Annotated in this window: 43 protein-coding genes and 1 tRNA gene; 23 read left to right on the forward strand and 21 right to left on the reverse strand. The window is 46.4% G+C overall.

The features are described from left to right. Positions 1–130: 130 nt before the first annotated feature. Positions 131–823 carry a YczE/YyaS/YitT family protein gene (locus WS34_RS06735; protein WP_022159669.1) on the reverse strand — a complete coding sequence of 231 codons (693 nt, stop codon included), beginning with the start codon at positions 821–823 and terminating at the stop codon, positions 131–133. 259 nt (positions 824–1,082) lie between these two features. On the opposite strand from WS34_RS06735, the gene WS34_RS06745 reads away from it, so the two are divergent. Next, a complete protein-coding gene (locus tag WS34_RS06745) occupies positions 1,083–2,357 on the forward strand; it encodes a uracil-xanthine permease family protein (protein WP_022159668.1) in 1,275 nt (424 codons plus the stop codon). Here WS34_RS06745 and WS34_RS06750 read toward each other — a convergent pair. From WS34_RS06750 to WS34_RS06765, 4 genes are all read right to left on the reverse strand, one after another. Continuing rightward, complete coding sequence (locus WS34_RS06750; RefSeq protein ID WP_022159667.1) at positions 2,344–2,676, reverse strand: MGMT family protein; 333 nt, start codon at positions 2,674–2,676, stop codon at positions 2,344–2,346. The two genes, WS34_RS06745 and WS34_RS06750, sit on opposite strands and share 14 nt — an antisense overlap. Continuing rightward, complete coding sequence (locus WS34_RS06755) at positions 2,660–3,826, reverse strand: DUF4468 domain-containing protein (protein WP_046403919.1); 1,167 nt, start codon at positions 3,824–3,826, stop codon at positions 2,660–2,662. The genes WS34_RS06750 and WS34_RS06755 overlap by 17 nt, the downstream gene beginning before the upstream one ends. Before the next feature lie 95 nt (positions 3,827–3,921). Then, positions 3,922–4,425 (reverse strand): methylated-DNA--[protein]-cysteine S-methyltransferase, encoded by a 504-nt coding sequence (locus tag WS34_RS06760; protein WP_046403495.1) that lies wholly within the window; start codon positions 4,423–4,425, stop codon positions 3,922–3,924. 145 nt (positions 4,426–4,570) lie between these two features. Beyond that, complete coding sequence (locus WS34_RS06765; protein WP_022159664.1) at positions 4,571–5,977, reverse strand: MFS transporter; 1,407 nt, start codon at positions 5,975–5,977, stop codon at positions 4,571–4,573. Between the two features lie 230 nt (positions 5,978–6,207). Between WS34_RS06765 and WS34_RS06770 the strand changes: the two genes are divergently transcribed. From WS34_RS06770 to WS34_RS06780, 3 genes are all read left to right on the forward strand, one after another. After that, positions 6,208–8,448, forward strand: a complete 2,241-nt coding sequence (locus tag WS34_RS06770; protein WP_022159663.1) for an inorganic phosphate transporter — start codon at positions 6,208–6,210, stop codon at positions 8,446–8,448. Positions 8,449–8,511: 63 nt separating this feature from the next. Continuing rightward, positions 8,512–8,787, forward strand: a complete 276-nt coding sequence (locus tag WS34_RS06775; RefSeq protein ID WP_046403897.1) for a zinc ribbon domain-containing protein — start codon at positions 8,512–8,514, stop codon at positions 8,785–8,787. Positions 8,788–8,798: 11 nt separating this feature from the next. Beyond that, a complete protein-coding gene (locus WS34_RS06780; RefSeq protein WP_046403899.1) occupies positions 8,799–9,338 on the forward strand; it encodes a hypothetical protein in 540 nt (179 codons plus the stop codon). A 150-nt stretch (positions 9,339–9,488) separates the two neighbouring features. Here the strand turns inward: WS34_RS06780 and WS34_RS06785 are convergent, their stop codons facing one another. From WS34_RS06785 to WS34_RS06810, 6 genes are all read right to left on the reverse strand, one after another. After that, a complete protein-coding gene (locus WS34_RS06785) occupies positions 9,489–11,996 on the reverse strand; it encodes a TonB-dependent receptor (RefSeq protein WP_022159660.1) in 2,508 nt (835 codons plus the stop codon). Between the two features lie 147 nt (positions 11,997–12,143). Further along, the gene (locus WS34_RS06790) at positions 12,144–13,340 is read right to left on the reverse strand and encodes a DUF4272 domain-containing protein (protein ID WP_046403902.1); all 1,197 of its coding nucleotides are present in this window, start codon (positions 13,338–13,340) and stop codon (positions 12,144–12,146) included. A 100-nt stretch (positions 13,341–13,440) separates the two neighbouring features. Continuing rightward, a complete protein-coding gene (locus WS34_RS06795; RefSeq protein WP_046403504.1) occupies positions 13,441–13,968 on the reverse strand; it encodes a chromate transporter in 528 nt (175 codons plus the stop codon). A gap of 67 nt (positions 13,969–14,035) precedes the next feature. Then, complete coding sequence (locus tag WS34_RS06800) at positions 14,036–14,587, reverse strand: chromate transporter (protein WP_046451144.1); 552 nt, start codon at positions 14,585–14,587, stop codon at positions 14,036–14,038. A 194-nt stretch (positions 14,588–14,781) separates the two neighbouring features. Beyond that, a complete protein-coding gene (locus WS34_RS06805) occupies positions 14,782–15,864 on the reverse strand; it encodes a trypsin-like peptidase domain-containing protein (protein ID WP_022159656.1) in 1,083 nt (360 codons plus the stop codon). A 21-nt stretch (positions 15,865–15,885) separates the two neighbouring features. After that, positions 15,886–17,232: a hypothetical protein gene (locus WS34_RS06810; RefSeq protein ID WP_022159655.1), complete on the reverse strand. Its 1,347-nt coding sequence runs from the start codon at positions 17,230–17,232 to the stop codon at positions 15,886–15,888. A 218-nt stretch (positions 17,233–17,450) separates the two neighbouring features. On the opposite strand from WS34_RS06810, the gene WS34_RS06815 reads away from it, so the two are divergent. Genes WS34_RS06815 through mutY form a run of 3 tightly spaced genes read left to right on the forward strand, consistent with a single transcriptional unit; the run spans position 17,451 to position 20,185 of the window. Beyond that, a complete protein-coding gene (locus tag WS34_RS06815) occupies positions 17,451–18,623 on the forward strand; it encodes a TlpA disulfide reductase family protein (RefSeq protein ID WP_022159654.1) in 1,173 nt (390 codons plus the stop codon). Then, entirely contained in the window at positions 18,604–19,089 is a 486-nt protein-coding gene (ybaK, locus tag WS34_RS06820; RefSeq protein ID WP_022159653.1) for a Cys-tRNA(Pro) deacylase, read from the forward strand. Before WS34_RS06815 ends, ybaK begins: the two co-directional genes overlap by 20 nt. 49 nt (positions 19,090–19,138) lie before the next feature. After that, complete coding sequence (gene mutY, locus WS34_RS06825) at positions 19,139–20,185, forward strand: A/G-specific adenine glycosylase (protein WP_046403905.1); 1,047 nt, start codon at positions 19,139–19,141, stop codon at positions 20,183–20,185. Here mutY and WS34_RS06830 read toward each other — a convergent pair whose 3' ends face one another. The 4 genes from WS34_RS06830 to WS34_RS06845 all read right to left on the reverse strand — a co-directional run bounded on the left by WS34_RS06830 (position 20,186) and on the right by WS34_RS06845 (position 24,234). Beyond that, on the reverse strand, positions 20,186–21,073 hold the full coding sequence (locus tag WS34_RS06830) for a DMT family transporter (protein ID WP_046403923.1): 888 nt from the start codon (positions 21,071–21,073) through the stop codon (positions 20,186–20,188). It lies immediately after the preceding gene. A gap of 161 nt (positions 21,074–21,234) precedes the next feature. Next, the gene (locus WS34_RS06835) at positions 21,235–22,722 is read right to left on the reverse strand and encodes a catalase (protein WP_046403907.1); all 1,488 of its coding nucleotides are present in this window, start codon (positions 22,720–22,722) and stop codon (positions 21,235–21,237) included. A gap of 61 nt (positions 22,723–22,783) precedes the next feature. Then, positions 22,784–23,674 carry a class A beta-lactamase, subclass A2 gene (gene bla / locus WS34_RS06840; protein WP_046403513.1) on the reverse strand — a complete coding sequence of 297 codons (891 nt, stop codon included), beginning with the start codon at positions 23,672–23,674 and terminating at the stop codon, positions 22,784–22,786. A 20-nt stretch (positions 23,675–23,694) separates the two neighbouring features. After that, positions 23,695–24,234: a GNAT family N-acetyltransferase gene (locus WS34_RS06845; RefSeq protein WP_022159648.1), complete on the reverse strand. Its 540-nt coding sequence runs from the start codon at positions 24,232–24,234 to the stop codon at positions 23,695–23,697. Positions 24,235–24,296: 62 nt separating this feature from the next. Between WS34_RS06845 and WS34_RS06850 the strand changes: the two genes are divergently transcribed. The 5 genes from WS34_RS06850 (at position 24,297) to msrB (ending at position 30,143) form a co-directional block, all read left to right on the forward strand. Further along, a complete protein-coding gene (locus WS34_RS06850; protein ID WP_022159647.1) occupies positions 24,297–25,022 on the forward strand; it encodes a DUF169 domain-containing protein in 726 nt (241 codons plus the stop codon). A 58-nt stretch (positions 25,023–25,080) separates the two neighbouring features. Further along, positions 25,081–25,980, forward strand: a complete 900-nt coding sequence (locus WS34_RS06855) for a DUF4261 domain-containing protein (RefSeq protein ID WP_022159646.1) — start codon at positions 25,081–25,083, stop codon at positions 25,978–25,980. A 186-nt stretch (positions 25,981–26,166) separates the two neighbouring features. After that, on the forward strand, positions 26,167–27,030 hold the full coding sequence (locus WS34_RS06860; protein ID WP_087381416.1) for a nitroreductase family protein: 864 nt from the start codon (positions 26,167–26,169) through the stop codon (positions 27,028–27,030). A 285-nt stretch (positions 27,031–27,315) separates the two neighbouring features. Further along, on the forward strand, positions 27,316–28,806 hold the full coding sequence (locus WS34_RS06865; RefSeq protein ID WP_022159644.1) for a tetratricopeptide repeat protein: 1,491 nt from the start codon (positions 27,316–27,318) through the stop codon (positions 28,804–28,806). Positions 28,807–29,051: 245 nt separating this feature from the next. Further along, on the forward strand, positions 29,052–30,143 hold the full coding sequence (msrB, locus tag WS34_RS06870; protein ID WP_046403929.1) for a peptide-methionine (R)-S-oxide reductase MsrB: 1,092 nt from the start codon (positions 29,052–29,054) through the stop codon (positions 30,141–30,143). 301 nt (positions 30,144–30,444) lie between these two features. Here msrB and WS34_RS06875 read toward each other — a convergent pair. The 4 genes from WS34_RS06875 to mtaB all read right to left on the reverse strand — a co-directional run bounded on the left by WS34_RS06875 (position 30,445) and on the right by mtaB (position 34,620). Beyond that, positions 30,445–30,529: transfer RNA gene (locus WS34_RS06875), tRNA-Ser, on the reverse strand. A 144-nt stretch (positions 30,530–30,673) separates the two neighbouring features. Further along, complete coding sequence (nhaA, locus tag WS34_RS06880; protein WP_046403910.1) at positions 30,674–32,020, reverse strand: Na+/H+ antiporter NhaA; 1,347 nt, start codon at positions 32,018–32,020, stop codon at positions 30,674–30,676. Further along, positions 32,010–33,035 carry an NAD-dependent epimerase/dehydratase family protein gene (locus WS34_RS06885; protein ID WP_022159961.1) on the reverse strand — a complete coding sequence of 342 codons (1,026 nt, stop codon included), beginning with the start codon at positions 33,033–33,035 and terminating at the stop codon, positions 32,010–32,012. The genes nhaA and WS34_RS06885 overlap by 11 nt, the downstream gene beginning before the upstream one ends. Before the next feature lie 298 nt (positions 33,036–33,333). Next, on the reverse strand, positions 33,334–34,620 hold the full coding sequence (gene mtaB / locus WS34_RS06890; protein ID WP_046403912.1) for a tRNA (N(6)-L-threonylcarbamoyladenosine(37)-C(2))-methylthiotransferase MtaB: 1,287 nt from the start codon (positions 34,618–34,620) through the stop codon (positions 33,334–33,336). Positions 34,621–34,742: 122 nt separating this feature from the next. Here mtaB and lpxB point away from each other — a divergent pair, with 122 nt between their 5' ends. Further along, positions 34,743–35,879, forward strand: coding sequence for a lipid-A-disaccharide synthase (gene lpxB, locus WS34_RS06895; protein WP_013610668.1), 1,137 nt, complete (start codon positions 34,743–34,745; stop codon positions 35,877–35,879). 47 nt (positions 35,880–35,926) lie between these two features. On the opposite strand, the gene WS34_RS06900 is transcribed toward lpxB, so the two are convergent. Further along, positions 35,927–36,877, reverse strand: coding sequence for a PCMD domain-containing protein (locus WS34_RS06900; protein ID WP_013610669.1), 951 nt, complete (start codon positions 36,875–36,877; stop codon positions 35,927–35,929). Between the two features lie 208 nt (positions 36,878–37,085). Here WS34_RS06900 and WS34_RS06905 point away from each other — a divergent pair, with 208 nt between their 5' ends. The 7 genes from WS34_RS06905 to WS34_RS06935 all read left to right on the forward strand — a co-directional run bounded on the left by WS34_RS06905 (position 37,086) and on the right by WS34_RS06935 (position 45,954). After that, positions 37,086–38,402 (forward strand): TolC family protein, encoded by a 1,317-nt coding sequence (locus tag WS34_RS06905; RefSeq protein ID WP_046403517.1) that lies wholly within the window; start codon positions 37,086–37,088, stop codon positions 38,400–38,402. Positions 38,403–38,452: 50 nt separating this feature from the next. Further along, positions 38,453–39,661 (forward strand): efflux RND transporter periplasmic adaptor subunit, encoded by a 1,209-nt coding sequence (locus tag WS34_RS06910; protein WP_046403914.1) that lies wholly within the window; start codon positions 38,453–38,455, stop codon positions 39,659–39,661. A gap of 205 nt (positions 39,662–39,866) precedes the next feature. Next, positions 39,867–40,607, forward strand: coding sequence for an ABC transporter ATP-binding protein (locus WS34_RS06915; RefSeq protein ID WP_046403915.1), 741 nt, complete (start codon positions 39,867–39,869; stop codon positions 40,605–40,607). Positions 40,608–40,622: 15 nt separating this feature from the next. Continuing rightward, positions 40,623–41,843, forward strand: a complete 1,221-nt coding sequence (locus tag WS34_RS06920; protein ID WP_013610673.1) for an ABC transporter permease — start codon at positions 40,623–40,625, stop codon at positions 41,841–41,843. A gap of 53 nt (positions 41,844–41,896) precedes the next feature. Then, entirely contained in the window at positions 41,897–42,937 is a 1,041-nt protein-coding gene (locus WS34_RS06925; protein WP_013610674.1) for a sensor histidine kinase, read from the forward strand. Positions 42,938–42,942: 5 nt separating this feature from the next. Then, a complete protein-coding gene (locus WS34_RS06930; RefSeq protein ID WP_013610675.1) occupies positions 42,943–43,656 on the forward strand; it encodes a LytR/AlgR family response regulator transcription factor in 714 nt (237 codons plus the stop codon). A gap of 48 nt (positions 43,657–43,704) precedes the next feature. Then, positions 43,705–45,954, forward strand: coding sequence for a cation:proton antiporter domain-containing protein (locus WS34_RS06935; RefSeq protein WP_022159967.1), 2,250 nt, complete (start codon positions 43,705–43,707; stop codon positions 45,952–45,954). Here the strand turns inward: WS34_RS06935 and WS34_RS06940 are convergent. After that, on the reverse strand, positions 45,951–47,291 hold the full coding sequence (locus tag WS34_RS06940; protein WP_229057736.1) for an MATE family efflux transporter: 1,341 nt from the start codon (positions 47,289–47,291) through the stop codon (positions 45,951–45,953). The two genes, WS34_RS06935 and WS34_RS06940, sit on opposite strands and share 4 nt — an antisense overlap. Positions 47,292–47,482: 191 nt before the next feature. On the opposite strand from WS34_RS06940, the gene WS34_RS06945 reads away from it, so the two are divergent. The 3 genes from WS34_RS06945 to WS34_RS06955 all read left to right on the forward strand — a co-directional run. After that, complete coding sequence (locus tag WS34_RS06945; protein WP_013610678.1) at positions 47,483–48,265, forward strand: 4Fe-4S binding protein; 783 nt, start codon at positions 47,483–47,485, stop codon at positions 48,263–48,265. A 1-nt stretch (position 48,266) separates the two neighbouring features. Continuing rightward, positions 48,267–50,876 (forward strand): hypothetical protein, encoded by a 2,610-nt coding sequence (locus WS34_RS06950; RefSeq protein WP_046403519.1) that lies wholly within the window; start codon positions 48,267–48,269, stop codon positions 50,874–50,876. Between the two features lie 366 nt (positions 50,877–51,242). Further along, positions 51,243–52,007: FecR family protein (locus WS34_RS06955; RefSeq protein WP_046403918.1), on the forward strand; the 765-nt coding region annotated here is incomplete at its 3' end.

The raw sequence follows: 52,007 nt of genomic DNA on the forward strand, positions 1-52,007 counted from the left end.
GAGGATTGAAAACTGAAAACTAGCTGTGAATGCGAAAAGACGCAAAGTTTCATGTCTGGGAGCTATTGGTCGGAATATACGGAAACTGATGGTCGTTTGAAATGCAGTCTTTCCGAGGAGGGAGGCAGCATCATCCGTTCCGGGAGGTCTTTTTTTGAAGGATGGGCAGCAGATTGTAAAGTGTTTTGCGGGTGATGATCCGGCGGTTGAGGAAAGTGACGATGTAGCCGGTGATACAGGCGGCGATGAGCGATCCTTCGCGTATGCCCTCGATGCGTTGGCTGAGGAGGAAGGAGAGGACTGCGGCCAGGGTGACTAAAGTGACGTCGAAGCAGACTTTGAATTTTCCGAATTCCCGGTTGTAACGCTGGGAAGCATATTTTACGAAGGCTTCGGCACTCATCATAGCCACCCGGGGCTTGATTTCGAGCACGACGCCGATGGATTGCACGACACATCCGGTCAGGAGCAGGGCGACCGACAGTCCATAACTGCCAGGATGTAACTGTCCGGTGAACATCATATTAAAGTCGATGAAGGCTGCAAACAGGAAAGAGAAAGGAATCTGCAGCAGGATTTCGAGGATGTCCCGGCGGCTGTAGCGGTCCCGGATGAGCCAGAATTGCCCGGCGATCAGCAGCAGGTTGAAAAGAAAGGTCCACGTGCCCAGCGAAAGCGCACTGTTGATGCTGAGGACATAGTTTATACTGGAAATGGGGGTAGTCCCCAGTGCAGAACGTACGATCAGCACAATACCCAGGGACAGGAAATACAGCCCGAGGATGAAGACCGGGTATCTTTTTAGAATAGTCTTTAGTTCCATATTGCTTCTCTGAAAAAACAGTGCAAAGATCGCAATTTTTTCTTTTGTATGTTATGTCTGTTTATTACAGCCCGATTGTTTTTTAGTCCGGCCAATGGCGATGTCCGGGACTTTTTTCCGGTAAATACGGATATACTTCAAAATGAAAATTTCATCTTCTTAATGTTTCCGGGCGATGATACAGAGTGGGGGATACTTTTGTTGTTATTGTGGGTTTTAAATAGTAAATTTACAGACGATAATTTTTATTTTTTGTAGGATGAAATTTAATTTGAACGATAGGCCGGGATTTTTCCCGATGTTGATGTATGGACTGCAATGGTGGATTGTTTCTATTCCTTGTGTGGTGATTATCGGGATTATTGTAGCCCGTTTGCATTACACGGATCAGGTCGAACAGATTTTTTATATGCAGAAGCTGTTCGGAATCATGGGATTGGCTATGATTGTCCAGATGTTGTGGGGACATCGGCTGCCTTTAGTCATCGGACCGGCTTCGGTGTTACTGATCGGGATTCTTTCGACGGTTTCGATAGGGGTCGAAGGTATCTATAGTTCGCTGATGATCGGAGGTGGAATACTCACTTTGCTGGCTTTTTCCGGTTTATTGTCCCGTTTACAAGCCGTATTTACTCCCCGGATCATTGTTGTGATTCTGTGTCTGATTGCTTTTACTCTGTCCCCGGTGATCCTCCGTTTGATTTTTGCAGGAAATTCGTCTGTCTTGTTCCATCTGTTTTTTGCTTTGTTATTGGCTTTGGCAATGATTTTGGCCAATAAATTATTGAAAGGAATTTGGAAATCCATTGTGGTTTTGGGTGGGATTCTGGTTGGAAGTATGGTGTATTATAGTGTGATGGGATTCCCCGAAACAGGAGGGATACAAGCCGGGCATGAGGGGTATTTCGGATTATGGCCCTGGAAATTCGATTTGGGAGCGGTATTGTCTTTCTTTTTTTGTTTTATTGCGCTGATTGTAAACGAATTGGGTTCTATTCAGGCCGTAGGCCGGATGATCGGTGCCGATCATATGGAACGCCGTACTACCCGCGGAGTGGGCATCACGGGTTTGGCTAATGTGGTATCGGGGGCATTAGGGATTGTCGGACCGGTAGATTATTCTATGAGTCCGGGGATTATCGCTGCAACAGGTTGTGCTTCCCGTTTCCCGCTGATACCGGCCGGTATCGGATTGGTTGTCTGTGCATTTTTTCCGGGTTTTATCGAATGTCTGAATGCCATTCCCGGAGTGGTTATGGGGGCGGTTTTGCTTTATCTGATGGCTTCGCAGTTGTCGGCCGGTATGCAAATGATGATCCGGGAAAAGGCGGTCGACGGTTTCGACGGAGGGCTTGTGGTCGGGTTTTCATTGATGGTCGCTTTATTATTATCTTTTGCTCCCGACGAAGCATTGAATAGTATTCCTGCTCTGATCCGGCCTATCGTGGGAAATGGATTTGTCATGGGGGTCATTACGGTATTGATATTGGAACACCTGATATTCCGGTCGGGAAAAAAAGCTAAGAAGGAATAGACAACCAGAGATGCCGTTTCAGATCGACACGACCATTCGGTTGAAAAGTGATTCCTTCGGCGGCAAGTAAGCTTTTTTGTCCGGGCCAGTGAGGAGCTGTCCGTCCTTGGCTGTTGACCACCCGATGACAAGGTAGGGCCGCTGTGCCCGGATGGTGTGACAGGACTTTACCCACCCAACGGGAATAATTTGAAAATCCCGCCAGACGGGCAATCTGACCATAGGTCAGTACCTTGCCGGCGGGAATTTGTCGGATAATATCACAGACTTCAACACTGAATTGATGAAGCCGGAATTCGTTGTTATTTAACCCAGACATTCAGAATTTCTCCGATATACATTTTGTGTAATTGCGTTCCCCATTTTTCTTTGGCCTGGGAATCGTGTAATGCTTCAGGGATCAGCGATTGAGAAACCATTTTACGGCATTCGATAATCATCCAGGCTTCTGAGAATGCCTTACTGCCCGAAGGGGTTGTGATAGGTGTCAGGCCGGCTTCTTTCACTTTGTCTTTGTCTCTTCCACTGTTTGTACCGCAATAGTTGAGGATGTCCCGATACGTTTCGGTGTAGAAACTCAAGGTGTAAGTGTCGTTGTTTTCCATCAGCTGATAGGTGTACCGCGTCGGGTTGATAAAGCAGAAAGCAACCGGTTTGTTGTACATATGTCCCAGGCCGCCCCAGCTGGCAGTCATCATATTGTATTGGGCGTCATTACCGGCTGTGATCAGCATCCAGTTTTCCGACAACATTTTATAGATATTTCCGGGGATTTTATCGGGACTGATCTGACGGTAACCTTCCAGGTTGGCCGGCGTAATGGTATTGTCCAGTGCTTGTACGGTAGTCGAAGTGACAGGAACCCGGGGTACGGCCGGTGTTTGGGTGGCGACGGGAGCACTTACCTGTGTCGCTCCGACAGCCGCTGCTGCATCGGCAAATAATTTATCTACCAGATCGATGGTATGGATCCGGAATTTCCCGGTAGACTTGATCAGTTTAGTCTGCGTTTTATTCAGTGTATGCTGATCGGTAATCTGCTCTTCGGCCGGAATTATTTCCTGACCGGCAGTGCCCCGGTTATACTGATAACGGATAGCGGTAACTTTTAATTCGCATTTCCCCGGTTTGCAGGTGATGAACATTTGGTAATTGATTACAGCCCGGTCGAGCGATAGAGCTTTATTGGTGAATACCAGGTATTCCTGTCCCATGCAGGCGATTTGTCCTTTATCCTGATCGGAGTAAAGTATCCGGCTTTGCAGCTCTTCGGTGGTTATAAAACGGGTAGTCGCCCATTGTAACAAAGTGGCGAATATGTCATTTTGAGAACGTCCCGGGAGGTTCAGTTCTTCGGTGAAAACAACTCTGTCATCGACAACAGGCACAGCACCGGCTAAATATTTTTTGTCGACCTGTGCAAAAAGTGTCACAGGGATCAAAAGAAATAATAGAAATAAATGTTTCATGATGTGTTTTTTTGTGATTTGAACAAAGATAATGGCTGATTTTGGATTTTTGATAAGAATGAGTGTAAAAATATACAAAACAACTGTAAAATATCTCAGTAGTTCGGAGATTCCGGCCATAAAGAAAGGTCGAGCGCTCCTTCGATTTGCAGCAAACCGATTTTTATGTTCAGTCCTCCGGTATATCCGGTCAGCTTACCGCCACTTCCGATCACCCGGTGGCAGGGAATCAGGATTGGCAGGGGATTACGGCTGTTGGCCATACCTACCGCCCGGCTGGCTTTTATATCTCCGCTTCTGCGTGCCAGTTCACCATAGGTGATCGTAGTGCCATAAGGAATCTCCTGTAATAATTTCCAGATTTTGAGTTGAAAAGGTGTTCCTTCCGGCGCAATAGGAAGGTCGAATTGTTTTTGTTCCCGGGCAAAATAGGCGGTTAGCTGTCGGTGGGCCTCTTTTAATAGAGGGGTTTCACTTATTTCGGTCTCTCCGGGAAGCAAGGCCATCCGGTCGCCGAGCCATAGGCGGGTAAGTAATCCGTTTTGCTCTTCCAGGGCGTATGTGCCTAATGGTCCGTCGTATTTGTAAATTGCTTTCATCTTTTTTTCTTTAGGTAGGTGAACAAAGATAGTATTAAAATCATTTTTTGCTTCTTATCGGCTATAAATTTATGTTTGGGTATTATATACGGTTTACCCTAACTGTACGTTTATAAGTGTAAATATGTATATAACTGCCTGTGTTTTATTCCCGATCGGTGTGTTTCAGGGGCATTTGCTGAGAGAGGCGGAAACAACTCACGACAGCGGCTATTAAGGCGAATATCGCTCCGGCCCACAGGCACACCGTAGTTCCTTTGTCGTGCATAGCGAAACTGAACAATAGGGCCACAAGGGTTGCTCCCAGGGTTTGCCCTAAAAGCCGGGCCGTACCGATCATCCCGCTTGCCCCTCCACTGCGCTGGATGGGGGCGGAGGCCATGATTGTACTGTTATTGGGAGTCTGAAAAAGTCCGAAACCGATTCCACAAACGATCATACGCCAGATGATCGCCCCATCGGTAGGAATAGCCGGCAATACAGTCAGCAGGAAAAGGCCGGTAGCAAAAATCAGCATCCCGATACTTCCTAAAATTCCGGCATGTATGCGTTCTACCAGATACCCTGCCAGAGGAGCCGTGAACAAAGTTGCTACGGGCCAGGGAGTCAGCAATAACCCGGTAGCTACCTCCGTGCGTCCTAACGTATTTTGTAAGAAGAACGGGAGAGATACCAAAGCCAGCATCTGGGCAGTGAACGAGCAAATCGATGTACATACCGATAGGGAAAAAATAGGTATTTTCAACAAATCTACCGGTAATAACGGAAAGTCCTGATGTAATTGACGGCGGATATAATAATAACCGACGATAAATAACAAGAAGATTTGGGCTGCAAGTAAATAGGCATTTTCATGATGTGCGAATCCTTCCATCGAGTAAATGAGCAGTCCGAAAGTAAGGGCATTGGCGAGGGCACTGGTTTTATCGAATTTCCGGTTTTGCTTCTTCTCGCGGTGGGGGAGATAGATCAGGCCCATAATCAAAGCCAGCAGGCCGAGGGGGATATTGATCGCAAAAAGCCATTGCCAGCTACCTAACGAAAGGATGATACTCGCAACAGAAGGGCCTGCGACAGCCGATACGGCAACGACCATCGCACTGATCCCCAAGCCGCGTCCTAAGTATTTCCGGGGATAAATAGTCCGGAGTTGTGCCGTATTCACACTTGTGATGGCCGACGCTCCGAACCCCTGGAGCACCCGGGCTACAGTCAGCATCCAAAAAGAAGTCGATAAGACACAGATCAGCGATGTGACACAAAAAACGGCGACTCCCGAAAGAAAAACTTTATGATAGCCGTAGATATCTCCTAGCGAAGAAAAAGACAATAAGGACACCGTAATAGCCAGCTGATAAGCATTCATCACCCAAATCGTGGTCGATGGAGAAGTCCCGAATTCACGCGAAAGAGTCGGAAGTACTACATTGACAATATTAGCATCCAACACCGACATGATTAACGCCAGCGAAGCTGCTATCACTGCCCATATCCGCCGGGGATTGGGCAATCCGTCTGTCGTATCGGTGATCGCAATATTTTTTGAAAACATCTTCCAATGAATTTACATGCAAAAATAGTAAATCTGTCAGGGATTGTCAGAACAGAAGGATTTTTTGTTTCTTTTTTTACTCCCTCTCCCAGTACCACAATAACCCTTCAATTCAGTGAATCAGCCACTTTTCAACTTCTTTTCTTTTGTCGTAACAATTTTGTAACAATTTTGAAATAAACCTGTAACAACTCCCTTCTATTTTTGCGGCCGTAAGTAAAACCTAAAGAATGGAATCAATTTATCTGGGAATTGTTATTTTCCTTTTTCTCCTCGCGATCTTCGACTTAACTGTAGGGGTCAGTAATGACGCCGTAAACTTCTTGAATTCGGCTATCGGTGCCAAGGCTGCCTCGTTTAAAACGATTATTCTGATTGCTGCTGTCGGTATTTTTTGTGGAGCAACCATGAGTAACGGGATGATGGAAATTGCCCGTCACGGTATATTCCGGCCGGAAGCTTTTCATTTCAATGAACTGATGTGTATCTTTCTGGCGGTCATGGTGACCGATGTGGTGTTGCTGGATATCTTCAATACCTTGGGGATGCCGACATCGACGACTGTCTCGATGGTATTTGAGCTGCTGGGAGGTACTTTTGCTTTGGCTATGCTGAAAATTGCTGCCGGTCCCGAGTCTCTGACTTTTGCCGAATTGCTGAATACCGAGAAAGCATTGACCGTTATTTTAGGTATTTTCCTATCGGTGGCTATCGCTTTCTTTTTCGGAACGCTGGTGCAATACCTGTCGCGGATTATCTTTACCTTTAATTATACTACTAAACTAAAATGGACGATTGGCTTGTTCGGCGGGATTGCTGTGACGGCCATTATTTATTTTATGCTGATCAAAGGAATAAAAGATGCTTCTTTTATGACAGATGCTCATAAGTTGTGGGTAAAAGACAATACTTTGACTATTGTCGGTGGGTGTTTTGTTTTCTTCACCGTGCTCATGCAAATCCTGCATTGGTGTAAAGTGAATGTCTTCAAGGTGATCGTTTTGTTGGGTACTTTTGCTTTGGCCATGGCTTTTGCAGGTAACGACCTGGTTAATTTTGTGGGGGTTCCTTTAGCCGGTTTTTCCAGTTATACCGATTTTATGGCAAATGGAAACGGGGTGGCTAATGACTACCTTATGGGAGCTTTAAATGAGCCTGCGAAAACACCGTTTATCTTTTTATTTTTATCCGGAGTGATTATGGTTATTTCTCTGATTACTTCCAAAAAAGCCCAAAATGTAATCAAGACTTCTGTCGATCTTTCGCGTCAGGATGATGGAAACGAGATGTTCGGTTCTTCGGCTATTGCACGGAGTCTGGTACGTTCGATGACTACTTTAGGGAATAACATTTCGAAGATTATTCCGGAGAAGGTCAAGGTATGGTTGGATAGCCGGTTTAACAAAGATGAGGCGATCTTGGCTAACGGAGCGGCTTTCGATTTGGTCAGGGCTTCGGTAAACCTGGTATTGGCCGGTTTGTTGATCGCATTAGGTACTTCCTTAAAATTGCCTTTGTCAACGACTTATGTCGCTTTTATGGTGGCTATGGGTAGTTCGCTGGCCGATCGGGCCTGGGGAAGGGAGAGTGCCGTATTCCGGGTGACCGGTGTGCTCTCGGTGATCGGTGGTTGGTTTATTACTGCAGGAGCTGCATTTATCATCTGCTTTTTTGTAACTATGATCATGTATTTTGGTGGCATGACGGCCATGGTTATTATGATCGGAGTGGCGGCTTTTATCTTGATCCGCAGTAATAACAAATACCGGAAAAAGATGAAGAGTGAAAAACAGGACGATGTTTTTCAACAGATGCTTTCCTCTAAAGATAAGGCGGTCGTTTGGAATTTGCTCCGTCAGCATGTGAGGGAAAATCTGGTGAAAGTACTGGATTTTGCTGCCAATACTTATGGACAGATGACGGATGGATTTATACGGGAAGATCTGAAAAGCCTGCGAAAGGCCGTTTCTTCTACCAATGACGAAAAAGATATTTTGAAGAAAATACGGCGGAAAGAAACACTCGGTATGCGGCGGATCGATAGGAATGTGGCCATTGAAAAGAATACCTGGTTCCACTTGGGAAGCAATAGTAGCGAGCAGATGATGTATTGCCTTAAACGGATGTGTGAGCCCTGTAAAGAACATGTGGATAACAATTTTAATCCCTTACCGGCAGAGTGTGCCGAAGAATTCGTACCGATCCGGGATATGCTGAAAAGTTTGCTCGAACGGACAAAAGATATTATTGACAAAGGAAATTATGAAGAGGCCGATTTGGTACTTGCCGAAGGGGAAGAGTTGAAAACCTGTTTATCCCGTTTGCATAAAATGCGTATCGAAAGAATGCAGGAAGAGAACAGTAGTGTTAAATTGTCTTTGGTATACCTGAATTTGTTGCAGGAGTCACAGGAGTTAGTCAGCATTATGCGGCATATGCTCCGTGCCAGCCGGAAATTTCAGCATGTCTGATTCTGACTTATTTCCTGAATAAAATTATTTATCTTTGTTTTATACAAATTTAAATAAAGAAGGATGGAAATGAAATTTTGCCAGAGTTGTGGTATGCCCCTGCAGGCCGAAGACCAATGGGGTACGAATGCCGACGAGAGTTTGAACGAAGAATATTGTTGTTATTGTTATCAAAAAGGTGCTTTTACCCAGGATTACACCATGGAGGAAATGATCGGGCACTGCCTGCAGTTTTTGGACGAATTCAACCGGGAGGCCGATGTTCCCAGGACCAGAGAACAAGCCTTGGCAGAAATGAGACAATTTTTCCCCGCACTGAAACGTTGGCAACAAAAATAGACGGAGAGCGGATGAGAAATGTTGGATGTTTGTTTCTATTATCGCTGGTGTGCCTGTTTGCCTGTAAGGATGAGACCCGGGAAAATCCTCCCTTAAAAGGGGATGCTTTTTGGTTGACTAATCCCTGGAAATTTTGTTTTGTAGATGCGGAAGGGAAAAGCGTACTCCGTTTAAAGGCGGGGGCTGTCCTGCCCCTGACGGGAATGGAGGTACCCGGCGACCCCGAAGTGATTCCGGCGGATTTTGTTCCTGACCGATCGGGAGAATACAATTATAAACACAATAGCGTAGGCTATGATCATGAAAAAGGATTGTACTATTGGCGAACTTCCGTCCCGGGAAACATTTGGGTCACTCCCAGTCGGTTTTATGTCAGGTTCGACCGGAACGATGTAGATACCGTCCGGGTACTTTTCAAATTTACTTCCGGTGCAGCTGTCGGGGGAGACGGGATCGAGGTTTCCGTCCGGGAAATGTATTATAACGACCGTCTGATCATTAAAAATAGCGATTATAGCCAGGAAGAAGGGATTGTTATAATGAAAAGGTAAAAAGTAAAAGGCTAAAAGCTATAGGCTATAAGCTAGGAGCAAAAGGCGAGAAGCGAAAGGTCATAAACTAAGAGGAAACTTATATTATATCGTTCTTTACTTTTACTTTTTACCTTTAGCCTTTAGCTTATAGCTTTTAGCCTTTTACCTTTAAAATTCCTCCATCTCGTTCATCATCTGGTTATTTTCGTCGTGATCGGGACGTTGGGTTTTGTTTTTTCCGGCTTTCATATTTCCGAAGCTGTAGGTCAGGGTAAAGCCTATCGTGCATCCTGTCCGCCAGTTTGAAGCATATTGGCGGAAACCGGTCCCTGAAGTTTCGGTTTTCCATTTCCGGGAATTGAACAGATCACGTCCATTGATGCTCAGACTCAATTTCCGGTTGAGAAAAGCTTTGCGGATTCCTGCATCCAGACTGTAATTCGATTTTCTATATCCCTGTGCGATCAATTGACGGGAATTATAATTACCGGTCAGTTGGAGAGAGAAAGAAGCCGGGAGGATAAGGTTAGCGATTATCTTGGCATTCCATGAAAAATCTTCATTGCTCTTACCGGTCACCGGTTGATCCGCACCCGCCGGCAGATAAGAGAAACCGTCGAGTTTGTTGTAATATAAGTTAACTGTCGTGGTCAGATCCAATATAGAGAACAAATGGTTTTTTCCTACGATTTCTACACCTGCAGATTGGGTTTCAGCCACATTTTCGAACGTACTTTTCATGATATTGTCTTCCAGGTAACTGATACGCTGGATGACATCGTCGGTATTGCGGTAATAGGCAGAAACGGAGAGCGTGTGTGCCTCCCAGTTTTTGATATAATTCAGTTCCATCGAATTGGAATATTGCGGAGTCAGATAAGGGTTACCGAAAGAGATATTGGTAGAGTCGGTGATATTCAGGAAGGGGTTCAGCTGATGCCCCCAGGGACGGTTGATCCGTCGGCTGTAATTCAACTGGATTTCATTTTGGGCAGGCAGGGTGTAAGTTAAGAACACACTGGGGAAAATGCTGAAATAGTCGTCTTTATAGGGAGAGACTTCGCCTTTTTCCTGTCCATAGGCAAGGGAACGCGTATCGGTATGGGAATATTCGCCCCGTAATCCGGCTTGGTAGCCGAAATTACCGAAACGTCCCGAATAAGTCGCATAAAGGGCATGGATATCCTGATCGTAATAGAAACGGTTGTAAAGTTGTTCGTCGGGCCGGGCGTCTTCGGCCGTTTCGCCGCTCTTGGTCTCTACCGGGCTTTCCTGGCGGGAAAAAGTACCTTTATATCCAGCTTCGATCTTGTTGAATTCGTTGAATGCATTGACATAATCGGCCTGTAACTCCCAATTGTGGGATTGCATTTTATTCTTTTGCCACTGATAACTGTGTGTGGTTTCTTCATTTTCAAAAACAGAGCTTTGGAGATAGGTACTCTTTTGATCCATATTCCAGGTGTTCCACGAAGCTACTACATCCAGATTACTGGTTTTACTGAAATCGTGTTTATAACCGAGTTCGACATTGCCTCCTTTCATCGGATTGTCCGAATCGGAAATACGCTCACTGGAGAGAAAAGAATTGGGGATATCGCTTAAATAGTTGATTGTATTGGTTTGTTTACGGGTTCCGAACATTCCGAAAGCGCCGAGATTCAGATGGTCGGACTGGGTCAGATGCCAGGTCAGGCCGGCACGGACGAAAGTTTGTCCGCCATGGCCGTCATTGTCGGAAGTCTGATTGAGGAAAGATACCGGATTACCCGAAGCATCCGTATTGGTCCGGTTGGAGAAACCACCGCCGTCTCTTTTCCGTTCCCGGTAGCCCACTCCGGCATACATCTCCGTTTTATTACTGCTGTAGTTGACATTGCCACTGGCATTCCAGCCGCCGCGGGTGTCGACTCCGGCTTGCAGGCTACCGTAGTAACCTGCTCTGCGGTCTTCTTTCAATACGATATTAATGATACCGGAAGTTCCTTCGGGACTGAATTTGGCCGAGGGATTGGTGATTACTTCGATCCGTTCGATACTTTCTGCCGGTAATTGTTCCAGGATTTGTGCCCGGTTGTCGGCCGAAAGCCCGGAAGCCCGGCCGTTGATCCATACGGTGACATCACTGCTTCCCCGTAAGGATACTTCGCCTTCGTTATCGACTTCGACAGAGGGAATATTGGTCAGGACATCACTGGCCGTTCCTCCCGTAGAAGAGATATTTTGATCGACATTGAATACTTTTTTATCGATATCGAATTTCATTTGGGAACGTTGGCCGGTGACCTTGACTTCGCCGAGCAATTGGCTGTCCTCTTGCAATAGCAGGTTCCGGAAATTGACTCCCGGTATCTGTTTGGAGAGGGTAAAGGGCTTTTCGATTGTTTTATAACCGATAAAAGAGATCGAAAGTGTATAACTCCCTTCCGGCAACTGGGCGATATGGAAAGTGCCGGTTTCATCGGTCACCATGCCTTTCAGGGGTACGGTGGTGCCGGCTTTCCGCACACTGATATTGACAAATTGCATCGGTTCACGGGTTTTAGCATCGATTACTTTCCCCCGGATAACACCGGCCTCTACCGGTAACGATTCGGTCGGTTCTGCCTGGAGCTTCACTCCATAACCTATCAGCAAAAAACAAAGCATTGCTGAGATCAGGATTCTTACATTCATAGTTTATCTATTGTATTTTGTGTTTTTCAACTTTGCCCTAACTAAAACCTCAGACCAGATTTTATAAAAAGAGTTTAGTGTTGAATGGATTATTTAACAGATTTGACTTTTCCTTCACAAAATAGCGATAGATTCTTTCAGAAATATTTAAGTATTGGGTTGAATATCGTCCCAGGCTGCCCCCTTGTTGGCTCCTGTTATCCAGTTGAAGGTATAATGGCGTTCCATGACGATTCCGCCGTCCAGCCGGGCCGGTGCTTCTTGCTTGTGAATATGTGCATCTACACAAGCCCAGTCGTATCGGTAGGTCAGGTCCGCTTGGTCGAGAATTTCCGTTGTGCTTCTGGCGATTCCCTGGCCGAGCAGGTCGCCGATACTTTTGTGTTGCCAGAAGATGGCTGCAATGACAGGCACATCGCAGATCTCGGAAGGATAAGGCAGTTCTTCGACAATACCGGCTGCCCACAACAGTACGGCGCAGTTTTCATAACGCCATACGAATTGGATGCACTCTTGCCCGGTCGGGTCCGGGTTGGAAATATAGGCCGCTTCTGCCGGTGTCAGCCAAGACTGTATTCCATAAATTTCATCCATTTTATTGAAATAGGTCAGCGCTTCGTTCCGGTCCGGGTTTTCGGACAACATCACTTCCGAATATACCGCAACAGCAAACAGAGTAGCGGCACGTTGCATCATTTCTTCCCTGCTTTTGAGGTGTACTTCGGTTTCCGGCACTTCACTTTTCAGTGTTTCCAGATAAGGAATCCCCTGTGTTTGCAGCAGAGCGACAGAACGTTCCCTGCGTTCCCGGTCGGCAGAAGTTTCTTCCGGCCTGTCGCCGTCCAGCAGGTCCGCATGGGCGACCGGAGTAAATTCAGTCAGTTCACTTTCCCCTTCCCGTGAAAATACCAGCTTGCCTTCTCCATCGTACAAGTGCATATTGGGATAAAGCAGATATCCCTTCACCTGATGGGCCAGGTCGAAAAGGGTATTGATGAGATAACGGGTGCGGTCGTTGTTATCGTCGGTTTCGAATACGATCCCTACAACACAATTGAAACAGCGGATCTGGCGCAGCACGTTTTCTTTCAATGCCGGGTTACTGGTTGCTGCCTGGGCGAAATAATTGGCCATTCCTTCGATGTGCATCTCTATAAATCCGGCCTTTTCCCGGACATGGGAAAGGTGGAATACGAGTAGGCTGTCATCCTGAAGAGTTACTCTGATCTGGTCTGCTTCGGTATCGACCGACTGGATTACCGGTGCAAATAAAGACTGTATTCCAGTCAAAATATGCTGAGGGGATCCGATTACCGTATAAAGTGTCAAATGTGCTTTTTCCATAATAAACCGCTTTTTCTGTTTTTTTAATTTCTCTCCTTTTCCGGTTTCTCCTTTCCCTTTCGCTTTTCGCCTCTAGCCTTTCGCCTCTGGCTTTTGCCTTTTACCAATAAATCACCAACCCCGCCACTCCTGCGAGGCAGATCATGAGGATAGGATGTATTTTATATTTCCAGGTAAGTAGAAAAGCGCCGGCGAAGATCAGGATACTTTTATAATCGATAAAGTTTTCTTTATTCATCAATAAGAGGGCAGCAGCTCCGATCAGCCCGACAGTCATGGGGCGTAAACCGGTAAAGGCGGCGGCGACATATTTGTTGTTTTTGAATTTGGCATAGAAAAATGAAATCAACAATACCAGTAAAAAAGAGGGCAGACAGACGGCAAAGGTGGCGATCACCGACCCCCAGACACTTCCAGTGGCGGTGTAGCCGATATAAGTAGCGCTATTGATTCCGATCGGGCCGGGGGTCATTTGTGAGATAGCCACTACATCTGTAAACTCTTGTAAAGTCAACCAGTGATATTTATCTACCACTTCATATTGGATCAGGGAGAGCATGGCATATCCTCCGCCGAATCCAAAGATTCCGATTTTTAAATAAACACCGAGCAATTGCCAATAAATCATGTGTCGTATTTCATTTAGAGTACTGTATACTATTTTTCCTTGATTTCTCCGTCCTCTTTCTCACTCTCTACTCTCCGTTCCCCTGTTTCATTTTTCCTTTGATCCAGAAGGTATAAATCAATCCTCCGATAATACCGGCCAAAACAATATATGCCGGAGATACTCCGCATTTCCATATCAATACGGCTCCGATAGCCGGTAAAATCAATTCTACCCATTTTAAATGAAGCGACCGGGCTGCTGAGATGCAGGGAACCAGGATCAGGGCAACGACAGCCGGCCGGATACCGTTGAATATTTTCATCACCCAGATATTGTCCTGAAAATGATTGAAAAACAGAGCGATGGCCAATATGATACAAAAGGAGGGGAGTATGGTTCCGCCGGCACAAACGATACTACCCGTTACTTTCTTGAGTTTGTAGCCTACAAAAATAGAGATATTGACAGCAAAGATACCTGGTAAAGACTGTGTCATGGCGAATAAATCCATAAAATCCTGCTTGTCTAGCCAACCGCGGTTAACGACTTCACGTTCAATCAAGGGGATCATGGCATATCCACCGCCGATGGTGAACATCCCGATTTTTACAAATGTCAGAAAAAGTGTCCAATACATACCTGATTATCTCTATCCGATGTGCAAAGGTACACTTTATTCAGGAGTTTTCTATGATTGGAAAGCCGTTTCTCTCACTTTCTCCACGATGATGTTGGGGGCGTGGTATACCGTGTGGCCGAATTGAGGAATAAAGTCCATAAAGCCAGCGGCCGCTGGCTTTATGGACTTTATTTGTTGTTTTTAATTATGCTTTAAATAGCATCTTTCTTTGCGTATTCCGAGAATTCACAGCCGAAAGTATCGGCCAGATAGTTGTCCATTTCATCGGCTTTGAAAGCCATATCGGTGATATTCTTTTGAATTTCTTCTGCAAAATCAGAGAAGATATCCGAGATATGAATGCGGTAAGAAAGGTAAATCTGATTCCCGTCCAGTCCGAGTTGATAAGGTTTGATATCTTCTGCACTCAACAGATAAGTCAGTACCGGCTCCAGGTTTTTCTTCGGTAGGTTGTTCAGCGGAGAAGTACAGAACAGATACGAACGCTGGTATACGAACATCCGGATCTCGGAGCTGCCTTTATGGAAAGTCCAGCTTTCATAGCCGATACGTGCCAACACCGGATTGATACCCATGTTTTCGATGGCTTTTTCACAAAATGCTGCCAGTTCGGTAAGGCCTCGCTGCTGGAAAATATTTTCCGGTAATTTCTCCCCGCATGAGGGGCAATATTCGTCTTCTTCGGATATAAATTCCTCACAACTGTTACATTGTATATTGAAATTATTGCGGTCGAGTTCTGAAATCTGTTCGAGTAAGGTACACAAGGAGGCTATGGGAATGCCGAATCCCATATTATCGGCATTGGTCAGTTTGCTGGTTGTGATTGCCACTACTTCGCCATTTTGGTTGAACATCGGACCACCGCTATTACCCGGATTGACAGCTGCATCCGTTTGGATATAATAACTGTCGTCCATCAGTTGTTTGGGAGACGAGACGGTTCCTTCGGTCGCTGTAAACGGCATCCCGAAGGGATAACCGGCTACGTTGATTTTTTGGCCCAGCGTGACTTCGGTACAGGCCAGGCTGATTTCCGGTAAAGCGGTAAAATCGCCCTCTGCCGATAATAAAGCGATGTCGAGTATCGGATTGACCAGCACAATATTCGCTAAATAACGGTTCTTTTGGTTATCTTCCAGGGCTACCTGACGAAATCCTTCTACGACATGATAATTGGTGACGAAAAGATCGTGTTTTTTCAGGTAAAAACAGCTGCCTGATCCCCCGGCATGATTGACTTTATATACGGTTTGAAATATATTTTGATCCATAATGTTTTGTTTTTGAGTTGATTAGTTACCGAAATTCTGGGCTGCCAATTGTTGTACTTTGGCGGTATATTCTTCTGCACTGATCTGGCCACTGGCCAATTGTTGCTGTAATACTTGCACTTGTTGCAGATAGTTTTGCATACCGTTGCCCTGCATCATTTGTTGCATGTTTTGCATCATTTGTTGCTGCATGGCCTGCACGTTTTTCATATATTCGTTCATGTCGACGGTGCCTTCCTCTTCCTCCTCCTCTTCGTCGAGTTCATCTTCCATGATCGCTTCCATCGCTTTATAGAGTACAGGAGCAGCCTCATCCCACGGTTGGGCGGAACTCTTTTGCAAAGCTTTTACAACCACTTGGTTGACATCCTCCTGCAAATTGTTATAGTAATACATCTCGTAGAATTTATAAAGCATCATGACACAAGCGGTCATATAATCACCCGATTCCATATAACCGGAAATCTTTTTGTAACTGTCCTCGAAATTTTCCTGAATGTTTTGTAGGTTGGAACGACGTTTGTTCGGGATAAAAGTCTCGACAAAATAAAGATCTTCCGCCAGTTCTTCTTGGGTCATTTTTTGTAGTTTTTCGATGACTGCTTTTCCCTGGGCTGTGATTTCGGGCAGCGGTATATCTTCGCGGTCCATTTCCCGGATTGCCTTTTGCATATCGTTGAGCAGCTGACCCTGAGGTTGGGCGAAATACATGAATTTCATCAGGGTCGTGTCGATTATGTTCCAGATATAACCGTATTTGCGTGAAGGCTCGAAATATTTTACGGCATCCAGGCACTCTTTGCAACTGATTTGCACGGCTTGGTATATATTCTCCAGGCTTGCTGTATCGTAAGGGGTCGTTTTAGGCTCATAGATACGTTGTGCCCCGAATTTAGTCTCGAATTCATCGTCGTATTTGTCTCCCGTACAGCATATTTCCTGCAGGATATAATAGATTTTGTAAGGGTTGATCAATTGGATCGGACAGCTGTATTCAAACGAAAGGCGGTTATCCCGCAAATAGATCGTTGCCAGATCCATGGCGTTGAAATTGAGTCCTGCCACCTGACGGAGTAAGGGTATCCGCCCTTTTTCAGGAAGAGCGACAAAAGGAGCGGTGATACTGAGTTTTTCCTCGTCCAATTTGATGTTTACGATAATAGAACCGTGGGGAATATGAAATTCGTTTCCCTGTACATTGCCGTATTTCGTCCGGAAATCTCCGTTGATATAATCCAATAAGGCATAAAATGATTTCAGATACTCGTGATTTTCAAAAGCTTCCACGCTCGCATCGAAAGCTTCCACGTTCAATTTACTCTCGGTTGACGAGAGGATAGGAGGAGTAAAAGTTAAGGCTTGTTTCATCGTATAATATTTTTAAAAGATGTCTTTTTTTGACCACACTGACAAATGTAAAAAGGAAATAAAATTATACAAGAGAAGACCTTCTTTTTTTTTGCAGGTATTGACATTTTTTGTTTATTGTTGATACTTTTTGGGTATATGTTTTATAAACTGCTTAAATTTTGCCGACTTTCAACTTATTTATTCTATTTTTGTTTGACTGATAAAATACAAAGACGATGAAAAAATGTAGTGTGTTTTTGTTTCTTCTGGTTACGTTGGCTGCCGTCGGACAAAAAGAATACAGAATTGAAGGAAAAGTGCGGAATGCAGCCGGAAATACGGTGGTGCAACTGTTAGTGTGGGCTGGGAATATGGGGAAGGTTATCGGGAGCGATACCCTGAAAGACGGACGGTTTTCATTTCGGGGAAAGCTGGAAGAGGTGCCGTTACGGATGTCGGTTTTTGTTGAGGGGGATTCGGCATTATATGGTAATCTCTCATTTTGGGTCGGTGAACCGCTGACTAAAATAGAAGGGGATGAACCTTGTGTTGCCCTTTGGAAAGTCAAAAGTAAGTTGAGGCAACAGCAGGAAGAGAATCGGTTTGTGAAAAACTCCGCCCGCATCACCCGCGAATATGAGCGGGTAAGGTTCGATAAAGAGGATGAATATGTGGCGGAATATAAGGATCAGTATAGTAAGCATCCGAAGATGAAGGATTATCCCGTGACCCGTTTGTTCGACTCTTTGTCTGCCCTTAAAGCGGAAGCCGACCTGAAAATTTTGGAAGAACAGGCCGTTTTGTCGGAAGTCGGACTGGAAAGATTGTATGAGCATGCGCGAAAACTGCGTTCACCCCAATGTCCGCCAGGACTTCGGGAAAGGGTTGAAAAGCTTTATTTGCGCCTGGATCCGGCACTCAAAACTACTGCCCGGGGGAATGAAATCCACATTTATCTTTATCCGGTGAAAATCTGTGAGGTGGGAGATCGGTTGGCAGACGGCCTCCTCTTCGATCGCGAAGGCAGAGAGCATCACTTGTCGGACTACCTGGGAAAATATATTTTATTGGATTTCTGGAGCCGGGGATGTGGTCCTTGTCTGATGGCACAACCCGAATTGGAAGAGTTGGCGGAAAAATTCCGGGATAGTTTGCACGTGATCAGCATAAGCCTGGAGGTTTCGGAAAAAGGGTGGAAAGAGGCTATCCGGGATCTGAAAGGAATACAGTTGTGTGATTTTAAGGGAGAAGGAGGATTGATCGCTTCGTATGGTTTTGACGGGATCCCGAAATTTGTGGTTATCGGTCCTGACGGGAAGATCCTGGACAAATGGACTGGATATGGGAAAGGAATTTTTGAGGCTCGCTTGAAAAAACTGTGTAAAATATATGACGGCGAAAATAAATAAGACCAATGCTGCCCGTTTGCTTGATAAAGCAAAGATCGCTTACGAGCTGGTACCTTATGAAGTAGACGAAAATAATCTGGCAGCCACCCATGTGGCGGAACAACTGGGAGAAAATATCGCCCAGGTATTTAAAACACTGGTATTGCGCGGAGATAAAAACGGCTTGTTCGTTTGTGTTGTCCCCGGAGATGCCGAAGTCGATTTGAAACTGGCGGCAAAAGTTTCCGGCAATAAAAGTGCGGCGATGATCCATATGAAAGAACTGTTACCGGCAACCGGGTATATCCGGGGAGGATGCTCTCCGGTCGGAATGAAAAAGGCTTTGCCCACTTTTATTCATACTACTTGCATGGATTTCGGGTATATCTACATCAGTGCAGGGATGCGGGGATTACAGATCAGGATTGCGCCGGCCGATCTGGTGGAATTTACCCGGGCAGAGGTTACCGATCTTATTCTCACCTGACTAGACTTCCCTGATTCCGGAGTAACTTGATAAACAGTATAAAATTGGAATGGTGGATATAGCAGCGACTTTAATTCATTGGTATGCAGAAAATAAAAGGGAATTACCCTGGCGGGAAACCACCGATCCTTATCGGATATGGATTTCGGAGATTATCCTTCAGCAGACACGGGTGGTGCAGGGATTGGAGTATTTCAACCGTTTCATGTTGCGTTTTCCCGATGTACGGGCATTAGCGGAAGCACCCGGAGATGAGGTGATGAAATATTGGCAGGGCCTGGGATATTACAGCCGTGCCCGTAATCTTCATGCAGCGGCAAAGGAAATTGTGGAAAAATTCGGCGGGGAGTTTCCCCGCAACTATTCCGATGTACTTACCCTGAAAGGGATCGGGGAATATACGGCGGCGGCTATTTGCTCGTTTGCCTGGAAATTGCCCTATGCTGTCGTGGATGGGAATGTTTACCGGGTATTGGCCCGGATCTTCGGTATCGATACCCCTATCGACAGTAACGCAGGGAAGAAAGTGTTTTCCGGGTTGGCTGCCGAACTGCTTGACCGGCGTCATCCGGACCTTTACAATCAGGCGATTATGGATTTCGGAGCCATACAATGTACGCCGAAAGTCCCCGTTTGTTTATATTGTCCGTTACGGGAAAATTGTGTGGCACTGGCTTCCGGTCAAGTTGAAAAATTACCGGTGAAAGCAGGAAAAGCAGTCGTTAAGCCCCGTTATTTCAATTATTTGCATATCCATTGCAGGGGTGTGAATTTGCTGGCCCGTCGCGAAGCGAAAGATATTTGGCAAAATTTGTACGAATATCCGTTGATCGAAACCGGGCAGGAAACCGAATTGGAGGTATTGCAACAAACCCCGGCCTATCTGGAATTGATGCAAGAGGCAGGAGAAATACAGATACTCCGAAGTTTCATCATGCCCAAACATGTACTTTCACACCGCATTATTTACGCCCGTTTTTATGAGATCGAAGTAGAACGTTTTTCTCCGGCGATGCAGCGCTTTTTACAGGTACCGGAAGAGGAACTGGAACAATATGCCGTTTCCCGTTTGATCGCGCTGTACCGGGAAAAATGATTAAGAAGAAACGGCTTTGTCCGGCCAGGGCAGGAATACGGCAAAAGTTTGTAATAATACCGACAAGACAATGAGGCCCAAACCGATGTAAAAAGCCCCGTTCAACTCCCGGGCTTCGTGGAAGAAAAGCATAGCCAGGATAATGCTGTATACGGGTTCGAGATTATATGTCAGGTTGACCGTAAAGGCCGATACTACTTTTAAGACCTGTATTTGCAGTAGGTATAAACCGATGGTACAAACGGAAGCCAATAGGATCAGATAGATCAGGTCGGAGACGTCCGGGAAGATCGTTTCTACCGGAAAATAGCGGAGATAAAAAGGTAAAAGACAGCTCAGACCGACAAATCCGCCGGACATTTCATACAAGAGCATCGTGCTGGCATCGTGGCCGGCAGCTACTTTCTTATTCGTAATCGTAAACAAGGCGGCCAGGACCGAAGAGGTGATCCCTAAGAGGATACCCTGACGGTAACGGGTGTCCAGATGGAAAATCAAAGCTATACCCAGTAGGGTAAGCAGGCTGAAAAGTACTTCTTTGACAGAGATGCGGTGACGGTTGATCCAGGGTTCCAGAAAAGCCGTGAAAAAACTGACCAGTGAAAAGCAGACTACACCGATGGAGATGTTGGAAGCTTTGATACTCCCATAAAAGAATACCCAATGCAGTCCTAATAATATCCCGATGCCACCGATCTTGAAAACTTCTTTCCAGCCTATCCGGGGAAAGCGTCTCCGGACTGCCGATAGTAGGGCGAACAGCAGACCTGCCAGCAACATCCGGTACCAGACCAATAAACCTTCATTGAGCGAAATCAGCCGCCCGAAAATGCCCGTAGCCCCCGCGAGCAGAACGGATAGATGGAGTTTAAAAAAAGCTTCTTTCATGTTTGTCATTTCACCTGAACTGAACCGGGCACAAATGTACAAGGAAAATACGATTTTTCAATGATTAAAAACGGTGACAAGAGGTAAAACGGTTGAAACGGCTGGCCAGAATTGGCGGTTATCGGTGGGCTGCCGTTTCAACCATTGTCTTCGTGGAATTTTTACCTGCTTTCCAGGGCTTGCTGGCGTTTGACCTCTTCCAGTATTTTCTTGAGATCGGTCTGGGTTTTCCGGGCCATTTCTTTACCGCAATGTTCATCTGCCTGATAAAAACGGGCGATAGCCCGGATCCGGATCGGTTCGGGAACATCGGCTGTTGCGGCAGTGAAATTAGAAGTCAGGCGGTCTTTTTCGTCTGCCGGCAACAGGCGGTATAAATCTCCCGGTTGGGTGTAGAAATCGTTGTCCTGGGGATAATGGCCGGCAGCGTTTTCCAGTTCCAGGGGGGGATAATTGTATTTCGTGTCGGATACCGGACCGTTGAAACTATTCGGTTCGTAGTTGACGCTGGCACCTGCATTGCCGTCGACACGCATATGCCCGTCCCGGTGATAATTATGCACCGGACAATGAGAGCGATTGACCGGGATGCTATCGGCATTTACACCCAAACGGTAGCGGTGGGCATCGCCATATGCGAATAACCGGCCCTGGAGCATCCGGTCGGGAGAGAAGCCTATTCCGGGAACTGCATTGGCCGGATTGAAAGCCGATTGTTCTACATCGGCAAAATAGTTTTCCGGATTCCGGTTCAGTTCTATCAGGCCTACTTCGATTAACGGATAATCTTTGTGGCTCCATACTTTGGTCAGATCGAAAGGATTGAAACGATAGGTTTTGGCTTCTTCTTCGGGCATAATCTGAACACACATTTTCCATTTAGGAAAATCTCCTTTTTCGATATGCTCGAATAAATCCCGTTGTGAATGTTCCCGGTCTTTGGCCACGATCTGTTCGGCTTCTTCATTGGTATAATTAGCGATTCCCTGTTGTGAGATCATATGAAATTTCACCCACACCCGTTTGTCTCCGGCATTGTAAAAACTGTAGGTATGGCTTCCGAAACCGTGTTGCTGCCGCATATTCCGGGGGATACCACGGTCGCTCATCAGGATCATCACCTGATGAAGGGATTCCGGGGTCAGGCTCCAAAAGTCCCACATCGCTGTATTGCTGCGTAGGTTGGTCTTAGGGTCCCGTTTTTGGGTATGGATAAAATCCGGAAATTTCAGGGGATCCCGGACAAAAAATACCGGCGTATTATTTCCCACCAGATCCCAATTGCCTTCGTCGGTATAGAATTTCAGTGCAAATCCGCGTACATCACGCTCTGTATCGGCTGCTCCCCGCTCCCCTGCAACCGTCGAAAAGCGGGCGAACAGATCGGTCTTTTTCCCTACTTTAGAAAAAATAGCCGCTTTGGTGTAACGGGTAATATCGTTCGTGACGGTGAAAGTACCGAAAGCACCACATCCTTTGGCATGCACGATACGTTCCGGTATTCGTTCACGGTTGAAATGGGCCAGTTTTTCGAGTAGCCACACATTTTCGAGTAGTTCAGGGCCCCGGGGACCGGCTGTGCGGCTGTTCTGATTGTCTCCGACAGGTATCCCGGCTTCGTTTGTCAACTGAGTTTTTTTGTCTTCCATAATGATAACATTTGAGTTAGATATGTCGGTTTTACGGAAAGACAGGGTTTTACGATACACCTTACGAAGATATTTCGTTTATATAATCGTATACTGCCTTTGAAATTTTGGCGATTATGGCGGCATTGGTTTTGTCGTCTTCCATCGAATCGGTTATAAAAACGGCAATTGTATAATGATCGCCGCCATGGGGAAGATAGACAAATCCCATATCGTTGTCTCCGGCTTTCATGCCTGTACTGTCCCGGTCGGAGCTCCCGGTTTTATGGCCGATAATCGTTTCGGCCGGTAAAAGACCTTTTAGTTTGTCGCTGCCGGTGGAAGTCGCTATCATCGTATTTTCGAGAAATTTTTGATAAACAGGCGATAACAGTTCCTGCTGTATGAATTTTTCCAGCAAACGGACAGCCGAAGAGGGACGGGTATGATTCAGGTAGGGGTCGCCGGACTTATGCATCCGGTCCTCGGTAGCTGTGATTTTCATTTGTTTGATACCCTGACGGCGGACATATTTTTGTAGGGCACTTGTGCCTCCCAGATAATCGATCAGGATGTCACAAGCATTGTTGTCACTCAGGGCGACACTGTATTTCAGCAGTTCCCCGATAGTTATCTTAAAATTGCCTTCCGGGCGGGCTTCCCGGAGCGGACTGTAGGTATCCGGATGCAAGTCCGGTTTACTGATAAATAACTCGGTCTCCAACGGAAGCCCTTGCTTATCCAGACGTTCCAGCACGGCTAATGCCAGGGGAAACTTGAATGTACTCATCATCGGATATCCGGCTTTGTCGTTTACGGTTACCAGGATTTTACCGTTGTATAATACGGCGATTCCGACGGTGGCTTTTTTATTTTCAATAATAGATTTTAGCTGTTGGGCGAGTGGTTCCTGGCTGTAAAGCGGTGTCAGCGCAGTGAGGAAGATCAGGCAAAAAAATAGTTTGGAAAACATCGTAAATAATCGTTTTGAGGTTAAGCATGAAGATCGATTGTGCCATGGACAGATTTCAGGCTACCCGGAATCAGTTCGTGGACCATAAAATAGGGCGCTAATTCTTCCGGCAGACCGGCTTGCCGGATACCGTATTCTCCGATCGCTTTGAAACCGAAACGTCCGTAGTAGGCCGGATTGCCGCAAAGAAAAGCTGCCCGGTAACCCATACTTTGGGCAAGTCGTAAGCCTTCTTTGAGCAAGGCCGATCCGACACCCTGATTGCGGTAGTCCAAAACGACGGATAAGGGTGCTATCATCAAAGCTTCGTATGGAGTGCCGTCATCTTGGGTGACTACGGTCCGGGTCAGCATAATATGGCCGATTAATTTCCCTTGGCATTCCGCGACCAGGGCTAGTTCGGGAATATAATTCCCATGGATGCGCAGACGGTTTGCAAAATCCTGCTCGTCTCCGTCGCTGACTTCTGCTGTTGCGAAAGCTGTCCGGATAAGCTCGTAAATAGCCGGGAACTCTGCTTCGCGTTCCTGCCGGACGGTAAATGAAGATTTATTTTTCATCCCTATTTCGTTTTGGGACCAATATAATGCGTATATTTGACATAAACAATAAAACGGCAAAAATGGAAATTGAAAAGTTTATAGAAAATTATCGGGAAGCTTTCGGCGAAGCGGCCGGACTGCCGGTTGTATTTTGGTATTCCGACGAAGAGACCGGGCATACCGAAAAGATCGGCGGGTGTTTTTTTAAAGGTATGCAAGAGGTTCGTGCCGGCAATACGATTAGTTTGAATGCGGAAGTCATCGGATGTGGGGGAGGAAAGTTTTATACCGGATTTGCTCCGATGCCCGAACATGTTCCGGGTTTTGTGTCGTTAAAGGAGAAATACAAGAAAACTCCCGGAATGGTAAAGGAATTTGTCGATGAGTTGGGGATTCCCCGCGCAGAGAAAAAATATTTGCATTTTGCCCGGATCGATCGGGTAGAGCATTTCGACGGCTTGGAAGGCATCTTGTTTTTAGCTACACCGGATATATTGTCGGGTTTGACTACCTGGGCTTATTTCGATAATAATAGTCCGGATACGGTAATGGCTATGTTCGGATCGGGTTGTTGTTCTGTTGTGACCCAGGCCGTTCTGGAAAACCGGATGGGAGGGAAACGAACTTTTCTGGGGTTCTTCGATCCTTCGGTACGGCCTTGGTTTGAAGCGGATATCCTGAGCTTTACCATTCCTATGTCACGGTTTAGGGTAATGTACGACACGATGCGTGAAAGCTGCCTCTTCGGTACACCGGCCTGGGCAAAAGTAAGGGAACGGATAAACCGGGTGAAGAATGCGGAATAAAGGATGAAAAAGACCGGACAGATTTTATATCTTTGGCGGAAATATCAAGCACATCATTATGGGAACATCGGATAACGGGCAGGAAGTACTCCGGCAAAACCTGGAGGAAAAAGGAACATTTCAGGCATTGTATCAAATGCATTTGTTATTTCGGGAAAAGGGGAAACGGCCGGAAGGGAAAAAGATCCTCGGTAGGTTGCAGAAAGAATTCGGGCAGGTCGATCTGGTAGCGGATGTCGATCATTCGTTGGCTACTTTTGCCATCGCTGATTTTCCGGTAGAATACAAAAAAGATAAAAAGGTTATTCCGGCTCAGGTATTGATGGCCGATTTCACACCTTTCGATCCGGCTTCTGTCGACCGGATGCAACGTTCCCAGTTGTGGGATTGTCCGGATGGGGAAAAATTGCTGGACAGTTGTAAGTATAAACTGATGCTTTCCGATTTCCTGGCTGCCGGATTGGAATACAAGCTTCGTTGCCGTATGCTCGCCCGCTGGCTGGAAATTGCTTTGGAGCTATTCGATGATTGTGTGGGAGTATGGATCCCGGCTAGCGGTAAACTGCTTACCCGGCAACAGTTGCTGAATAATCCGTACCGGGGAGATGACCGTTTTCTGTATTTTGGAGTGAATATCCGTTTTTTCAATATCCAGGGTACGGAGGATATGATGGTAGATTCCTTAGGGCTATATGCTGTCGGTTTACCCGATGTACAATATCATTTCCACGGCCTCGATCCCAACGATGTGGTAGATCATGCTTATCGTGCCGTCGGCTATCTCTTCGGGCACGATGCTCCCGTAAAACCGGGGGAGACCATCGGTGGACTCAAAGACGGGCAATTGAGTGCCGAAGTACACTGGCCTTGTCGCTATGAGAAGGCTTTGCTGCAACCCGAACGGGAAGTGATGGATATCTGCCCCGGAGAATATGCTTCCGGCAATCGTCCGGAGTAAACCGGGGATCGGTTTCATTATCCTAATCCGAACTCCATGATAGAAATACCCGAATCTACCATTATCGGCCGGCAGGCTACATGAGATTATCCGCGAAACATATCTCGGCGGTACGGTATACTATTGTCCCGTATGTCAAAAACTGTGATAGTTCGGCAGGGGGCTAAACTTTATAAATAACACGTGATGGAATTGACATTAAAAATCGATCAGGAAAAATGTATCCGTTGTGGCAAATGCGTCAGGGTTTGTCCTTCGATGATTCTGCAGCAAGCAAAGGCTGCCGGGGAAGTGGAAGTGAAAGAATGGCAAAATTGTATCGTATGCGGACACTGTGTGGCCGTTTGCCCTACCGGTGCAGTAGAACATTCCGGATTTCCTGCCGGGAAGGTACACGAATTCGATTACTCCGATTACCCGGCACCTGCTCAGATGATGCTGTTGTGTAAAGCCAGGCGCTCCAACCGGGCCTTCACCGCTCAGTCTGTCCCCGAAGAGTTGCTACAACAGATCCTGGAGGCTGCTCACCGTGCTCCTACCGCAAGCAATGCCCAGCAGATCGGTTTTACAGTAGTTACCGATCCGGTCCGGTTACGGGAAATCACCGGATTTACTTTAGGAGTATTCAAAAATGCACTCAAAAAGATGCAGAATCCTTTATTGACTCCTTTGGTAAAATGGCTTATGCCCGATGCTTTCCGGTATATCCCTGTATTCGAACGCTTGTTGCGGGAGGATACCAAAGGAAACGATCTCATCCTGCGAAAAGCCAAAGCGGTTGTGTTCATCCATGCTCCCCGGACCAGCCGTTTCGGTTATCAGGATGCCAATCTGGCTTATCAGAATGCCTCGCTGATGGCTGAGTGTCTGGGAGTAAGCCAGTTTTATACCGGATTTGTCTGCTCGGCCATAGAGCAGGATAAAAAAGGGACATTGGAAAAGAAATTGGGGATCGATGGAAAAATATATGCCGGAATGGCTTTGGGAATGCCCGCTTTCCGTTATAAAAATTATATAGACCGGAAGGATTTGAAAGTAAATAGATTATAGCTGCAACTTTTGTATCCTATCGAATAGTTTCAAATAAATTACTCCATATTTTATAAAATCACGGTGGTCCCGGGAGGTCGTGCAATAAATTGTAGTGAAGCCTGCGATTTTTCAGATTTGTTTTTTATATTTATCGACAAGTGTTTATCTGGGACGACAGGATAGGTGCTGGTTATACAAAATATTAAAAACAAGCTGAAGAGTTGTGGCGGCCGAATTTCCTGTAAAACTTTTGCCGGGGTGATTCGATATTTCCGACTGTTTTGGCATGATACACGGAACGATATGGATAAAAAATTTTTGAAGCAATTGGCCCGGTGGCACGAAGACGATGAATTTCAGAAAATAGTAGATGCCATACTGGCTCTTCCTGAAGAAGAACGTGATTACGATTTGACCGGGCAATTGGCCAGGGCTTTGAACAACCTGGAAGATTACGAGACGGCTGCTGAAGTGTTATTGACCGTGGAAGCGGAAGGGCAGCACGATCCCTTGTGGCATTACCGTCTGGGGTATGCATATTACTATAGTGATCGGTTCGGGCAGGCTAAAGAAAGGTTCGAACAGGTATTGCGGCTCACCCCTGACGATCAGGATGCCCGTATGTTTTTGGGATGGTGTGACGAAGAGCTGACACCCGGGGGAAAAGTAAAGAAACTGAATGCCCGCCTGACGACCCCTGAAGCGATGACCGGGGGCAAGACCTTCCGGCAGCGTACGGCTGAATTCTGGCAATGGTTTACGGACAATGAACCCCGGTTGGCTGCTATGATTGAAAAACGGGGAGAGGAGGACGTGGATAAAATGGTGGATTTTATTTCCGGAGGAGTACAGCTGATCTCCGGCGAGCTGAATTTTAATCTCGGTGGTGATTATGAATTTACCTTCACCATCGAAGGGAAGAACTATCTCTTTTATCTGTTGCCCTGGTTGGTGGAGCAGATGCCGGAGCAGTTCCGCGGAAAATGGCATTTCTTTCCTTGCATGCAGGGCACTCATGGGGAGAGTTTCGGATTTCAGATGTACGGTAAAGACGTGCAGTTGGATGAGGTGATGGTAGGATTGAAATATAAGGAAGACCAGAATTATTTCGATATCCGTTTTTATGATGAACAACTTTGTTCTCTCGACGATAATTCTTGTTACAATGCTTTTTATATCATGATGGAGCTGACGATCGGTGAGGCGCTGTCGCATATCTATATCGGTAATGTCGACAAGGCGGATGGGATGGAAGCAGGCATGTTTCCCCTTACCAGGCTGGAAGCTTGTATGACCGTAGCGCTCGAAGAAGCTAAAAAAGAGATTCTTACCCGTCCTGACGAGCGTTATAGTGTTTATAGAATGGAATTCGATACCGTTAAGGATTTACGTTATGATATGGTCATCGGGACTACCTGTTTTTCCGATCTTCTGCAGGATTATTTCAATGGGGAGACGGAGAATGCCGATAAGTTGGCTGCATGCGGGAGCAAGGCGGTATTTTTGGTGATGCCGGTGGGAGAAGCCGATCGTTCCGGGATGTTGAAACTCCGCTATGAGATCGAAGACCGGTTGACGGCAGAAGTACTCGGTAAAAAGGGATCCGGCCGTGAGATCGGAATCTTATTGGGAGGAACTATGGGGCGCGATAATTTATACATCGATTTGCTGCTTTACGATGCCCCTGCTTTTATGGAGCAGGCAAGCAGTCTGCTGGGGCAATATTCCTATCCTTTCTATTTGGCCGAATTTCGGCCGGAGAGTCGTTTGGTAGCCCTGGCAAATGTCGGTTGATCCTATGCCGGAGATTCCGTTGTCCCCGGCGAATCGGTCCGCCGTATCGTAGAATTTGCGGATTGTCGTGCCGATGGGGATTCCGGTATCCGGTGCAAACCTTTAGACAAGGCCTGTTTCGAAGTCCTGGGGAAAATAGAAGAAGGATTCGGAGGTAAAAGGAGGAGTTTTAATATGTTTTTGAAACTTTGTGGGGGGCGGTTACGATATATTATCGGTTATTAACCCTTGGGGAAAGGAAGATGATGAAGAATACGATGATGATTTGTCTAGCCTTATTTGCAGCTTTCGGATGTACAGGTCAGAGTAAGGCAGGTAAGGGTAAAACACAGGAATTGACGACTATGGAAAATCAGAAAGAAATTTATCTGGCAGGGGGATGCTTTTGGGGAACAGAGCATTTTATGAAACAGATCCGGGGAGTGGAAGCCACTCAGGTCGGTTATGCAAACAGTACCGTTGCCGATCCGGATTACCGGCAGGTATGTAGCGGACGGACCGGGGCTGCCGAGGCTGTGAAGGTGGTTTACGATCCGGCCGAAGTGGGATTACCTCTGTTGCTCGGCCTTTATTTTAAAACCATAGACCCCACTAGCCTGAATAAACAAGGCAACGATCGCGGTACCCAATACCGTACCGGGATTTATTATACGGACCCTGCTGACCGTGAGGTGATTGTCCGGGCCGTGGACGAACTGTCGAAACGATACGATCGTCCTTTGGCGATAGAAGTAAAACCTTTGGACAATTTTTATCCGGCCGAAGGTTATCACCAGGATTATCTGGACAAGAATCCCGGTGGATATTGTCATATCGATCCGGCTCTGTTCGGGCTTGCCCGTCAGGCCAATCTCCGGCCGGCCGGTGAAGGGATGAACCCCCCGCAGACGGTTTACCGCCGTCAGGACGATGCGACCCTGAAAAAAACATTATCCCCCGAACAATATGCCGTTACCCGGAAAAATGCCACGGAACCGCCCTTTCAAAATGCCTATTGGAACGAATACCGGGAAGGGATTTATGTAGATATCACAACGGGTGAACCGCTTTTTATATCGGCTGATAAGTTCGATTCGGGTTGCGGATGGCCGAGTTTTTCCAAACCTATCGACCAGGGGCTGATCGATGAAAAGACCGACACTTCCCATGGTATGCGCCGGACTGAAGTACGCAGCAAGACGGGTGATGCTCATCTCGGACATGTGTTTAACGACGGTCCGAAAGACCGGGGCGGATTACGCTATTGTATCAACAGCGCTTCTCTGCGTTTTATTCCCAAAGAGGACATGGAAGCCCAGGGGTATGGGGCATATTTACCCTTGTTGGACAAAAAATAAGATCGTATTTCCCTAAGTGTGTAAATTTACTTCTGTACAACAGGCGTTTACAAGCCATGATTGCTAAGGACTGAAAATCGGAGAGTTTCAACCGGAGAATTATTTCCGAGATTTGTTCCTGTGTAAATTCCATAATAATTCATTTTTGAAATTCGTCATTACAAAAATAAAAATTACTGGGATTTACACACTTTGGGGTACACTATCCGGGCGAGCCCAGATTTTACCTCAAAATACCTTTTCCCCTTCAATTTGCCACAAATAAAAAAGAGTCAGTTTTAGCTAACTCTTTGATTTTCAGCGGAGAGGGAGGGATTCGAACCCCCGGACCTGTGACAGTCAACGGTTTTCAAGACCGCCGCGATCGACCACTCTGCCACCTCTCCAATGCGGATGCGAAGATAGAATGAATTTTGAAAAAAAACAAAATAATAAGAGTTTTTTTGTAATTGGTCATTGGGGTGATCGTTGTGATTTAGTTGTTTTGTTTTAATAGATTGATATACAAAATTTTATCGGAACCGATAGATTTATCGGTTCCGGGGATTTTTATAGAAATGTTTTAGCAACAGGTAACCGGCGAGACCGGCGAATACGGAACCGCTGATGATACCTAATTTGGCTTGGTTGAGCAGGGTGGGACCGATGTCGGGGAGCCCGGCATAGGAGAGGTTGGCGATGAACAGGGAGACGGTGAAGCCGATTCCGCCCAACATGGATACACCGAGAAGGCTACGGGCATCCATGTGTTCCGGCATGTTCAGTAATTTGCTTTTCACGGCCAGCCATGTGAATGAGAAGATGCCGAGCAGTTTGCCCAGGACGAGGGCGATGAATACGCTGAGTGTCACTCCTTCGATGTCGGCCAGGGTGAAATGTTCGAAAGAGATGCTGGCGTTGGCGAAGGCAAAGAGAGGCATCACCACGTAGTTGACCAGGGGATGCAGGTTATCGTCCATCGATTGCAAGGGACTGATCACTTTGTCGGAGGCCGATTCGACATGACGGAGGATAGCGCGTTCCGAGTTGCTCAGCATGTATTTATTATTGGCCATGTCGGCGGTTTCGGGAAGCTTTTGCAAGCTGGCCCGGATTTCTCCGACATATTTGTAGATGTTCAGCTTGGGACGTGCCGGGACGGTGAAGGCTACGATGACACCGGCGATGGTCGGATGAATCCCCGAATTCAGGAATAAGTACCACACGACGATGCCGAAGAAGATATAAAACAGCTTGCTGTTGATTCCGGCTTTACCGCCTATCCACAGAATGAAAATAATCCCTAATGCCCAAAGCAAGTATTCCAGGATCAGATTACTGCTGTAAAAGGCTCCGATGACAATGATGCCACCGATATCGTCTACTACGGCGAAAGTGGTCAGGAAGATTTTCAGGCTCAGGGGGATGCGTTTCCCTAGTAAGGATAATACTCCCAATGAGAAAGCGATATCCGTGGCCATCGGGATGGCGGCTCCCCGGCTGGCAGGGCCTTCGGGGCAAATCAGGGAAAAGATGAGGATGGGGACGAGCATTCCTCCGCAAGCTGCGACAACCGGAAGTAAAGCTTTGCGGGGTGAAGAGAGTTCGCCGACCAGGATCTCCCGTTTGATTTCCAAACCGACGGAGAAGAAGAAGATAGCCATCAGCGCATCGTTGATCAGGGACATGAAGGTCATATTCCCACCGTGGACGTGAAAGAGATTGATGTCTCCGAATTGCAAAATGACCTCTTTGGCAAAAAAGGCATCGTAGGTTTCGCGTAAGGGTGTATTAGCTATGATCATTGCGGCTGCGGCAACGAAAAGCAAGACGGCCCCACCGTTTATCTTTGCTTTGATAAAGTGACGTAGGGGCGATTTGAATATATTATAATCCATAAGTTTTCATTTTTTTGAACCAGAGGGCAAACTGTTCGATTCCTTTCCCGAGTGAGGTGGTGGCCCTGTAATTATAATCGGTATGGAGTTTGGTGGTGTCTGCCCAGGTCTGATACACATCTCCGGGTTGCATGCCGACGAATTCTTTCCGGGCGGTTTTACCCAGATGTTGTTCCAGGAGTCCGATAAAATCCATGAGCTGAACCGGAGAACCGTGACCGATGTTATAGATGACGGCCGGTACTCCCGGGACATCTTCCCGCACTAAGCCCGGGTGGTCGAGTATTGTGACGATCCCGGCGATAATATCGTCGATATATGTGAAATCCCGGGATAAACGTCCCTCGTTGAATATCCGGATCGGTTTATCTTCCAGGATAGATCGGCCGAAAAGCATCGGTGCCATGTCCGGGCGTCCCCAGGGACCATAAACGGTGAAAAAGCGTAGTCCGACGGTCTGGAGGCCGTAGAGCCGGGAGTAGGTATAGGCCATCAGTTCGTTACTCTTTTTGGTGGCGGCGTAGATACTGACCGGATGATCGGCCCGCGCATCTTCGCGGAACGGTACTTCGGTCGAATTGCCATATACCGATGACGAAGAAGCGAAAATCAGACGGGGAATATGATGGTGGCGGCAGCCTTCCAATATATGCAGAAAACCCGACACATTGCTGTCGATGTAGGTCTCCGGATGTTCGAGGCTATAACGTACTCCGGCTTGTGCAGCCAGGTTGATTACCGTATCGAAGGCCCGGGAAGCGAAAAGTGCGTCGAGGGCAGGTTTGTCACAGAGGTCCATTTGCCTGAACGTATAATTGGGGTAAAGGGTAGAGCGGTATTCCTGTTCTTGACGGGAAAGATCGATTCCGCATGCTTTTAAACGGGCTTTTTTCAGGGATACGTCGTAATAACTGTTTATCGAGTCGATGCCATAAGTGGCTATGCCTTGCCGGGCAAGAGCTTTTGCGAGGTGGTAACCGATAAATCCGGCACTTCCGGTAATTAAAACTTGCATTAGGTTCGTTGCTTTAATTAAAAAGTAAATTGCTGATTACTTAACAATCGATGTTTATATTTTTGATACAAAGTTAAAAAGTATTTATAACAAAAATAGGTATATCGGATGAAATAAAAAAATTAAGTCGCCATGAATTGACGACTTAAATTACTAACCCTAAACAGAAACAAACTATGAAATTGATTCTTATACAAAGGTAATACTAATTGTGAACGCTTCAAATTAAATATTGTTAATTAGACACAATAAGTATGTGCCTTTTGTGTATGGGGTTAATCACTTTATTATGAGTTGTTTATTCGTCTTCACAAAAGAGCCCTTTTTCTAGCCGGATGGGAATAATCCGGTTGGCTAATCCGGCATCGTAGGGGAGTTTTACTTTGATATAATTGTCTGTGAATCCGCAGATATACTGTTCGATTTTGTTGTCTTCGAACAATACAGGACGGGTTTCCCCTTCGAACCGGTGATAGAAAGCGGTTAATTTTTTTTGTGATACGGAAATCAGCCGGTTTACCCGCCGGTGTTTTTCTTCCTGAGGAACGATCAGGGGGATATCCAGCGCTTTGGTTCCCTGGCGTTCGGAATAAGGGAATACGTGAAGCCGTGAAATGTCGAGCGTCTCGATGAACCGGAGGGCGTCTTCGAAACAGGCTTCGGTTTCACCCCGCATGCCGGCTATGACATCGACGCCGATAAAAGCATCCGGTAGCAGGTGGCGGATGGTGCGGATCTTACCGGCGAATAATTCCCGGTCATAACGCCGGTGCATGAGCTTCAACACTTCGTCGTTACCCGATTGCAAGGGGATATGGAAATGGGGCATGAAGCGCTTGGAGGTTGCTACAAATTCAATGATTTCGTCGGTCAGCAGGTTGGGCTCGATAGAAGAAATCCTGAACCTGGCAATCTCTTCCTGGCGGTCGAGTTGTTGCAATAGTTGTAAGAAATTCATATCCGTGCCCCGGCCGAAATCGCCGGTATTGACACCGGTGAGTATCACTTCCTGGATCCCTTTGCCGGCCACCTCGCGGAGAGCGTCGAGGATCCGCGGCAGACTGGCACTCCGGCTTCTTCCGCGGGCAAAAGGAATGGTGCAATAAGTACAGAAATAGTCGCAACCGTCCTGGATTTTCAGGAAACAACGGGTACGGTCGCCGAAAGAGTAGGCCAGGTCGAAATTGCTGATTTTGAAAATATCACACGAGTGAGGTTCTTGCTTTTCCTGTTCTTCGAGGTGTTGCAGATAGTGGGCGACATTGAATTTTTCTCCGGCCCCCAATACCAGGCTCACTCCGTCGATAGCCATGATTTCTTTCGCTCTGAGCTGGGCATAACATCCGACAACTACGATATAGGCGCCCGGGTTGTGGTGAATAATTTTACGGATCAACTGCCGGCCTTTTTTTTCGGCCATATCGGTCACGCTACAGGTATTGATCACAAAGATATCGGCGCCTTCTTTATCGGCTACGGTTTCAGTGCCTTCTTTTTCAAGGCTGTGCCTGATGGTAGACGTTTCTGAAAAGTTCAGTTTACAACCCAAGGTGATATAAGCGACTTTCTTCCCTGCAATATTCATATTTGTACCGACTGCTATTAAATTTCTATAATCGCTTGCAAAAGTAATGATTTGGCTTGTAATTTGCTATCTTTGTACAGTACTGTTGAGTTTTTATTTTTTACTTTTAACCTTTACCTTTTATGCGTTATTATATTATAGCAGGGGAAGCATCGGGCGATTTGCATGCGTCGAATTTAATCCGGGGATTGCGGGCTGAAGATCCGGAAGCCGACATCCGGGGGTGGGGCGGGGACCTGATGCGTGAGGCAGGAGCGGAGATCGTCCGGCATTACAAAGATACGGCTATCATGGGATTTCTGACCGTATTGAAGAATCTCGGTAAGATCAAGGCCAATATCCGCTTGTGTTGTGAGGATATCCGGAGTTGGAAGCCGGACGTGGTGATCCTGGTGGATTATGCCGGTTTCAACCTGCGTATTGCCCGGTTTGCCAAAGGGATCGGTTTGAAAGTATTTTATTACATTTCGCCGAAGTTGTGGGCCTGGAATACCGGGCGCGTAAAAAAGATCAAGCGGTATGTCGACCGGATGTATACGATTTTTCCTTTTGAAACGGATTTTTACGGGCGCTATCATTATACGGTGGAATACGGAGGTAATCCGCTGGTGGATGCGATCGATGCCCGGCCTTACCGGGAGGAGACTTTTGCCGGGTTTATAAAAGCGAACGATTTACCGGATAAACCGATCATCGCTTTACTGGCCGGCAGCCGGAGCCAGGAGCTGCGTTATGTGCTGCCGGCAATGCTTCGGATGGTGGATCATTTCCCCGATTATCAGTTTGTGATCGCCGGGGCTCCTTCGATGTCGGATGCCGATTATGCTCCTTACCTGAAGGGACGGGAGGTACGTATTTTGTATGGGCAGACTTATCGTTTGTTGAGTCAGGCGAAAGCGGCTCTGGTTACCTCGGGTACGGCGACCCTGGAAACGGCTTTACTGCGTATTCCCCAAGTGGTTTGTTACAATGGTGAAGGAGGTAGGTTGAGTTATTATTTGTTCAAGACCTTCGTTAAAGTAGACTATATTTCGTTAGTCAACCTGATTTTCGGTGGGGAAGTCGTCAAAGAGCTGATGATGCACCGGCTGACCGAAAGAAATATCCTCAACGAGCTCTCCCGTATCCTGTACAGCGAACGTGACCGGGAGAAAATGCTCCGGAATTACGATGAGGTGATCCGCCGTTTAGGGCAACCCGGAGCTTCGGCCCGGTTTGCTAAAATGATGGTACGGGATGCTAAGAATTTAATCGGTTAAAGCCGGGTTTTAATATAACTTTGTAGTTATTATGTGCTTTTGATATTTTAGTAAACCAGTTTTACATTATCGATCCAGAATTTGGCGTCCGGGGCACCGATGTAGGCTCCGCCATGGCCGGAGGAGAAACGGAGGATAATGTGGGTGGGAGTAGTGTCGGGAGAGGCCCAGCCGATCTCCTGGATGGGGACGATCTTCCCCTGGCTATTGGCGGCATATTGTGTCGATTCACCTTTTACCAGGTCCATATAAGGCTGGTAAAAATCCTTTCCGGTAATATCTCCGTAATGGATTTCTATCCGATGGCCGTTTTGCCATTCTTTTACTTCCTGGTCATAACGTTCGTAGGCTGTGCCGACGCGTTTGGCAAACAGATTCCCTTTTTCGTCTTCCCAGCGGTATTGCAGCAATAGGCTGGCTTCGGCATTATTCTGTTCCGGGATATCGACGATACGGCTGAAACCTGTCGCTTTGATCTGTTTCCCGCCCGGCTCTACTTTATAATCGAATTCCAGGGCTTTCGGTCGTTTCGTGAAAGGAATATTGTTATTGAGTTTGCTTTGCGGATTTTTAGTGTCCCGCACGGGTTCCATCACTTCACCGACAAATATCGTTCCGGTGGCTAATACCGATATATTGATCAATCCAAGCACTTTGACGCGTTCCATACGGGTTTCGAGCCGGGCACAATAACCGGAATCCCTTTTCTCCGGGAATACGGTTACACTGGCTTTCACCACTCCGCTGACTTTAGCCATGACGGTCGACGTAGCCCACGGAGATATACTATTCTTATAAGGGGTGTTGTTTTTCAGCGTATCGCCCGGTGTGATCTCATACAGATATTTTGTATTTCCTCCGATAACAAGGGATTCGTCGACTACCCGTACCATCCACTGATTCATATCTCCGTAAGGAAATAATTCGGTGGTATCGTTTTGTGCACGCAACTGTCCGGCAAAGGATAGCATAATAAACAGGCTGTATATCGGTTTCATAGTAACAGATTTTAATTGAAATAGATGTATTGCCCCTTTGCTAACAAAAAAGATGCCAATATTAATGTGAAAATATGTAAATGCTAAAATAATTATCGGGTGAATCGGGGGATTCGTCGTGAAAAAGGGGGAATGTATATATTTAAATTGTAGGGGTGGAGAACAGAAAATACATTTGTAACGTGAAAATGAACTTAAAAGATACATTATGAATGCATATTGGAAAGGGATAGTCCTGGGACTGGTCGTGTTGTCCGCCCCGGTGATGGCTCAGGAAAAACCGGCTGTGTGGGATTTGAAATCCTGCATTAATTATGCCCGGGCACATAATATTCAGATTCGGCAAAGTCGGATCGCATGGGAAGAAAGTTTAGAAAATACGAAGCAGGCTAAAGCGGACCGGCTGCCTTCTCTTTCTTTTACAACGGCTCACAATTATGTGAACCGTCCCCGTCCCGAAGCCGGTGATAAAAATTCGTATTCCGGAAGTTATAACCTGAATTCTTCCGTATCTCTGTTCGAAGGAGGAAAAATCCGGAAGAACGTACAACAGATGGACCTGCAAAATGAGGTGCAGGGGTTGACGATCAAGGAATCTGAAAATAACATCGAACTGGCGATTACCCAAGCATTTGTCCAGGTATTGTATGCTGACGAAGCGGTGAAAATTAACGAAGGGACGGTAGAAGTTTCCAAAGCCCAGCGGGATCGTGGCAAAGCTTTATTGGAGGCTGGAGCATTATCGAAAGCCGATCTCGCTCAGCTGGAAGCTCAGTATGCCACCGATAAATATCAGTTGGTTGTAGCCCGGACAACGCTCGCAAACGCTCAGCTGGAATTGAAACAATTGCTCGAATTAGGGGTGAACGACCAGATGGAACTGGCTATTCCGCAATTGACAGATGAAAGCGTGTTGGTCGTTTTACCGTCTAAAGAGAGTGTTTACCTGACTTCGCTGGGAATCATGCCGGAAGTGAAATACAACCAATTGAATATCCGGGTAGCGAATCTGGAGAAGGAGAAAGCGTGGGCGGGATATTTACCTAACGTTACCTTGTCTGCCGGTTTAGGAACCAGTCATGCTTCGGGTATCGGCACGGGGTTCGGGACGCAGACGAAACACAATTGGAGTGAAAATATCGGTTTGACGCTGAATATACCGATTTTTAATAAACGTTCGACCAAGACGGCGGTCAATCTGGCTAAACTGAATATCGAGAATGCCCAACTCAATTATGAGAACGTACAGAAAGAATTACTGAAATCGGTAGAGACGGTTTATCAGGATGCGGTATCGGCGCAGAACCGTTTCCGTTCGGCCCGGGAGAATCTGACCGCTACAGAATTGTCTTTCGAGCTTACTCAGGAACAGTTTTTCCTGAAAGCAAAAAATACGGTAGAATTGATGACGGAGAAAAACAACTTGTTGGCTGCCCAGCTCGAGTTGATACAAGCCAAATATATGGCGATCCTGAATCAGCAATTGTTGAATTTCTATCAGGGTATAGAGATCAGTATCCAATGATAGAGGTATGTGAGAACCAAGTGATTGTATGACAATATAAAAAAGAATATATGAAAAAAGGGAAATTAATAACGATCGGGGGAGCTATCGTAGTTCTGGCCTTGTGCGGATATTTCTTTATGGGTACTTCTTCAAAAGGGAAAATCAGTTTTCAGACTGAAAAAGTGACCCGTAATTCGATGACGGATGTCGTAGTGGCGACAGGGACGGTAGAGCCGGTGACCAAGGTGGATGTCGGTACGCAGGTTTCGGGTATCATCGACCGTATCTATGTCGACTACAATAGTGTTGTGAAAAAAGGGCAGCTGATTGCTGAGATGGATAAGGTGACCTTACAGGCAGAACTGGAATCGCAGGAGGCTCAGTTGGCGAATGCCAAAGCAGAATACGAGTATCAGCAAAAAAATTATGCCCGCAGTAAAGTGCTGTTCGAAAAGCAACTGATCAGCGACAGCGATTATGAAGAGGCGACGTATAATTATGAAAAGGCTAAAAGTACCTACGAAAAGTCGAAAGCCGATATTGTAAAGGTGAGAAGAAATTTGGGATATGCCGTGATTACCAGTCCGATAGATGGTGTCGTTATCAGTAGGGAAGTGGAAGAAGGACAGACGGTGGCTGCCGGATTCGAAACTCCGACTTTGTTTACCATTGCTAAAGATTTGACGGAGATGCAGGTGATTGCAGACGTGGATGAGGCTGATATCGGCGAAATACGCGAAGGACAGCGGGTTACCTTTACCGTAGATGCCTACCGGAACGATGCGTTCGAAGGGGTTGTGACTCAGGTACGGCTGGAGGCTACCGTGGAATCGAATGTGGTGACCTACGAAGTGGTGATCAGTGCACCTAATCCGGATCTGAAACTGAAACCGGGCTTGACGGCTACCGTGTCGATTTATACACTGGAGAAGAATAACGTATTGACTATTCCTCCCAAAGCATTGAAATTTATGCCCGATCAGGCTTTGACCGAAGCTAATGGAATCGTACTGAAACCGATCCATGTGGATAATTCTGCCTTACAGAAAACAGTGTGGGTGAAGAATGGACAAACGTTGGAAGAAAAAGAAGTACAGACGGCTACTGCGACGACTTCACTCCTGGAGATCACCGGTGGTCTCGCTGAGGGAGACGAGATTGTCGTGGCGATGGAACAATCCGGTAAAAAAGCGATGGGAACTCCGCAACCCGGAGAAACAGAATCCAGTCCCTTTATGCCGAAACCACCGGGACAAGATAAGAAGAGTAAGAAGTAAAATGTAAAAGGCTATAGGCTGGAAGCTATAGGCTAAAAGATGGGGAGGAGGAGATAAGGGGGAGTTGCGGGAAATTGGTGGAGAAGGTAAATCGATGATTTAGAAAGTAGAGGAACTTAGTAACTCATTAACTCAGCAACTTAGTAACTTAGTAACTCAATAACTCAGCAACTCAATAACTCAGCAACTCAATAACTCACACACAATGAATGCTATAATTGAATTAAAAGATATCAAGCGTGATTTTCTGGTAGGAAATGAGACGGTACATGCTTTGCGGGGGGTATCCTTTGCTATTCAGCCAGGAGAATTCGTGACGATCATGGGGACCAGCGGATCGGGGAAATCTACTTTACTGAATGTGCTGGGGTGTCTGGATACGCCGACAGCCGGGGAGTATTGGCTGGACGGGTATTCGGTCCGGCAGATGGGAAAGAATGAGCGGGCGGAGCTGAGGAATCATAAGATCGGTTTTGTATTCCAGTCTTATAACCTGCTTCCGAAGACTACTTCGATCGAGAATGTCGAGCTTCCGTTGATGTATAATCCGGCGGTTTCGGCTAAGGAACGGGAAAGACGGGCGATAGAAGCGCTCGATTCGGTAGGGTTACATGACCGGTTGTATCATAAGTCGAATCAGATGTCCGGAGGACAGCAGCAACGGGTGGCTATAGCCCGGGCGTTGGTGAACGATCCGGTATTGATTTTGGCCGATGAGGCTACGGGAAACCTGGATACCCGTACTTCTTTCGAGATTCTGACGTTGTTTCAGGAATTGTATACCCGGGGAAGGACTATTGTTTTTGTCACCCATAATCCCGAATTATCGGCGTATAGCAGCCGGACTATCGTGTTGAAGGATGGGCGGGTGATTCAGGATACCCGGAATGAAAAGATTGCTTCGGCCAAAGAGACGCTGGCCGCTTTACCGAAGAATGAGGATTAATTAAATCGAAATACAATGAATTTTGCGAATTTATTCAGGATTGCTTTGCGGGCCCTGGGAAATAATAAGATGCGGGGATTTCTGACGATGTTGGGGATCATTATCGGTGTCGCTTCGGTGATTACCATGCTGGCTATCGGTCAGGGATCTAAGCGGAGTATCCGTGCTCAGATCGCGGAGATGGGTTCTAATATGATCATGATTCATCCGGGTGCGGATATGCGGGGAGGGGTACGGCAAGATCCGGCTGCCATGCAAAGTCTGAAACTGGACGATTATCAGGCGATTGTCGATGAAACCCGTTATGTTTCGGCTTGTTCGCCATCGGTGAGTAGCAGTGGACAAGCGATCTACGGATCCAATAATTATCCGACCAGTATCTATGGGATAAATCCGGATTATCTTGAAATTCGTAAATATACCCTGGCGGAAGGGGATATGTTTACGGAGGAGGATATTCTCGGATCGGCGAAAGTCTGTGTCGTCGGGAAAACGATCGTGGATAATCTGTTTACCAATGGGGAAAATCCGGTGGGGCAAATTATCCGCTTCGGAAAAATACCTTTCCGTATTATCGGAGTCCTGACATCGAAAGGTTATAATACAATGGGGATGGACCAGGATGATCTTATCTTAGCACCTTATACAACCGTCCAGAAACGTATCCTGGCCATCACCCATTTACAAAGTATATTCTGTTCGGCGCTTTCTGAAGATCAGACCGAACTGGCAGAAGAGGAGATTGCGAGTATCCTGCGCAGGAATCACAGGCTGAAAGAATCGGATGACGATGATTTTAACATCCGTTCCCAACAAGAACTGAGCTCGATGATGAATTCCACAACGGACATGATGACGATGTTGTTGGCGTGTATTGCGGGGATCTCTTTACTGGTCGGCGGTATCGGGATTATGAACATCATGTATGTGTCGGTAACCGAACGTACCCGGGAAATCGGACTGAGAATGTCTATCGGAGCGAAGGGGCGGGATATTCTGGCCCAGTTCCTGATCGAGGCGATTCTGATCAGTGTGACCGGTGGATTGATCGGTGTGGTGTTCGGTATCGGAGCCTCGTGGGTGGTCAAGTTGGTTGCGGGATGGCCGGTATATGTGCAGCTGTATTCTGTTGTACTGTCGTTTGTGGTCTGTACGGTGACGGGAATCTTCTTCGGTTGGTATCCGGCACAGAAAGCTTCTAATCTCGATCCGATCGAAGCGATCCGGTATGAGTAGTTTATTTACCGGTTGATCCGGTAAATAAACAAATAAATCTTTATCTTTGTAATATGAGTGACAAGAATAAAATTTTAAAGTTTCTGATCCAGGTGATCGGCTGGGGATTGGTATTCGGCTTCCCTCTTTTTTTCACCTGGAAAGAGGGAAATCCGATGACCTGGGTTAAATTTCTGGGGTATGTCGGTGTTCCCATCGCTTTTATTACTGTATTTTATGCCAATTATTTTATTTTTATCGATCGCTTGTTGTTCCGGAAAAGGTTATTGGTATTTATTATTGTCAATTTATTCCTTTTTGTGTTGCTGAGCTTATGTTTACATGGATGGCAGGAGTATTATTTTATTCATTTTGTCAATGAGGGACCGAGGCATTCGAGACCTTTTCCTCCACGGAGTGTTTTTATTATCCGGGATGGAGTGATGATGGCTTTGGTGTCGGCTCTGAGTGTCGCTATCCGGATGACCGAAAACTGGTATATCCTCGAGCAAGAAAAAAAAGAATTGGAAAATGCCCGTTCCGAAGCGGAATTGCAGAATCTGAAAAGCCAGCTGAACCCTCATTTCCTGTTCAATACCCTCAATAATATTTATTCCCTGATCGCTATCGATCCTGACCGGGCCCAGTTTGCCGTCCATGATCTGAGCCGGCTGTTGCGGCATGTGCTGTATGAAGACAATCAGAAATTCGTATCGCTCGATCATGAATTGAATTTCATGAAGAGTTATATCGAGTTGATGAGTCTGAGGTTGTCGGGAAATGTAGAGTTGAAGGTCGATTTGCCGGACGATGGGAAAGGTGTGCTGGTCGCTCCGTTGTTGTTTATCACTTTGATCGAAAACGCTTTTAAACACGGAGTGAGCCCCACGGAGCCTTCTTTTATTCATATCCGTTTCAATTGGTTGGAAAATTCAGGAATCTGCTGTTATATTGAAAACAGTTATTTTCCCAAGAAAGAAACCGACCGGAGCGGATCGGGGATCGGACTGGAAAATTTAAAAAAACGACTGGATTTATTGTATCCCGGAAAATATGATTTGCGGACAGAACGGGAGGGAAACAAATTTGTCGCTCAATTAAAGATCGGAAGTTGAAACGGATGGAACTGAATTGTTTGATAGTCGATGATGAGCCTTTGGCTTTGGATTTGATGGAGAGTTACGTCAAGCGGACACCTTTTTTGAAATTGGTTGCCCGTTGCTCGAATGCTTTGGAGGTGTTGCAGGTGTTACGCGAAGAGGCGGTGGATCTGATCTTCCTCGATATCCAGATGCCTGAACTGAATGGGTTGGAATTGTCCCGGGTGTTGGATAAACAGATCAAAGTGATCTTTACAACCGCCTTCGAACAGTATGCTTTGGAAGGTTTCCGGGTGGATGCGCTGGACTATTTATTGAAGCCGGTCAGCTATCCTGAATTTTTAAAGGCCGCTAACAAGGCGTTGAATTGGTTTGAGAAAACCCGTGAAACGCAGGGGGACAGTCTGGAAGAGGATTGTATTTTTGTAAAATCGGATTATAAACTGGTCAAGGTCGAACTGGCTAAAATTTGTTATATCGAGGGTTTGAAGGATTATGTAAAAATATACCTCGAAGGGGTGACTTCGCCTATCGTTTCGCTTATCAGTATGAAATCGCTTGAAGAGATGTTGCCGGCTTCTTTTTGCCGGGTACACCGTTCTTTTATCGTCAATCTGAATCGGATCACTGTCATCGAGCGAAACCGGATCGTTTTCGGAAAGACTTATATTCCGATAGCAGATTCCTCGAAAGATAAATTTATGGAATTCCTCAATAAGCGGACGATCAAGTGAACGGAATTAGGGTTTAAATGCTAATTTTGTGGCCAAATTACGTGGTTTATGTCACACTTACCTACATTAATTACGGATCTGGCTCTTATACTGGCTTCAGCCGGATTGATGACCCTGATATTCAAGCGTCTGAAACAACCGTCGGTATTGGGGTATATCGTGGCCGGTATTCTTGCCGGACCGCATATCACGTTAACCCCGACGGTTATCGACAGCGGAAATATTCAGACCTGGGCAGATATCGGGGTGGTATTCCTGTTGTTTGCTTTGGGATTGGAATTCAGTTTTAAAAAGTTAATGAAGGTAGGAGGTCCTGCTATCATCGCTGCCCTGACTATCATTGTGGGTATGGTGGTTTTGGGTTTTATCGTCGGGGTAGCGATGGGGTGGAAACAGATGGACAGTATCTTCCTGGGAGGTATGCTGGCCATGTCGTCGACTTCGATTATCTATAAGGCTTTCGAGGATTTGGGATTACGGACACAACGTTTTACAGGGCTGGTGTTCGGAATTTTAGTCATCGAGGACCTGGTCGCTATCGTCTTGATGGTGATGCTTTCTACGATGGCTGTCAGTAAGAATTTCGAAGGGATGGAAATGGTGTATAGTATCGGGAAACTCTTGTTCTTTTTGCTGTTGTGGTTCCTGACCGGGATTTATATTATTCCTACTTTTTTCCGGCGTACCCGTTTGCTGATGGGTGACGAGACCTTGCTGATCGTCTCTCTCGGTTTGTGTTTCCTGATGGTAGTGTTCGCTACAGCCGTCGGTTTCTCTTCTGCTTTGGGGGCTTTCGTGATGGGGTCTATTCTGGCCGAGACGATCGAAGCGGAAAAAATAGAACGTCTGGTGAAACCGGTGAAAGATTTGTTTGCCGCGATATTTTTTGTTTCAGTGGGGATGATGGTCGATCCGGGGATGATCGCCCAATATATCTGGCCGATTGTGATTATTACGCTTACCGTTTTGATCGGACAGTCGGTATTCGGTACCCTGGGAGTGGTATTGGCCGGTCAACCGCTGAAGACGGCTTTGCAGTCGGGATTTTGTCTGACGCAGATCGGGGAGTTCGCTTTTATTATCGCCGGCTTGGGCATGACGATGCACGTGACCAGTAATTTTTTGTACCCGATCGTGATCGCTGTAGCCGTCATAACGACTTTTCTGACTCCTTATATGATCCGGGCTGCCGAGCCGGCTTATCCCTATGTCGAAAAGCATTTGCCACGGAAATGGAAGCGTTTTATCGAGCATTATACTTCCGGTACCCGGGTGGTCAATCATGAAAGTAACTGGAAGCGTTTACTGACCTCGCTGATCCGGATAATGGTAATTTATTCGGTGATCATCATCGCTATTCTGATTCTCTCGTTTCAATTTCTGGTGCCCTTGATCCGGGGATCGCTGCCCGGCTTTTGGGGAGGGTTGTTGTGTGCCGTTCTGATTTTGTTATTGATCGCACCTTTTTTGCGGGCTATCGTAGCCAAGAAAAACCATTCGGCCGAGTTTCAAACCCTGTGGAACGATGGATATTTTAGCCGGGCTTATTTGGTGTCGCTGGTCATATTCCGTTTCGTGATAGCGATATTGTATGTCATGGTGGTGATCGTGTCGCTTTTTAAAGCTTCTATCGCTTTGTTGCTGGGAGTGGCTTGCGTGTTGGTGGCCGGGATGTTTTATTCCCGTTACCTGAAAAAGCAGTCTATCCAGATCGAACGGCATTTTTTGCGGAATTTCCGGGTAAGAGAGGTGTATGCCCGGCATGCCGGAACACGGCTGCCTCCGAAATTTGCCGGACATCTGCTGTCACGGGATTTACATATGGCCGATTTTATAATTCCGTCCGAATCGTTGTGGGCCGGATATACGTTGGCCGATCTGGCTTTGGGAAGTCGCTTCGGGGTGATGGTCGTCGCTGTTTTCAGGGGACAGAGTTGTATCAATATTCCGGGTGGTAAAGAACGCTTGTTTCCACAAGACCGGGTACAGGTGATCGGTAGTGACGAGCAGCTGGAACGTTTTGGGAGTAAACTGCAGTCCATGACCTTGCCACCGATGGATTCAGACCTGACACAGAGCGAAGTATGCCTGAAACAGTTTGTGGTCACCGAAGATTCTCCTTTTAACGGAAAGAGTATCCGGGATTCCGGTATCCGGGACAAATACAAATGTGTTGTAGTCGGTGTGGAACGGGGAGCGGCCTCGTTAAGAAATCCGGATGCCGATACGGTGTTCGAAGCCGGCGATCTGGTTTGGGTAGTGGGGGAGGAAATGAATGTATACGAACTGATCCATTAATCCGCTTTCCGGTCGGTCCGCCATAAGAAAAAGAGGGCGATCAGTGTGGCCATCAGGTCGGCGAAGGGGATGGCCAGCCAGATGCCTGTCAGTCCCCACCAGTGTGAAAACAGTCCCAGGGCCGGGATCAGAAATAAGAATTGACGGGAAATATTCATGGTGATGGCTTTAGGTGCCTGCCGGATCGACTGGAAATAGCTGGTGACGATCAGTTGAAACCCTAACAGGGGCATGGCGAGAAAAGTATACCGCAGCCCCTCTTCGCTGAGTTGTAGCAGCGTCGGATCGGAAGTAAAGGCTTTGACCAACCAGGGAGCGAATGCTTCGCCGATTATAAAGCCGCAACAGGCGATCAGACTTCCCGTACGGATGGCTTTCCGCAGGATATGGAGCGTCATCTGCCGATGGCCCGCCGCATAAAAATAACCGATGACAGACTGCATGCCCTGGCATATTCCCATGAGCAACATAGAGACCTGGATGGAATAACTACTGATGATCCCATAGGCTCCGATAGCGTAATCTCCTCCGTTGTTTTCCAGATAGCGGTTCATAATAATATTCACCATACCTGTGGTGATGTTCATGATAAAAGCGGCCATACCGATTCCGACGATGGAAACTAAGATCGGAAACCGGGGAGAGAAACATTTACTTTGGAGTTTCAGGATATTGGACGGACTTCTGAAATGACGGATCACCAATACTGAGCTGATACACATAGATAGGGCTGTTGCAATGGCTGCTCCTTCAATGCCCAGGCCGAAACCGAAAATGAAGATCGGGTCCAGGATAATATTGGCAATCACTCCCGCGAAGACGATGGTCATCGATTTGCGGGAAAAACCGGAGGCACGGATGGCATGGCAATAGGTGAAATTCAGATTCGTCAGCAAGCTGGCCGGGATCAGAATGGACATGTATTTACGGGCATAGGGGATAGTTTGCCCGCTTCCTCCGAAGATATCCAGGATAAAGTCCAGATGATACAGGGAGTAAACGATCAGAATCGTAGATAACAGGATATTCAATACAGTGGCATTTCCCAGGATACAGCAGGCCAGGGAACGGTTGCCTAAAGAAATCGAAGTGGAAATGCGGGCAGCAGCTCCGACTCCGGTCAGGGTGCCGACGGTACTCAACAAAGAAACACAGGGAAGCGTCAGGGCCAGTCCGCAGATAGCCAAAGCGCCGGCTCCCTGCCCGATGAATATCCGGTCGACTATGTTGTACAAAGCCATGACCACCATGTTGAACATGGCCGGGTAAACATAGCTCCTGAAGAACTTGCGGATGCTTTGTTTTTCTTCGGTATAATTGGGAAACAGATCTGTCAAGATAGATTTCGTATGATTAAGTCCACAAAAGTAGTGTAAATTCCATAAAATGTCATACATTTATCTACAAACTGATTATTCTCTCTGCAAGTCCTTGAGCCTTTGGAAAAAATGTCAGGTTTTCATCGACTCCGTTTGGAAAAATGGTAACTAATGTTATTTTTGCAAAAGAAAAATCAACACTTTATTCTATGACTTACGATTACGCACATCTCATTTGTTTTTCTCCGACTCATTCTTCTCATATGATTGGTGAGACCGTTTTGCAAGGTCTGGGAACCGGGCACGTTTCGGAAACCGATCTGACTTATGAAAAACCGGAGGAAAACCTCACGATTCATTCCGGAATCACGGTAATTGTCGTTCCGGTATATGGGGGACGTATCGCAGAAACAGCTTTGGAGCGGATGGAAGGCATTTACGGACAGGATTCACCTGCCGTTGCGGTGGTCGTTTATGGTAACCGGGATTACGACGATGCTTTGCTGGAATTGAGGGATTGGTGTGTGGCTCATGGGTTTGTGCCTGTTGCCGGCGCTGCTTTTATCGGTGAACATTCTTATAGCAGACCCGACCGGCCGATAGCCGGAGGAAGGCCGGATAATCCGGATTTACAGAAAGCGCGGGCTTTCGGTGAGCAAGTAGGGCGGTTATTGAACCGTTTTCAGACTTTGGATGAGGTGGCCCCTATCGTGGTAAAAGGAAATTTCCCCTATAAAGTAAAAGGTCCCAAAACCCCTCAGACTCCTGAGACGGTAGCTGAATTATGCACACAATGCGGATTTTGTATCGGGATTTGTCCGGTGCAGGCTATTCGTTTGGAAGAAGAGATCGTCAGCGATGCCGGGCGTTGTATAAAGTGTTGTGCGTGTGTAAAGCAATGTCCTAATGAGGCGCGTTTGTTCGAGACTCCTTATACCGATCTGTTGTTTAAGAATTTCAGTACCCGACGGGAACCGGAAATATTTCTATGACATGAAACGTTTTTTATTCTGGCTGGTGGTAAGTTGTTGTATCATCGGATTCACAGCTTCGGACAATCCGGATTTTTTTACCCGGGTCGTTCACAACTTTATGGTTTTACGACAGGCCAGAATGCAGGAAAAGGTTTGGTTGCATACCGACCGCCCATCTTATCATGCCGGAGATACGATCCGGTTCCGGGCTTTTCTGGTCGATGCGGCTACCCACCGGCCTTCTCCTTATAGCCGTTTCGTGTATGTCGATCTGGTCAACCGCCGGGATTCGGTGCTTAAAAAGGTGAAGCTGGCCTTGATCGATTCTGTTTTTGCCGGCTATTTAAAGGTGCCGGAGGATATTCGTCAGGGGGAATATTTTTTGCGGAGTTATTCTTACTGGATGCAGAATCTGGGGGAAGACTATATTTATAAAAAGAGAATCCATTTAATCAATCCGTCGGATTCGAAGGTGTTGACCGGAGTCACTTACCAGGAAGAACAAGGAGAAAAATATGCGGTTGTCCGGTTGTCGAATTCCCGGAAGGAACCTTACCGGAAGCTGGCTGTCGATTATCAGTTGATCGGTAAGGACAAAGAGGGCAAAGTACACCGCCGGCGAACGGATGAATCCGGAAAGGTCAGGATTAATATAGGGGAGTTGGCAGATCCTTCGGATGTCCGGATTCGTTTTTCGAACGATATCCCTTATGAATTCAGCCGGACTATTCATTTGCCTGCCGATACGCTCGATTATGCTGTGTCGTTTTTTCCTGAAGGCGGGGAGTTTATTCCGGGGACAAGGCAAACCGTCGCTTTTAAAGCGATCGGTAAAGATGGGTTATCTGTCGATGTGGAAGGCTATCTGTATGACGAACGGGATAGTATCGTGGATATTGTCCGGAGTATTCATCATGGTATGGGATGGTTGAACAGTCCGTTGGAAAGTGGAAAAACGTATTACGTGAAGGTGAAGTCTGCTCAGGGACTGGAAAAAAAATTTTTTCTGCCCGAAGAGAACCGGTCCGGTATAGCTTTGAGTATCCGGCAAAATGGCCGTGAACTGTCTTATCGGGTGATCGGAGGAGAACAGGCGGTATTGCCGGATAGTCTGTATCTGATAGCCCATACCCGGGGGCAATTACTAGTGTGTACTCCCCTGGAGGGAAAGTTGCATGGAAAACTGTCGGCCGTTAATTTCCCGGAGGGAATATTGCATTTGTGTCTTATGGATTATCGTTGCCGGATCTATAGCCAAAGGTTATGTTTTATCCGTCATCCGGAAAAAACGGATCTTCGTATCGGAACGGATCGGGACGGATATATGAGCCGGGAAGCGGTCGATGTTGAACTTATTTTAAGCAGTGATTCGCTGAGGGAGGGGCGTTTTTCGCTGTCTGTGACGGACGATGCTGCCGTGTTGCGCGATTCCCTGCAGGACAATATTGTTTCTGAACTGCTGCTGAATTCCGATCTGAAAGGGTATATCGAAGATCCGGGCTTTTATTTCCGGGAGGTAAACCGGGCTACGGACCGTTGTCTGGATCTTTTGCTGCTGACACAGGGATGGACTCGTTTCGATGTCGGTGCTGTCGCTGCCGGAGAGTTTGAACAACTCGATTATTATATGGAACGCGGACAGACTATTTCGGGGAGAGTAAAAAACTTCTGGGGAAAAGAGGCAAAAGATGCACAATTGACTTTGCTGTCGACAAATATGCAGTTCGATGTATTGCAGGCGGATAGCACAGGGCATTTTTTGGTGGAAAGAATTTCTTTCCCTGAGAATACCGGTTTCATTGTACAGGCCAGAAATAGTAAAGGGAGAAAAGGGGTAGAAGTGATTATCGATTCGGAAGTATATCTGGCGCCTGAGATTCAAATTCCGTATGAACGTCGGCAAGCGAACGGAGAAGATGAGTTTTATAAGCAATTCGGCCGTGATTTTTATTACGACCATGGCGTGAAAGTATATGTGCTCGACGAAGCTTTGGTCAGGAGGACTCCTCCGAAAAAAAATTATTCTTTCTATGATGCTTCGGCCCGGTATATGCTGGATTCTGCCCGGTTGGCTGCTATGAAACAGAAAGATATGCGTACGGCCCTTATGGAAATTCCCGGTGTTATGGTGATCGGGGAAGAAATCACTTACCGGGGCAAAAAACTACATTTGGTATTGAATGATTTTCCGGAAGAATTCGACCGGATTATGATGATGAATCCGGAACAGTTTTTAAGTATCAGCCTGTTGGATGAAAGAATGTCTTATTTTTATTTTGGGCAGGAAGCCCCGGATGGAGCGTTGATATTTACAGAAAATTTCGATTACCGGCCGGAACGGCTAAAACAGAGAGGCTTATCTGTATTCAGACCGCTAGGGTATCAGAAACCGGTAGATTTTTATATTCCCCGTTACGATGTCGACTCGGTCCGTCTGGCCATGGCCGATTCGACGGATATACGTCCCACCGTTTACTGGAATCCCAATATTAAGCTGAAAACTTCCGAACCTACTCATGTCCGCTTTTTTATGGATGATGCCTGTGACCACTGTACTTTTATCCTGGAAGGAGTATTGAATGATGGTACGGTGTGCAGAAAGGAGAAAAAGATCAGTTTGCGGCGTTAATTCAATTATTCTTAAAAAAAAGAAAAAAAGTTCTGCTTTCTTTCACCCTTTTTTTCTTAAAATCTGTTTCTCTTTACGAAAACAAAAACGTTCGATTAAATTAGTTGAAAGTTTGTAAAGTTCATAAAGTTTATAAAGTCGTTAGCCCTTGCGGAACGCTTGGTTAAGTGGCAAGGTAATACAGTACTTGGAATATTTATTATATTATTCTGATAATCAGTGAGTATATTCTTGTTTTTATTTTTCATTCCACTTTCCTTATTCGTTTTTTAATGGAAGCAGGGGCTTCCAATCATTGTCCGTTTTCAATTTTCATTTGTCCATTTTCTTGTAGCGGATTCCAGCCAAAAGAAACGAACGTTTTTAATGGAGATAGAAGAGATCATACGACTTCTTCCTTTGTTATTAGGGGGGAAAGCGAGTAAAGAGCAGGAAAAAGAAGTTTCCCGTTGGTTGGAGGAGGACGAGGGGAATCCGGTCTTATACAAAGAGCTCTGCGCTACATATTACAAACTGCATTATGCGTGCCGGTGGACGGATATCGATCCTGTTGCGGCTAGTTCTAAAATCAGGTCGGGTTTGGAAAAGAAATCCGTCCGATTACGGCTTACAGCTTGGGTTTCGGGAGTGGCGGCGATACTGGTGGTCGGTTTGTGTATTTCTTATTTTATACACCGGGAGGATTCGGTTATACCCGAAAGAATAATCGTAAAAGATGTAAAATCGGGAGAGAAAAAAGCTTTACTGACTTTGGCGGATGGGCGTCAGGTGGAATTGAAAGCGGACCATCAGGTAAATATGGACCTGGGGACTGTCACAGCCATAGAAGATTCGCTGGTCGGGTTGGTATATCAGGTGAAAGATTCTTCGAAAACGCCTTTGGAATACCATCAACTGAGTGTACCACGTGCCGGAGAATACATTATGACGCTATCGGACGGTACGAAAGTATGGCTGAATTCAGAAACCGAGATGAAGTATCCGGTGGTTTTCGATAGAGGCAAAAGAGAAGTATTTATTACCGGGGAAGCTTTTTTCGAAGTCGTGAAGGATTCTGCCCGTCCTTTTATTGTGCATACCCCTCATACACATACCACTGTATTGGGTACTTCTTTTAACGTGATGGCTTAT

Source organism: Odoribacter sp. N15.MGS-14, from assembly GCF_000980245.1.
GTDB classification, from domain to species: domain Bacteria; phylum Bacteroidota; class Bacteroidia; order Bacteroidales; family Marinifilaceae; genus Odoribacter; species Odoribacter splanchnicus.

Excerpts from the sequence above, each read along its gene's own strand:
- WS34_RS06860 (WP_087381416.1), top strand. The coding sequence starts at position 26,167 with ATGGAATTGACATTAAAAATCGATCAGGAAAAATGTATCCGTTGTGGC.
- WS34_RS06905 (WP_046403517.1), top strand. The coding sequence starts at position 37,086 with ATGAATGCATATTGGAAAGGGATAGTCCTGGGACTGGTCGTGTTGTCC.
- WS34_RS06945 (WP_013610678.1), top strand. The coding sequence starts at position 47,483 with ATGACTTACGATTACGCACATCTCATTTGTTTTTCTCCGACTCATTCT.
- WS34_RS06790 (WP_046403902.1), bottom strand. The coding sequence starts at position 13,340 with ATGGAAAAAGCACATTTGACACTTTATACGGTAATCGGATCCCCTCAG.
- WS34_RS06930 (WP_013610675.1), top strand. The coding sequence starts at position 42,943 with ATGGAACTGAATTGTTTGATAGTCGATGATGAGCCTTTGGCTTTGGAT.
- WS34_RS06745 (WP_022159668.1), top strand. The coding sequence starts at position 1,083 with ATGAAATTTAATTTGAACGATAGGCCGGGATTTTTCCCGATGTTGATG.
- mutY (WP_046403905.1), top strand. The coding sequence starts at position 19,139 with ATGGTGGATATAGCAGCGACTTTAATTCATTGGTATGCAGAAAATAAA.
- WS34_RS06935 (WP_022159967.1), top strand. The coding sequence starts at position 43,705 with ATGTCACACTTACCTACATTAATTACGGATCTGGCTCTTATACTGGCT.
- WS34_RS06835 (WP_046403907.1), bottom strand. The coding sequence starts at position 22,722 with ATGGAAGACAAAAAAACTCAGTTGACAAACGAAGCCGGGATACCTGTC.
- WS34_RS06770 (WP_022159663.1), top strand. The coding sequence starts at position 6,208 with ATGGAATCAATTTATCTGGGAATTGTTATTTTCCTTTTTCTCCTCGCG.
- lpxB (WP_013610668.1), top strand. The coding sequence starts at position 34,743 with ATGCGTTATTATATTATAGCAGGGGAAGCATCGGGCGATTTGCATGCG.
- WS34_RS06900 (WP_013610669.1), bottom strand. The coding sequence starts at position 36,877 with ATGAAACCGATATACAGCCTGTTTATTATGCTATCCTTTGCCGGACAG.
- WS34_RS06805 (WP_022159656.1), bottom strand. The coding sequence starts at position 15,864 with ATGGATCAAAATATATTTCAAACCGTATATAAAGTCAATCATGCCGGG.
- ybaK (WP_022159653.1), top strand. The coding sequence starts at position 18,604 with ATGACGGCGAAAATAAATAAGACCAATGCTGCCCGTTTGCTTGATAAA.
- WS34_RS06785 (WP_022159660.1), bottom strand. The coding sequence starts at position 11,996 with ATGAATGTAAGAATCCTGATCTCAGCAATGCTTTGTTTTTTGCTGATA.
- WS34_RS06950 (WP_046403519.1), top strand. The coding sequence starts at position 48,267 with ATGAAACGTTTTTTATTCTGGCTGGTGGTAAGTTGTTGTATCATCGGA.
- WS34_RS06885 (WP_022159961.1), bottom strand. The coding sequence starts at position 33,035 with ATGCAAGTTTTAATTACCGGAAGTGCCGGATTTATCGGTTACCACCTC.
- WS34_RS06920 (WP_013610673.1), top strand. The coding sequence starts at position 40,623 with ATGAATTTTGCGAATTTATTCAGGATTGCTTTGCGGGCCCTGGGAAAT.
- WS34_RS06915 (WP_046403915.1), top strand. The coding sequence starts at position 39,867 with ATGAATGCTATAATTGAATTAAAAGATATCAAGCGTGATTTTCTGGTA.
- nhaA (WP_046403910.1), bottom strand. The coding sequence starts at position 32,020 with ATGGATTATAATATATTCAAATCGCCCCTACGTCACTTTATCAAAGCA.
- WS34_RS06850 (WP_022159647.1), top strand. The coding sequence starts at position 24,297 with ATGGAAATTGAAAAGTTTATAGAAAATTATCGGGAAGCTTTCGGCGAA.
- WS34_RS06855 (WP_022159646.1), top strand. The coding sequence starts at position 25,081 with ATGGGAACATCGGATAACGGGCAGGAAGTACTCCGGCAAAACCTGGAG.
- WS34_RS06760 (WP_046403495.1), bottom strand. The coding sequence starts at position 4,425 with ATGAAAGCAATTTACAAATACGACGGACCATTAGGCACATACGCCCTG.
- WS34_RS06845 (WP_022159648.1), bottom strand. The coding sequence starts at position 24,234 with ATGAAAAATAAATCTTCATTTACCGTCCGGCAGGAACGCGAAGCAGAG.
- WS34_RS06830 (WP_046403923.1), bottom strand. The coding sequence starts at position 21,073 with ATGAAAGAAGCTTTTTTTAAACTCCATCTATCCGTTCTGCTCGCGGGG.
- mtaB (WP_046403912.1), bottom strand. The coding sequence starts at position 34,620 with ATGAATATTGCAGGGAAGAAAGTCGCTTATATCACCTTGGGTTGTAAA.
- msrB (WP_046403929.1), top strand. The coding sequence starts at position 29,052 with ATGAAGAATACGATGATGATTTGTCTAGCCTTATTTGCAGCTTTCGGA.
- WS34_RS06925 (WP_013610674.1), top strand. The coding sequence starts at position 41,897 with ATGAGTGACAAGAATAAAATTTTAAAGTTTCTGATCCAGGTGATCGGC.
- WS34_RS06800 (WP_046451144.1), bottom strand. The coding sequence starts at position 14,587 with ATGTATTGGACACTTTTTCTGACATTTGTAAAAATCGGGATGTTCACC.
- WS34_RS06750 (WP_022159667.1), bottom strand. The coding sequence starts at position 2,676 with ATGTCTGGGTTAAATAACAACGAATTCCGGCTTCATCAATTCAGTGTT.
- WS34_RS06815 (WP_022159654.1), top strand. The coding sequence starts at position 17,451 with ATGAAAAAATGTAGTGTGTTTTTGTTTCTTCTGGTTACGTTGGCTGCC.
- bla (WP_046403513.1), bottom strand. The coding sequence starts at position 23,674 with ATGTTTTCCAAACTATTTTTTTGCCTGATCTTCCTCACTGCGCTGACA.
- WS34_RS06865 (WP_022159644.1), top strand. The coding sequence starts at position 27,316 with ATGGATAAAAAATTTTTGAAGCAATTGGCCCGGTGGCACGAAGACGAT.
- WS34_RS06755 (WP_046403919.1), bottom strand. The coding sequence starts at position 3,826 with ATGAAACATTTATTTCTATTATTTCTTTTGATCCCTGTGACACTTTTT.
- WS34_RS06735 (WP_022159669.1), bottom strand. The coding sequence starts at position 823 with ATGGAACTAAAGACTATTCTAAAAAGATACCCGGTCTTCATCCTCGGG.
- WS34_RS06780 (WP_046403899.1), top strand. The coding sequence starts at position 8,799 with ATGAGAAATGTTGGATGTTTGTTTCTATTATCGCTGGTGTGCCTGTTT.
- WS34_RS06795 (WP_046403504.1), bottom strand. The coding sequence starts at position 13,968 with ATGATTTATTGGCAATTGCTCGGTGTTTATTTAAAAATCGGAATCTTT.
- WS34_RS06765 (WP_022159664.1), bottom strand. The coding sequence starts at position 5,977 with ATGTTTTCAAAAAATATTGCGATCACCGATACGACAGACGGATTGCCC.
- WS34_RS06810 (WP_022159655.1), bottom strand. The coding sequence starts at position 17,232 with ATGAAACAAGCCTTAACTTTTACTCCTCCTATCCTCTCGTCAACCGAG.
- WS34_RS06910 (WP_046403914.1), top strand. The coding sequence starts at position 38,453 with ATGAAAAAAGGGAAATTAATAACGATCGGGGGAGCTATCGTAGTTCTG.
- WS34_RS06775 (WP_046403897.1), top strand. The coding sequence starts at position 8,512 with ATGGAAATGAAATTTTGCCAGAGTTGTGGTATGCCCCTGCAGGCCGAA.